This window comes from Paracoccus sp. BR5-17 (assembly GCF_055693925.1).
On record NZ_JBVFUV010000003.1, the window covers coordinates 892,451 to 949,445 of the forward strand.

Annotated in this window: 47 protein-coding genes and 3 pseudogenes (2 of these 50 cut by a window edge); 24 read left to right on the plus strand and 26 right to left on the minus strand. The window is 68.5% G+C overall.

Annotation, left to right across the window (positions count from 1 at the left end; genetic code table 11):
- The 3 genes in view from ACZ1HC_RS05795 to ACZ1HC_RS05805 are tightly spaced (each overlapping or abutting the next) and all read left to right on the plus strand, a layout consistent with a single transcriptional unit that may run on beyond the window.
- Positions 1-681 carry the end of an acyl-CoA synthetase gene (locus ACZ1HC_RS05795; RefSeq protein WP_472699137.1) on the plus strand. The gene continues 897 nt to the left of window position 1, outside the view, so 681 of the gene's 1,578 nt are visible here — the last part of the coding sequence; its start codon lies beyond the left edge, outside the window; the stop codon is at positions 679-681.
- The gene (locus tag ACZ1HC_RS05800) at positions 678-1,517 is read left to right on the plus strand and encodes a PCC domain-containing protein (RefSeq protein WP_472699138.1); all 840 of its coding nucleotides are present in this window, start codon (positions 678-680) and stop codon (positions 1,515-1,517) included. The genes ACZ1HC_RS05795 and ACZ1HC_RS05800 overlap by 4 nt, the downstream gene beginning before the upstream one ends.
- Complete coding sequence (locus tag ACZ1HC_RS05805) at positions 1,514-2,296, plus strand: SDR family NAD(P)-dependent oxidoreductase (RefSeq protein ID WP_472699139.1); 783 nt, start codon at positions 1,514-1,516, stop codon at positions 2,294-2,296. The genes ACZ1HC_RS05800 and ACZ1HC_RS05805 overlap by 4 nt, the downstream gene beginning before the upstream one ends.
- A 26-nt stretch (positions 2,297-2,322) precedes the next feature.
- On the opposite strand, the gene ACZ1HC_RS05810 is transcribed toward ACZ1HC_RS05805, so the two are convergent.
- The 3 genes and pseudogenes from ACZ1HC_RS05810 to ACZ1HC_RS05820 all read right to left on the minus strand — a co-directional run.
- Positions 2,323-2,994: a Crp/Fnr family transcriptional regulator gene (locus tag ACZ1HC_RS05810; protein WP_472699140.1), complete on the minus strand. Its 672-nt coding sequence runs from the start codon at positions 2,992-2,994 to the stop codon at positions 2,323-2,325.
- A gap of 270 nt (positions 2,995-3,264) precedes the next feature.
- Positions 3,265-4,512, minus strand: a complete 1,248-nt coding sequence (locus ACZ1HC_RS05815) for a glycerate kinase type-2 family protein (protein WP_472699141.1) — start codon at positions 4,510-4,512, stop codon at positions 3,265-3,267.
- Positions 4,513-4,705: 193 nt separating this feature from the next.
- A pseudogene (locus ACZ1HC_RS05820) lies at positions 4,706-5,335 on the minus strand (FadR/GntR family transcriptional regulator); the annotation flags it as partial.
- A gap of 72 nt (positions 5,336-5,407) precedes the next feature.
- Between ACZ1HC_RS05820 and ACZ1HC_RS05825 the strand changes: the two are divergent.
- The 4 genes from ACZ1HC_RS05825 to ACZ1HC_RS05840 all read left to right on the plus strand — a co-directional run bounded on the left by ACZ1HC_RS05825 (position 5,408) and on the right by ACZ1HC_RS05840 (position 11,059).
- Positions 5,408-6,862, plus strand: coding sequence for an FAD-linked oxidase C-terminal domain-containing protein (locus ACZ1HC_RS05825; protein WP_472700789.1), 1,455 nt, complete (start codon positions 5,408-5,410; stop codon positions 6,860-6,862).
- A complete protein-coding gene (locus tag ACZ1HC_RS05830) occupies positions 6,859-7,953 on the plus strand; it encodes an FAD-binding protein (protein ID WP_472699142.1) in 1,095 nt (364 codons plus the stop codon). The genes ACZ1HC_RS05825 and ACZ1HC_RS05830 overlap by 4 nt, the downstream gene beginning before the upstream one ends.
- A 3-nt stretch (positions 7,954-7,956) precedes the next feature.
- On the plus strand, positions 7,957-9,252 hold the full coding sequence (glcF, locus tag ACZ1HC_RS05835) for a glycolate oxidase subunit GlcF (protein WP_472699143.1): 1,296 nt from the start codon (positions 7,957-7,959) through the stop codon (positions 9,250-9,252).
- A gap of 106 nt (positions 9,253-9,358) precedes the next feature.
- Positions 9,359-11,059 carry an ABC transporter ATP-binding protein gene (locus ACZ1HC_RS05840; protein ID WP_472699144.1) on the plus strand — a complete coding sequence of 567 codons (1,701 nt, stop codon included), beginning with the start codon at positions 9,359-9,361 and terminating at the stop codon, positions 11,057-11,059.
- On the opposite strand, the gene ACZ1HC_RS05845 is transcribed toward ACZ1HC_RS05840, so the two are convergent.
- A complete protein-coding gene (locus ACZ1HC_RS05845) occupies positions 11,038-11,583 on the minus strand; it encodes a siderophore-interacting protein (RefSeq protein ID WP_472699145.1) in 546 nt (181 codons plus the stop codon). The two genes, ACZ1HC_RS05840 and ACZ1HC_RS05845, sit on opposite strands and share 22 nt — an antisense overlap.
- An 84-nt stretch (positions 11,584-11,667) precedes the next feature.
- Between ACZ1HC_RS05845 and ACZ1HC_RS05850 the strand changes: the two genes are divergently transcribed.
- Both ACZ1HC_RS05850 and ACZ1HC_RS05855 read left to right on the plus strand, forming a co-directional pair.
- The gene (locus tag ACZ1HC_RS05850) at positions 11,668-11,802 is read left to right on the plus strand and encodes a hypothetical protein (protein ID WP_472699146.1); all 135 of its coding nucleotides are present in this window, start codon (positions 11,668-11,670) and stop codon (positions 11,800-11,802) included.
- A gap of 488 nt (positions 11,803-12,290) precedes the next feature.
- The gene (locus tag ACZ1HC_RS05855; protein ID WP_472699147.1) at positions 12,291-14,066 is read left to right on the plus strand and encodes an SLC13 family permease; all 1,776 of its coding nucleotides are present in this window, start codon (positions 12,291-12,293) and stop codon (positions 14,064-14,066) included.
- A gap of 24 nt (positions 14,067-14,090) precedes the next feature.
- Here the strand turns inward: ACZ1HC_RS05855 and nhaA are convergent, their stop codons facing one another.
- Together nhaA and ACZ1HC_RS05865 are read right to left on the minus strand one after the other, a co-directional pair.
- Positions 14,091-15,278, minus strand: coding sequence for a Na+/H+ antiporter NhaA (nhaA, locus tag ACZ1HC_RS05860; RefSeq protein WP_472699148.1), 1,188 nt, complete (start codon positions 15,276-15,278; stop codon positions 14,091-14,093).
- 114 nt (positions 15,279-15,392) lie between these two features.
- On the minus strand, positions 15,393-16,487 hold the full coding sequence (locus ACZ1HC_RS05865) for an AI-2E family transporter (RefSeq protein WP_472700790.1): 1,095 nt from the start codon (positions 16,485-16,487) through the stop codon (positions 15,393-15,395).
- Between the two features lie 190 nt (positions 16,488-16,677).
- Here ACZ1HC_RS05865 and ACZ1HC_RS05870 point away from each other — a divergent pair, with 190 nt between their 5' ends.
- The 3 genes from ACZ1HC_RS05870 to cysN all read left to right on the plus strand — a co-directional run bounded on the left by ACZ1HC_RS05870 (position 16,678) and on the right by cysN (position 20,889).
- Positions 16,678-17,928 carry an Hsp70 family protein gene (locus tag ACZ1HC_RS05870; protein WP_472699149.1) on the plus strand — a complete coding sequence of 417 codons (1,251 nt, stop codon included), beginning with the start codon at positions 16,678-16,680 and terminating at the stop codon, positions 17,926-17,928.
- 118 nt (positions 17,929-18,046) lie between these two features.
- A complete protein-coding gene (cysD, locus tag ACZ1HC_RS05875; RefSeq protein WP_472699150.1) occupies positions 18,047-18,976 on the plus strand; it encodes a sulfate adenylyltransferase subunit CysD in 930 nt (309 codons plus the stop codon).
- The gene (gene cysN, locus ACZ1HC_RS05880; protein WP_472699151.1) at positions 18,976-20,889 is read left to right on the plus strand and encodes a sulfate adenylyltransferase subunit CysN; all 1,914 of its coding nucleotides are present in this window, start codon (positions 18,976-18,978) and stop codon (positions 20,887-20,889) included. Before cysD ends, cysN begins: the two co-directional genes overlap by 1 nt.
- 294 nt (positions 20,890-21,183) lie before the next feature.
- On the opposite strand, the gene ACZ1HC_RS05885 is transcribed toward cysN, so the two are convergent.
- The 4 genes and pseudogenes from ACZ1HC_RS05885 to ACZ1HC_RS05900 form a co-directional block, all read right to left on the minus strand.
- A complete protein-coding gene (locus ACZ1HC_RS05885; RefSeq protein ID WP_472699152.1) occupies positions 21,184-22,440 on the minus strand; it encodes a CAP domain-containing protein in 1,257 nt (418 codons plus the stop codon).
- Between the two features lie 114 nt (positions 22,441-22,554).
- A pseudogene (locus tag ACZ1HC_RS05890) lies at positions 22,555-27,053 on the minus strand (translocation/assembly module TamB domain-containing protein).
- Entirely contained in the window at positions 27,053-28,909 is a 1,857-nt protein-coding gene (locus tag ACZ1HC_RS05895; RefSeq protein WP_472699153.1) for an autotransporter assembly complex protein TamA, read from the minus strand. The pseudogene ACZ1HC_RS05890 and the gene ACZ1HC_RS05895 overlap by 1 nt, the downstream one beginning before the upstream one ends.
- Before the next feature lie 117 nt (positions 28,910-29,026).
- Complete coding sequence (locus ACZ1HC_RS05900; protein ID WP_472699154.1) at positions 29,027-29,953, minus strand: glucokinase; 927 nt, start codon at positions 29,951-29,953, stop codon at positions 29,027-29,029.
- A gap of 152 nt (positions 29,954-30,105) precedes the next feature.
- On the opposite strand from ACZ1HC_RS05900, the gene ACZ1HC_RS05905 reads away from it, so the two are divergent.
- Complete coding sequence (locus tag ACZ1HC_RS05905; protein WP_472699155.1) at positions 30,106-30,537, plus strand: hypothetical protein; 432 nt, start codon at positions 30,106-30,108, stop codon at positions 30,535-30,537.
- 38 nt (positions 30,538-30,575) lie between these two features.
- On the opposite strand, the gene ACZ1HC_RS05910 is transcribed toward ACZ1HC_RS05905, so the two are convergent.
- Positions 30,576-31,190 carry an enoyl-CoA hydratase/isomerase family protein gene (locus tag ACZ1HC_RS05910; protein WP_472699156.1) on the minus strand — a complete coding sequence of 205 codons (615 nt, stop codon included), beginning with the start codon at positions 31,188-31,190 and terminating at the stop codon, positions 30,576-30,578.
- A 76-nt stretch (positions 31,191-31,266) separates the two neighbouring features.
- On the opposite strand from ACZ1HC_RS05910, the gene ACZ1HC_RS05915 reads away from it, so the two are divergent.
- From ACZ1HC_RS05915 to ACZ1HC_RS05925, 3 genes are all read left to right on the plus strand, one after another.
- Positions 31,267-32,931, plus strand: coding sequence for a DUF2125 domain-containing protein (locus ACZ1HC_RS05915; protein WP_472699157.1), 1,665 nt, complete (start codon positions 31,267-31,269; stop codon positions 32,929-32,931).
- Between the two features lie 70 nt (positions 32,932-33,001).
- Complete coding sequence (locus tag ACZ1HC_RS05920; RefSeq protein ID WP_472699158.1) at positions 33,002-34,351, plus strand: TldD/PmbA family protein; 1,350 nt, start codon at positions 33,002-33,004, stop codon at positions 34,349-34,351.
- Positions 34,338-35,117: an inositol monophosphatase family protein gene (locus tag ACZ1HC_RS05925; RefSeq protein WP_472699159.1), complete on the plus strand. Its 780-nt coding sequence runs from the start codon at positions 34,338-34,340 to the stop codon at positions 35,115-35,117. Before ACZ1HC_RS05920 ends, ACZ1HC_RS05925 begins: the two co-directional genes overlap by 14 nt.
- Positions 35,118-35,180: 63 nt before the next feature.
- Here the strand turns inward: ACZ1HC_RS05925 and ACZ1HC_RS05930 are convergent, their stop codons facing one another.
- From ACZ1HC_RS05930 to ACZ1HC_RS05960, 7 genes are read right to left on the minus strand one after another with little or no spacing between them, the layout of a single operon-like run.
- Positions 35,181-35,813, minus strand: a complete 633-nt coding sequence (locus ACZ1HC_RS05930; RefSeq protein ID WP_472699160.1) for a PqiC family protein — start codon at positions 35,811-35,813, stop codon at positions 35,181-35,183.
- Between the two features lies 1 nt (position 35,814).
- Entirely contained in the window at positions 35,815-37,854 is a 2,040-nt protein-coding gene (locus ACZ1HC_RS05935; RefSeq protein ID WP_472699161.1) for a PqiB family protein, read from the minus strand.
- A 7-nt stretch (positions 37,855-37,861) separates the two neighbouring features.
- Positions 37,862-38,524: a paraquat-inducible protein A gene (locus ACZ1HC_RS05940; RefSeq protein ID WP_472700791.1), complete on the minus strand. Its 663-nt coding sequence runs from the start codon at positions 38,522-38,524 to the stop codon at positions 37,862-37,864.
- Positions 38,525-38,526: 2 nt separating this feature from the next.
- A complete protein-coding gene (locus tag ACZ1HC_RS05945; RefSeq protein WP_472700792.1) occupies positions 38,527-39,207 on the minus strand; it encodes a paraquat-inducible protein A in 681 nt (226 codons plus the stop codon).
- 39 nt (positions 39,208-39,246) lie between these two features.
- Entirely contained in the window at positions 39,247-41,028 is a 1,782-nt protein-coding gene (locus ACZ1HC_RS05950; RefSeq protein WP_472699162.1) for a histidine kinase dimerization/phosphoacceptor domain -containing protein, read from the minus strand.
- A 9-nt stretch (positions 41,029-41,037) separates the two neighbouring features.
- Positions 41,038-41,604, minus strand: coding sequence for an RNA polymerase sigma factor (locus tag ACZ1HC_RS05955; RefSeq protein WP_472699163.1), 567 nt, complete (start codon positions 41,602-41,604; stop codon positions 41,038-41,040).
- A 45-nt stretch (positions 41,605-41,649) separates the two neighbouring features.
- Positions 41,650-41,796 (minus strand): NepR family anti-sigma factor, encoded by a 147-nt coding sequence (locus ACZ1HC_RS05960; protein ID WP_472699164.1) that lies wholly within the window; start codon positions 41,794-41,796, stop codon positions 41,650-41,652.
- A gap of 97 nt (positions 41,797-41,893) precedes the next feature.
- On the opposite strand from ACZ1HC_RS05960, the gene ACZ1HC_RS05965 reads away from it, so the two are divergent.
- Positions 41,894-42,700: a response regulator gene (locus ACZ1HC_RS05965; protein WP_472699165.1), complete on the plus strand. Its 807-nt coding sequence runs from the start codon at positions 41,894-41,896 to the stop codon at positions 42,698-42,700.
- Positions 42,701-42,745: 45 nt separating this feature from the next.
- Here ACZ1HC_RS05965 and ACZ1HC_RS05970 read toward each other — a convergent pair whose 3' ends face one another.
- Genes ACZ1HC_RS05970 through ACZ1HC_RS05990 form a run of 5 tightly spaced genes read right to left on the minus strand, consistent with a single transcriptional unit; the run spans position 42,746 to position 45,823 of the window.
- On the minus strand, positions 42,746-42,964 hold the full coding sequence (locus ACZ1HC_RS05970; protein WP_472699166.1) for a YhjD/YihY/BrkB family envelope integrity protein: 219 nt from the start codon (positions 42,962-42,964) through the stop codon (positions 42,746-42,748).
- Positions 42,943-43,635, minus strand: a complete 693-nt coding sequence (locus ACZ1HC_RS05975) for a YihY/virulence factor BrkB family protein (RefSeq protein WP_472699167.1) — start codon at positions 43,633-43,635, stop codon at positions 42,943-42,945. Before ACZ1HC_RS05975 ends, ACZ1HC_RS05970 begins: the two co-directional genes overlap by 22 nt.
- 58 nt (positions 43,636-43,693) lie before the next feature.
- Positions 43,694-44,395 (minus strand): DNA polymerase III subunit epsilon, encoded by a 702-nt coding sequence (dnaQ, locus tag ACZ1HC_RS05980; RefSeq protein WP_472699168.1) that lies wholly within the window; start codon positions 44,393-44,395, stop codon positions 43,694-43,696.
- On the minus strand, positions 44,388-44,975 hold the full coding sequence (gene coaE, locus ACZ1HC_RS05985; RefSeq protein ID WP_472699169.1) for a dephospho-CoA kinase: 588 nt from the start codon (positions 44,973-44,975) through the stop codon (positions 44,388-44,390). Before coaE ends, dnaQ begins: the two co-directional genes overlap by 8 nt.
- Positions 44,972-45,823 (minus strand): shikimate dehydrogenase, encoded by an 852-nt coding sequence (locus tag ACZ1HC_RS05990; RefSeq protein ID WP_472699170.1) that lies wholly within the window; start codon positions 45,821-45,823, stop codon positions 44,972-44,974. The genes coaE and ACZ1HC_RS05990 overlap by 4 nt, the downstream gene beginning before the upstream one ends.
- 464 nt (positions 45,824-46,287) lie before the next feature.
- On the opposite strand from ACZ1HC_RS05990, the gene hemJ reads away from it, so the two are divergent.
- The 7 genes and pseudogenes from hemJ (at position 46,288) to ACZ1HC_RS06025 (ending at position 53,530) form a co-directional block, all read left to right on the plus strand.
- Positions 46,288-46,731: a protoporphyrinogen oxidase HemJ gene (gene hemJ / locus ACZ1HC_RS05995; RefSeq protein WP_472699171.1), complete on the plus strand. Its 444-nt coding sequence runs from the start codon at positions 46,288-46,290 to the stop codon at positions 46,729-46,731.
- A gap of 126 nt (positions 46,732-46,857) precedes the next feature.
- The gene (gene rho, locus ACZ1HC_RS06000) at positions 46,858-48,129 is read left to right on the plus strand and encodes a transcription termination factor Rho (RefSeq protein WP_472699172.1); all 1,272 of its coding nucleotides are present in this window, start codon (positions 46,858-46,860) and stop codon (positions 48,127-48,129) included.
- Between the two features lie 10 nt (positions 48,130-48,139).
- Entirely contained in the window at positions 48,140-49,405 is a 1,266-nt protein-coding gene (gene mnmE / locus ACZ1HC_RS06005) for a tRNA uridine-5-carboxymethylaminomethyl(34) synthesis GTPase MnmE (RefSeq protein ID WP_472699173.1), read from the plus strand.
- Entirely contained in the window at positions 49,406-51,277 is a 1,872-nt protein-coding gene (gene mnmG, locus ACZ1HC_RS06010) for a tRNA uridine-5-carboxymethylaminomethyl(34) synthesis enzyme MnmG (RefSeq protein ID WP_472699174.1), read from the plus strand.
- The gene (gene rsmG, locus ACZ1HC_RS06015; RefSeq protein ID WP_472699175.1) at positions 51,274-51,867 is read left to right on the plus strand and encodes a 16S rRNA (guanine(527)-N(7))-methyltransferase RsmG; all 594 of its coding nucleotides are present in this window, start codon (positions 51,274-51,276) and stop codon (positions 51,865-51,867) included. The genes mnmG and rsmG overlap by 4 nt, the downstream gene beginning before the upstream one ends.
- A complete protein-coding gene (locus tag ACZ1HC_RS06020; protein WP_472699176.1) occupies positions 51,857-52,639 on the plus strand; it encodes a ParA family protein in 783 nt (260 codons plus the stop codon). The genes rsmG and ACZ1HC_RS06020 overlap by 11 nt, the downstream gene beginning before the upstream one ends.
- Positions 52,639-53,530: pseudogene (locus ACZ1HC_RS06025) on the plus strand (ParB/RepB/Spo0J family partition protein). Before ACZ1HC_RS06020 ends, ACZ1HC_RS06025 begins: the two are co-directional and overlap by 1 nt.
- Before the next feature lie 11 nt (positions 53,531-53,541).
- On the opposite strand, the gene ACZ1HC_RS06030 reads toward ACZ1HC_RS06025, so the two are convergent.
- The 3 genes in view from ACZ1HC_RS06030 to ACZ1HC_RS06040 are tightly spaced (each overlapping or abutting the next) and all read right to left on the minus strand, a layout consistent with a single transcriptional unit that may run on beyond the window.
- Positions 53,542-54,063, minus strand: coding sequence for an NTP transferase domain-containing protein (locus ACZ1HC_RS06030; protein WP_472699177.1), 522 nt, complete (start codon positions 54,061-54,063; stop codon positions 53,542-53,544).
- Positions 54,060-54,983: an XdhC family protein gene (locus ACZ1HC_RS06035; RefSeq protein WP_472699178.1), complete on the minus strand. Its 924-nt coding sequence runs from the start codon at positions 54,981-54,983 to the stop codon at positions 54,060-54,062. The genes ACZ1HC_RS06030 and ACZ1HC_RS06035 overlap by 4 nt, the downstream gene beginning before the upstream one ends.
- A protein-coding gene (locus ACZ1HC_RS06040; protein ID WP_472700793.1) for a xanthine dehydrogenase family protein molybdopterin-binding subunit crosses the window boundary here: on the minus strand, positions 54,983-56,995 show its 3' portion. 159 nt of this gene lie beyond the right edge of the window; 2,013 of the gene's 2,172 nt are visible here — the last part of the coding sequence; its start codon lies beyond the right edge, outside the window — the gene reads right to left on this strand; its stop codon occupies positions 54,983-54,985. Before ACZ1HC_RS06040 ends, ACZ1HC_RS06035 begins: the two co-directional genes overlap by 1 nt.

Consider the following 56,995-nt stretch of genomic DNA (forward strand, 5'->3'; position numbering starts at 1 on the left):
GATCAGCAGAAGGCGCTGAACACCCTCGGGCCGGTTCTGGTCCAGTATTTCGGCATGGGCGAGGTCACCGGCAACATCACCGTCCTGCCCGCGCATCTGCACCAGGCCGAGGACGGCCCCCAGGCGCGCATCGGCACCTGCGGCCATGCCCGCACCGGGATCGAGATCCAGATCCAGGACGATCAGGGCCACGAGGTCGCCCCGGGCGAGACGGGCGAGATCTGCTGCATCGGCCCGGCCGTCTTCGCCGGCTATTACAACAACCCGGACGCCAACGCCAAATCCTTCCGCAACGGCTGGTTCCGCACCGGCGATCTGGGCCACATGGACGAACAGGGCTTCGTCTATATCACCGGGCGGCAGTCGGACATGTTCATCTCGGGCGGCTCGAACGTCTATCCGCGCGAGATCGAGGAAAGGATCCTGACCCATCCCGCCATCTCGGAAGTGGCCGTCCTGGGCCTTCCCGACCCGCTGTGGGGGGAAGTCGGCTGGGCGGTCTGCGTGGCCCGGTCCCCCGTGACCGAGGAAGACCTGGCCGCGCACCTGGACGGCAAGCTGGCGCGCTACAAGATGCCCAGGCGGTTCCTGTTCTGGGACGCCCTGCCCAAGTCCGCCTATGGCAAGATCACCAAGAAGATGATCCGCGAGGAACTTGAAGCCCGCGGCATGATCGGATGAGCGGACCTGCCGTCCAGGGAAGGTTGATCCATCCCGGCCCCCGGGCGGCACGGCGCGCGGTGGCGGTGCGGGCGTCGCTGCGGCCCTTCTCGGGGGTGTTGCCGGCGGGGCGGTCGGTGATGGCGGCGGTGTCGCGGCTGCTGGCCGCGCAGGGCTGCAGCGGCGGCATGGTCCGGCTGGACGGCGCTGTCTGCGACCCGATCCGCTTCGTGTGGCCCGCGCCGTCCTTCGACGGCCTGCACGGGGCCTGGTATTCCGACACCCATGCCCCCGCCGGACCCGTCGCGATCCAACGCGCCACTGCCACCCTGGGCTGGAAGGACGGCGCGCCCTTCCTGCATTGCCACGGGACCTGGGCCGGGACCATGGGCCACCTGCTGCCCCTGGACAGCGTTCTGTCGGCGGATGCGCGCGTCACCGGCCTCGGCGCCCCCGACGCCTGGTTCGAGGCGCTGCCCGACGCGGAAACCGCCTTCACCCTGTTCACCCCGCGGGGCGCGGGCGGCGGCGGCACCGGCCTGCTGGCGCGAATCCTGCCCGGCGAGGACACCGTGACCGCGATCGAGGCCCTTTGCGCCCGCCACGGCATCACCGATGCGCGCCTGCATGGCCTGGGCAGCATCGACCATGTCCGCTTCGAGGACGGCAGCCGCATGGACTGCCACGCCACGGAACTGCGGCTGGACGGGGCGATCCTGGCCGCAGGGCGCGCCACCGTCCCGGTCGAGGTCGTGGACATCGCCGGCACCGTCATGCGCGGCAGGCTGGCCCGGGGCCTGAACCCGGTCGGCGTGACGCTGGAACTGATCGTCGAGACCGAAGGAACGAAGGAATGACGCAGGACGCCAAGGTTGCCATCGTGACGGGGGGATGCCGGGGCATCGGCCTTGCCGCGACCGAGATCTTTCTGGAACAGGGCTGGCGCGTGGCCGTGGTGGACCGCGACACCCAGGAACTGCACCGCGTCTGCGACCCGATGGACAACGTCCTGCCCGTCGAGGCCGACGTCTCTGACCCGCAGGCCGTCGATGGCGTCGTCCGGCAGGTCGTCGGCAGATGGGGCCGCGTCGATGCCCTGGTCAACAACGCGGGGGTCGCGCTGTTTTCCCGCGCGGAGCAGACCAGCTTCGAGCAATGGCGCGAGGTCATGGCCACGAACCTGGACGGCGTGTTCCTGTGCACCCAGGCGGCCATCCCCGAACTGGCCAAGACCAGGGGCGCGATCGTCAACATCGCCTCGATCTCCGGGCTGCGGGCCTCGACGCTGCGGGTGGCCTATGGCACCTCGAAGGCGGCGGTGATCCACCTGACCAGGCAGTTCGCGGCCGAACTGGGCGAACAGGGCGTCCGCGTCAACTGCGTGGCCCCCGGCCCGGTCAAGACCAAGCTTGCCATGGCCGTCCACGCCCCCGAGATCATCAGCGCCTATTACGACGCCATTCCGCTGAACCGCTATGGCGAGGCGCGCGAGATCGCCGAGGCCATCGTCTTCCTGTGCTCCGACAAGGCCAGCTTCATCACCGGCCAGACCCTGGCCGTGGACGGGGGATTCGACGCGACCGGCGTGGGGCTGCCCGCCCTGCGGCGCGAGGACGGAACCCGGCGGACGCGCTGAAGCCACCGCGCCCGGTCACGCGGCGATCATTCGGGGACGGGGGCGCCGTCCGCCAGCCGGGCGCGGTCCAGCACCCGCACGGCGTTGCGGCCCAGTTCGATGATGCCCTTGTCGCGCAGCTCTCCCAGCATCTTGTTCACGGTCTGTCGCGAACAGCCCGTCACCACGCCCAGTTGCGACTGGCTGATCCGCACCGCCTCGTCCGAGCCGCCGGTCAGTTCCTGCAGATAGATGCGGATGCGCTGTTCGGCGCTGTAGTAGTGATCGGCCGTCCGGTTGCGGTTCTCGCGCATCAGCCGGTCGTGCAGCAGGCTGCACAGGTTCGGGATCAGGATCTGCGGCGGGACATGGGCCAGCAGCGCCCGCGAGGGACAGAACAGCACGGTGGTGTCCGTCAGCGTCTGGCAGCCGGCCGCGCAGGGCCGGCCCGACAGCGCCTCGACCTCGCCCAGCATTTCGCCGGCGGTGGCGATGTGGACGATGACCTGGTTGCCGGAACTGTCCACATAGCAGACCTCGACCCGGCCCGAGGCGATGAAATAGCTGCCCTGGGTCGTCTCGCCCTGGCGCAGGATGGCGGTCGAGGGCTTCAGGCGCCGGACGGTGCAGCTGGCCAGCAGCGCAGCCTTCTGATCCCAAGTCAGCCCCTTCAGGATCGGTGCCTGAAACAGATGGGCGTATTCCCGGAAATCGATCATTGCAAAACACGTCCATCGGCAGCAGCAGGACAGATCCCACAGACCCAAGAGACAGTATCAACAAAACGGGAAAAAGGCTATCCCGGCCCGCAAGGGCACCGCGTCGAAAATGACGCAACGGGATAGCCGTAACTCGCACTCAACCCAGAATATGCAGCGCACCACGACTGCGCCCCTTTCCGATAGACGGTTTGCCCTGGGCCGTGTGTCAACCAGCCGACAAAAGCACCAACAAATTGCAATCGCAGGCGAAATTGCACGTCGTGCAAGTCAGCGCAGCAGGATCGCGCGGAAGTCGTTCACGTTCGTCAGCGTGGGACCCGTCACCACCTGGGCCCCGCAGTGGCGGAAAAAACCGTGCGCGTCGTTGTCTGCAAGGGCCTGTCGGGCCGCAGAGGCCGGCATCGCCGCCAGGGTGGCCGGGCCGATCACCGCGCCGGCCACCTCGGCCGCGCCGTCCACGCCATCGGTGTCGCAGGCAAGGGCGTGGATTCCGGGCGCGCCGGCCAGCGCGATCGCCAGGGCCAGGCAGTATTCCGCATTCGGGCCGCCTACCCCCGTGCCGCGGCGGGTGACGGTCAGTTCGCCCCCGGACAGGATCAACAGCGGCGCGTCGCCCGGCCTGCGGGCGGCCTGCCGCGCCAGGGCCAGGCTGGCATGACGGGCAGCGACCTCGCGCGCCTCGCCTTCCAGCGAATCGCCAAGGATCTCGACCGTGCAGCCGGCGGCGCGCGCCAGGGCGGCCGCGGCCTTCAGCGACTGGGCGGGGGCGGCCACGATGCGGCTCTCGCTGCGCGACAGGCGCGGATCGTCCGGGTGGATCACGCCGCTACCGCCCCGCAGCGCCCGGGCGACGCTGCCGGGCACCGCGATCCCCCAGCGGTCCAGGACCGCCCGCGCGTCGGCGGGGGTGCTGGCCTCGCCCACCGTCGGCCCCGAGCCGATCGTCGCCGGATCGTCCCCCGGCACGTCCGAGATCATCAGCGCCAGCATCCGCGCGGGCCAGGCAGCCGCGGCCAGTTGCCCGCCCTTGACCCGCGACAGGTGCTTGCGGACCAGGTTCATCTGCCCGATCGGCGCGCCCGAGGCCAGCAGCGCCGCGTTCACCGCCTGCTTTTCGGCAAGGCTTACCCCCTCGACCGGCGCGCACAGCAGCGCCGATGCCCCGCCCGAGATCAGCGCCAGCACGAAATCCCGCTCGCCCAGCCCACCCAGCAGGTCCAGCATCCGCAGCGTGGCGCGCGCTCCGGCCTCGTCGGGGACCGGATGGGCCGCCTCGACGATCTCGATGCCCCGGCAGGGGCGCGCATGGCCGTGGCGGGTGATGACCAGGCCCTCGCAGGGGCCCCAGGCCGCCTCGACGGCCTCGGCCATGCGGGCGCTGGCCTTGCCCGCCCCCACCACCACCACGCGCCCCGGTGGGCGGGGCGGCAGATGCGGGGCAAGCGCGCGCATCGGATCGGCGACCTCGACCGCGCGATCGAACAGGGCGCGCAGGAAGGCCGCCGGATCGGTCATGCGCGGCGCTGCCCCAGCCCGCCCCCCGACTGGCGCCGCCGGGCGGTTTCCAGCTGCGCCGCCGCCGTGGCGATGTCGCGCGAGGCCTGGCGGACATAGGCCAGATGGGCATGGGCCGCGGCCCGCGCGGCCGGGGGTCGCGCTCCAGGATCGCCGTGGCGATGGCGCGGTGCTGGTCGCGCAGCCGGTCGCGCATCTGCGGCAGGGTGAACAGCCGGCCGCGGTTCCGGGCGACGTTGCTGCGCAGGCTGCCCGACAGCGCCCGCATGATCTGCAAAAGGACCAGGTTGTGGCTGGCCTCGTAGATCGCCTGATGCAGGGCGGCATCGGCCTCGGCCTCGTCTTCGGGAAGGGCGGCGGCATGGGCGGCCTCGATCGCCTCCAGGGCGGCGGCGATGCGGTCGCGGTCGGGTTCGGTGGCGCGGCTGGCGGCCAGCCCGGCGGCGTGGCTTTCCACCACGTCGCGGAAATCCAGGTAATCGTCCTCGATCTCGGGGTGATCGGCCAGAAGGGCGATCAGCGGGTCGGTCAGGGCAGCCTGCCCCAGCATGGCCACGCGCAGGCCCCGCCCCTTGCCGCCCACCAGCAGGCCGCGGTCCTGAAGCATCCTCAGCCCGTCCCGCAGCGTCGGGCGCGAGACGTTCAGCCGCTGCGCCAGGTCGCGTTCGGGCAGCAGCGCCTCGTCGGGCGCCAGCGATCCCTCCAGGATCAGCGTCTCGATATGGCGGGCCACGGCCTCGGCCGCGCGTTCGGGGCGGATGTCGGGGCGGATCGGGAAATCGGTCATGGGCGGATCAATGGGCGGCACCTTCACTGCGGCCATATCATCGCAATTGACAGGTATGGTCAAATCATTTTACCAAGAAGCCCGCAGCAGAAAGGCTCCGCCATGTCCATCGCCATGCCGACGCCCGATGCGGGCGTCATCGCCCGTGGCCCGCAGATCGTCGCGGCCCTGCGCGCGGTGCTTCCGCCCGATGCGGTCATCGACGACCCGCAGGAAACCCGCGCCTATGAATGCGACGCGCTGACCGCCTATCGCTGCCCGCCGCTGGCCGTGGTCCTGCCGCGCACGACGGCCGAGGTCGCGGCCGCCCTGCGCGTCTGCGGCCAGATGGGCGTGCCGGTGGTGCCGCGCGGGGCGGGCACGTCGCTGGCGGGGGGCGCGCTGCCCACCGCCGACTGCGTGATCCTGGGCACCATGCGCCTGCGCGAGGTGCTGGAGATCGACACCGCCAATCGCTTCATCCGGGTGCAGACCGGCGTCACCAACCTGTCGGTCAGCGCGGAACTGGAACCGCTGGGCTTCTTCTACGCGCCCGATCCATCCTCGCAGTTGGCCTGCACGATCGCGGGCAACATCGCCATGAACTCGGGCGGGGCGCATTGCCTGAAATACGGGGTGACGACCAACAACCTGCTGGGCGCGACGGTGGTCCTGACCAGCGGCGAGGTGGTGGAACTGGGCGGGCCGGAATTGGGGCCGATGGGCCTTGACCTGCTGGGCATCCTCTGCGGCTCCGAAGGCCAGCTTGGCGTCGTGACCGAGGCCACGCTGCGCATCCTGCCGCGGCCGGAAGGCGCGCGCCCGGTGCTGATCGGCTTCGATTCGGCGGAAACGGCGGGCGAATGCGTGGCCAACATCATCCGGTCGGGCGTGCTGCCGGTGGCCATCGAATACATGGACGAACCCTGCCTGCGCGCGGTCGAGGCCTTCGCCCGCGCCGGATACCCCGACTGCCCCGCCGTCCTGATCGTCGAGGTCGAGGGATCGCGCGCCGAGATCGACGACCAGATCGCCCGCATCCGCGCCATCGCCGATGCCCTGAACCCCGTCGAGTTCCGCGAAAGCCGCAATGCCGACGAGGCCCTGGCCATCTGGAAGGGCCGCAAGTCGGCCTTCGGGGCGATGGGCCGGCTGGGCGACTATATCTGCCTGGACGGCACGGTGCCGGTGGGCCAGCTTCCCCATACCCTGCGCCGCATCGGCGAGTTGTCGCGCCAGCACGGGCTGGAGGTCGCGAACGTCTTTCACGCGGGCGACGGCAACATGCACCCGCTGATCCTGTTCGACGCCAACAAGCCCGGCGATCTGGCCCGCGCCGAGGCCTTCGGGGCCGACATCCTGCGCCTCTGCGTCGAGGTCGGGGGCTGCCTGACCGGCGAACACGGCGTCGGCGTGGAAAAGCGCGACCTGATGGGCGATCAGTACGCGCCCGACGATCTGGACATCCAGATGCAGGTGAAGGACGTGTTCGACCCGGGCTGGCTGCTGAACCCCGCCAAGGTCTTTCCGCTGCAGGCCAGCGCCGCCCGCAGGACGGCATCCCGGCCGAGGGCCGCGGAATGACCCTGGCCCTGGATACCGCCCCTGCCACCGAGGCCGAAGTCGCCGAGATCGTCGCCGACTGTCACGCCCGCCGCAGGCCCCTGCGCATCGAGGGCGGCGGCACGCGGGTCGAGAACCGCGGTCCGGGCGATACCCTGTCGCTGTCGCGCCTGGCCGGGGTCGTCACCTATTCCCCGGCCGAGATGACGCTGATCGCCCGCCCCGGCACCCCCCTGCCCGAGGTTCAGGAGATGCTGGCAGCCGAGGGCCAGGCCCTGGCCTTCGAGCCGCCCGACCTGCGCGGCGTCCTGGGCGGCAACGGCACGCCGACGCTGGGCGGGATGGTCGCGGCCAATGCCAGCGGGCCGCGCCGCCTGCTGGCCGGGGCCTGCCGCGATCACCTGCTGGGGGTGCGCTTCGTGGACGGACGGGGCCGGGCGCTGAAGAACGGCGGGCGGGTGATGAAGAACGTCACCGGCCTGGACCTGTCCAAGCTGCTGGCCGGATCCCACGGCACCCTGGCCGTGCTGACCGAGGTGGTGCTGAAGACCCTGCCCCTGGCTGCGGCCCGCACCACGCTGGCCTTCCCCGGCATCACCGAGGCCACCGCGCTGCGCGTCTTCACCGCGGCGCTGTCCACGCCCTTCGAGGTGTCCGGCGCGGCCCATGTCGGCGGCACGGCCTATCTGCGCCTCGAGGGGCTGGAGGGCCAGCTTGCCTATCGCCGCGACCGGCTGCTGGCGCTGCTGGCCCGCTGGAACCCGCAGGTGCTGGACGACGCCCCTTGGGACGCCATTCGCGACGTGGCGCATTTCACGGGCGGCGGGCCGCTGTGGCGGATCCTGTGCAAGCCGGGCGATGCGCCGGGCCTTTGCGCGGGCCTGCGGGCGATGGGCGGGGATTGCTCGCTGGACTGGGGCGGCGGGCTGATCTGGTATCGCGGGCCCGGCAACCCGCGCGGCCTTGCCCGCCACGCCACGCTGGTCCGCCGGGACAGCGCCCAGGGTCCGGCCTTTCCGCCGCTGGCCCCGCCCGTCGCGCGGCTGAACGAAGGCCTGCGCCGGGCCTTCGACCCGGCCGGCATCCTCAACCCCGGGCTGATGGACGGCTAGACCATGCAAACCACCTTCACCGCCGAACAGCTGGCCGACCCGCTGACCGCGCGCTCGAACGAGATCCTGCGCAGCTGCGTCCATTGCGGCTTCTGCACCGCCACCTGCCCCACCTACAAGGTGCTGGGCGACGAACTGGACAGCCCGCGCGGGCGGATCTACCTCATCAAGGACATGCTGGAAAACAGCCGCGTGCCGGATGCGAAGACCGTCCAGCACATCGACCGCTGCCTGTCCTGCCTGTCCTGCATGACCACCTGCCCCTCGGGCGTGCATTACATGCACCTGGTCGATCACGCCCGCGACTATATCGAGGCGAACTATCGCCGCCCCCTGCCCGACCGGCTGCTGCGCTGGATGCTGGCGAAGATCCTGCCCCATCCCGGCCGGTTCCGGCTGGCCCTGCAGGCGGCGCGGATCGCCCGGCCGCTGCGCCGCCTGATGCCGGATCCCCGGCTGCGGGCCATGCTGGACATGGCCCCGCGCGACATCCCGCCCCCCAGCCTGAACGACCGCCCGCAGGTCTTCCCGGCCCAGAGGCCGCGCCGCAGGCGGGTGGCGCTGCTGACGGGCTGCGCGCAGCGGGCGCTGAACACCGACATCAACGACGCCACCATCCGCCTGCTGCGCCGCCACGGCGCCGAGGTGGTGATCCCGCGCGGCCTGGGCTGCTGCGGCGCGCTGACCCACCACATGGGCCGCGCCGACGAAAGCCACGCCTTTGCCGCCGCCAACATCCGCGCCCTGACGGCGGAAATCGACGGCGAGGGCCTGGACGCGGTGGTCATCAACACCTCGGGCTGCGGAACCACGGTCAAGGATTACGGCCACATGTTCGCGGGCGACCCGCTGCAGGCGGACGCCGCGCGCGTGGCCGGTCTGGCCCGCGACATCACCGAGGTCATGGCCGATCTGGGCCTGCGGGACGCGACCCACGCGCCCGCGCTGCGCGTCGGCTATCACGCCGCCTGTTCGCTGCAGCACGGCCAGCAGATCAGGGCCACGCCCAAGGAACTGCTGGCAGAGGCGGGCTTCACCGTGCTGGAACCCCGCGACAGTCATCTCTGCTGCGGATCGGCGGGCACCTACAACCTGTTGCAGCCGGCGATCTCGGCCGAACTGAAGGCCGGCAAGGTGGCCACGCTCGAGGCGGTCGGGCCGGAGGTCATCAGCGCCGGGAACATCGGCTGCATGATGCAGATCGGTTCGGGCACGGCCATCCCGGTCGTCCATACGGCGGAACTTCTGGACTGGGCCACCGGCGGCCCAAGGCCCAAGGCGCTGCACGCCCTGGCCTGAGGGCGGGCATCTGGCGCCCGTCCGGCACCTGTGGCATCAGGCGGATCCGCGATGTCCGGCCAGCCGCAGGGCAGCGCCGGCCAAGGTCCGCCTGAGGGAATCCGCGATGCTGCGCCAGTTCTTTTCCCATTACCGGCCCTTCATGGGGCTGTTCTGGCTGGATTTCGGCTGCGCGGTCCTGTCGGGCCTGCTGGAACTGGCCTTCCCGCTGGCCGTCACCGCCTTCATCGACCACCTGCTGCCGCAGGGCAACTGGACCCTGACCGTCGCCGCCGCCGTGGGGCTGCTGGCGCTTTACGCAGTCAATGCCGGCTTGCTGACCGTGGTCATCTACTGGGGCCACAAGCTGGGCATCAACATCGAGACCGAGATGCGCGCCCGGGCCTTCGACCACCTGACCCGGCTTTCCTGGCGCTGGTACGACCGCGCCCGCACCGGCAAGCTGGTCGCCCGCGTGACCCGCGACCTCGAAGAGATCGGCGAGGTCGCCCATCACGGCCCCGAGGATGCCTTCATCGCCATCATGACCTTCGCCGGGGCCTTCGCGCTGATGTTCTGGGTGAACCCGCAGCTTGCCGTGATCGTGGCGCTGATCGTGCCGGCGATGCTGGCCATCGTGATCGTCTATGGCGGGCGCATGACCCGGACCTGGCGCGCCATCTATTCCCGGGTGGGCGATTTCAACGTCCGGCTTGAGGAGGCCCTGGGCGGGGTCCGCGTGGTTCAGGCCTTCGGCAACGAGGCCCACGAGAACCACCTGTTCGCCGCCGACAACGCCCGCTACCGCCAGGCCAAGCTGGACGCCTATCGCGTCATGGCTGCATCGAACGCCCTGCAATACATGGGGCTGCGGCTGGTGCAGGTGATCGTGATGGTCGTGGGCGCCAGCTTCGTGCTGTCGGGCGATCTGACCACCGGCGGCTTCGTGGGCTTCCTGCTGCTGGTCGGCGTCTTCTACCGCCCGCTGGAAAAGATCGCCGCCGTGATCGAGACCTATCCGCGCGGCATCGCCGGCTTTCGCCGCTACCAGGACCTGCTGGCCACGGAACCCGAGATCGCCGACGCGCCGGGCGCCGTCGAGGCCCCTGCCCTGCGCGGCGACATCCGCTTCGAGGGCGTGGGCTTCGCCTATGACGCCGGCCGCACCATCCTGGACGGCATCGACCTGACCGTGAAGGCCGGGGAAACCGTGGCCTTCGTCGGACCCTCGGGCGCGGGCAAGACCACGCTGCTGGCGCTGCTGCCGCGGTTTTACGAACCAACGCGGGGCCGGATCACGGTGGACGGCATGGCGCTGCGCGACCTGCGCCTGAACAGCCTGCGTCGGCAGATCGGCCTGGTCAGCCAGGACGTGTTCCTGTTCGGCGGCACGCTGCGCGACAACATCGGCTATGGCCGCCTGGGCGCCACCGACGACGAGATCCGCCAGGCCGCGGCCCAGGCGCAACTGGCGCCGATGATCGAGGAACTGCCCGAGGGCCTGGACACGGTGGTGGGCGAACGCGGCGTGATGCTGTCGGGGGGCCAGAAACAGCGCGTGGCCATCGCCCGGGCCTTCCTGAAGAACCCGCCGATCCTGATCCTGGACGAGGCGACAAGCGCGCTGGACAGCCAGACCGAACGCGAGATCCAGTCGGCCCTCGACGCCCTGGCCGCGGGGCGGACCACGCTGGTCATCGCGCACCGGCTGGGCACGATCCGCAACGCCGACCGCATCGTGGTCATGCAGCGGGGCCGGATCGCCGAGATCGGCAGCCATGCCGACCTGATCGCCCGGGGCGGGATCTATGCCGGGCTGGCGGCCTGATCCCAATAGGCGGCGGCGGTGAAGGCCTTGCGGTCCATGCCGCGCGCCAGCAGGTGCTGGCGGGCTTGGCGGGCCCGCGCGGAATCGGCCGCGAACCAGACGACGCTGCCCGGGGACAGGTCGGCCTGCGCCAGGGCCGCCAGCAGGTCGCCGCCGTGCGTCACGCGCGGATCGGCCGCCAGGGCGCCCAGATCGGCGATGCCGGCGCTGACATGCGCCGTGACGGCGCCGCGGGCCAGTTTCAGCATCCGGGCGATGGCCGGCAGGGCCGTCTCGTCGCCGAAGAGATGCAGCCGGTCCGCCTCGGGGCACCAGCCGCCGCCCGGGCCGATGATGGCGACCTGGGTTCCCTGCGGCCCTGACAGCGCCCAGTCGCAGGTCGGACTGCCGGCGTGGCGGAAGACGTCGAACTCCAGCCAGTCCTCGGCCTGCTCGGCCACGGTATAGACCGGCCGGTGCAGCGCATCCGCGCCCGACGGCCATTCCGTCCGGCCCGATGCACCGACCCGGGGCCACCGGGCCACCCGCCCCGCGGGGGCAGCAGCAACCGGAAATGCAGGCTGCCCTGGCCGAACCGCGCCGCATCGGGACCCGACAGCCGCACCCGGATGAAGCCGGGGCTGCGCCGTGCGACGGACACCACCCGCATCAGCGACAGCCCCGGGGCCAGCGCGCCCGCGTCCACCCGGTCCCAGCGGACCTCCAGCCCGGCCTCGGCGAACAGTTCGGTGGCGCTGTCCTGAAGGTTGCCCAGCAAGCGCGCCTCGGGGGCCGACAGTTCGATGCGGACATCGCCGCCGCCCGGCACCAGGCGCAACTCGCAGCCCCAGACGAACAGGCTGAGCCGTTCGACGGTATCCTCGACCGGGACCTCCCAGGCGGCGGCGCGGGCTTTCACCGCCGCCGCGGCCGCGCCCGAGCCGCGCGGGATGGTGCCGGAATTGCGATGGCTGCGCAGATGGGACATGGCGGGGCCTTCTCCTGATCGCCTCTGGATAAACTAAACTGATTTGGTCAACAACATGGCGCTGCGGGGTTCGCGCCAGGGGCCAGGCGAGGGCGGCCGATGATGCTGCTGCCCGTCGGGCGGCACCGGATGGCCGGAACACGGTGCCGGCGGTCGGTGCGGGAAGAATCTTTCTTCACCGGCCTCCGATCCCGCAACCATTTCCCCGGGCCGGCGGTTCTGCGGTTGTTCCCTTCGCTGCAAGGGGCAGAAGAAGGGCTTTCCATGACCTTACAGCAGACGCTTGCCTTCGCCATCGTCGGCGCGATGATGGTGTTGTTCATCTGGGGCAGGCTTCGTTACGACGTCGTGGCCATGCTGGCGCTGCTGGCGTCGCTGCTGGCCGGGACGGTGTCGCCGGATGACGCCTTCACCGGCTTTTCCGACGACATCGTCATCATCGTGGGCAGCGCCCTGGTGGTCAGCGCCGCCGTGTCGCGGTCGGGCATCATCGAGGCGGTTCTGCGATGGCTGGTGCGCAAGCTGACCACGATGGGGGTGCAGCTTCTGGTGCTGGTCGGCACGGTCACGCTGCTGTCGTCGCTGGTCAAGAACATCGGCGCCCTGGCGATGCTGATGCCGGCGGCGCTGAAGATGGCGCGCAAGTCCGGGCAGTCGCCGTCGCTGTACCTGATGCCCATGTCCTTCGGGTCGCTTCTGGGCGGGCTGATCACGCTGGTCGGCACCTCGCCCAACATCATCGTCTCGGGCGTCAGGCAGGAAATGACCGGCCAGCCCTTCGGCATGTTCGATTTCGCCCCGGTGGGCCTGGGACTGTCGGCGGTGGGGGTGACCTTCCTGATGTTCGGCTGGCGGCTGCTGCCGGCCGACCGCCGCGCCACCGCCTCGCTGGGCGAGGCGGTGAGGATCAGCGACTACAACACCGAGGCGGCGGTTCCCGAAGGCGCGGCCGCCGCCGGGATGACCGTCGGCGGGCTGATCGGCCTCGTCGATGGCGAAATTACCGTCACCGGCCTGATCCGAGGGGGCGAGCGGCGCAAGGTGGTGCTGTTCGATACGGTGATCCAGGAAGGCGACATCCTGCTGCTGCGGGGCGAGCCGGACGGCCTGGAACGCGCCGTCGCCAAGGGCGGGCTGACCATGACCCGGCACGACACGGCCTCGCGGCTGGAGCTGCCCCCCAGCAAGATCGGCGTGATCGAGGCGGTGACGACCGCCACCTCGACCCTGGTCGGCAAGAGCGTCGGCAGCATCCGGCTGTTCGACGAACAGGGCGTCAGCCTGCTGGCCATCTCGCGGTCCGGCCACCGCATGACCGAGCGGCTGTCGCGGACCCGGCTGCAGGCGGGGGATGTCCTGCTGCTGCAGGGACCGGTCGAGATCCTGCCCGAACGGATCCGGTCGCTGGGCCTGCTGCCGCTGGCCGAGCGCAGCCTGCGGCTGGGCAGCGTCAGGAAGGAACTGATGCCGATCCTGATCCTGGCCGCGGCGATGGGGCTGACCGCGGCGGGGCTGGTGCCCGTCGCCATCGCCTTCTTCGGCGCGGCGGTGCTGATGATCCTGTCCGGCGCGATCAGCCCGGAAGCGGCATACGACGCGGTGGAATGGCCGCTGCTCATCATGCTGGGCGCGCTGATCCCGGTCAGCGAGGCCCTGCGGACCACCGGCGGCACCGACCTGATCGGCGCCTGGCTGTCGGCCGTGGCAACCGGGATGCCGGTCTGGGGGGCGGTGGCGCTGATCATGGTGGCGGCGATGGCGGTGACGCCCTTCCTGAACAACGCCGCCACCGTCCTGGTCATGGCGCCCATCGGCGTCACCTTCGCGGGCACCCTGGGCTATGCGCCCGAGGCCTTCCTGATGGCGGTGGCGGTGGGCGCGGGCTGCGACTTCCTGACCCCCATCGGGCATCAGTGCAACACGCTGGTGATGGGACCGGGGGGCTATCGCTTCAGCGATTATCCGCGGCTGGGACTGCCCCTGTCGATCCTGGTCGTCCTGACCGGGGTGCCGCTGATCCTGACGGTCTGGCCGGTCTGAGAACCGGCCGGACCGTCAAGGCGGTCATTCGGCCGCGGCGGCGCGGCGCGGCGCCTCGCGCTTGGCGAAGCGCAGGATGGTGTAGCCTGCGATGCCGGCGATGAACGACCCCATCAGGATACCGATCTTGGCCTCGTCCTGCAGCAGCGGCTCGTCGAAGGCCAGAAGCGAGATGAACAGGCTCATGGTGAAGCCGATCCCGCACAGAAGCGCGGTGCCCAGCATCTGCATCCAGCTTGCCCCCACGGGCAGGTCGGCCCAGTCCAGCTTGACCAGGATCGTCACCGCGCCGAAGATCCCCACCAGCTTGCCGATGGAAAGACCGGCGGCCACGCCCAGGGTCACGGGTGCCAGCAGCGCATCCATTCCCAGGCCCGCGAAGCTGACCCCGGCATTGGCAAAGCCGAAGATCGGGACAATGAAATAGGCCACCGGCACGATCAGCGCATGTTCCAGACGGTGCAGCGGACTTTCGGACGGCCGCGCTTCGGGCGTGGCCGGGGTCCGCTTCAGCGGGACCGTCAGCGCCAGAAGAACGCCGGCGATGGTCGCGTGGATCCCGGATCGCCAGACGAAGAACCACAGCACCGCGCCCAAGGCCAGATAGGGCCACAGCCGCATGACGCCGGCGCGGTTCAGCCCGATCAGCCCGGCAAGGATCAGCGCGGCGATCCCCAGATCGGCCGGCGAGAGGCCGGTCGTGTAGAACAGCCCGATCACCACCACCGCGCCCAGGTCGTCGATGATCGCCAGCGCCGCCAGGAACACCTTGAGCGAGGTGGGCACCCGCGATCCCAGCAGCGAGATGACCCCCAGCGCGAAGGCGATGTCCGTGGCCGACGGGATGGCCCAGCCATGCGTGGCCCCGGTGCCCGCAGTGAAGAACAGATAGACCAGCGCGGGCACGGCCATGCCTGCCGCCGCGGCCGCGCCGGGCAGGATGCGCCGGGACCAGGACGACAGATGGCCGTCCACCATCTCGCGCTTGATTTCCAGGCCCACCATCAGGAAGAACACCGCCATCAGCGCGTCGTTGATCCAGTGGGCGACCGAGAGCGGCCCCAGATAGACGTGGAGCGCGTGGAAATAGCCCTCGGACCAAGGCGAGTTGGCGACGATCAGCGCCAGCGCGGCCGAGGCCATCAGAAGGATTCCCCCCGACGCCTCGTTGTCCAGAAACCGGCGGATGGTGTTCTTGATAAGACCTGCCATTGACAGCCCCCTTTGTCAGAAACGGTTGCGACCAGTCTCCGTAGTCAGGGGGTGGCCCCTGGGCGCACGCAGCACACGCCATGAGCCCGGATCATATGCAACGAAGTCCGCCGATCAAGAGGGCCCGGAATGGTTCCTGATCTCGCGCAGCCATTCGCGCCAGATGGCGACCAGCAGGGCCATCAGCACCGGCCCCACGAACAGCCCGACGATGCCCATGGTCTTGACGCCGCCGACCAGGCCGAAGAACGTCGGCAGGAAGGGCATCTTGACCGGCCCGCCGACCAGCACCGGGCGGATGGTCTTGTCCACGATGAACAGCTCGACCGTTCCCCACAGGAACAGCAGGACGCCCGCCAGCGGCGACCCGCTGGCCACCAGGTAGATCGACACCAGCGTGAAGCACAGCGGCGCGCCGCCGGGGATCAGCGCCATGATGCCGGTGATGACCCCCAGCGTCACGGGGGACGGCACCCCCGCCACCCAGTAGGCGATGCCCAGAACCACGCCCTCGCCGATGGCGATCAGGGTCATGCCGGTGACGGTGGCGCTGATCGTCAGCGGCACGACGCGCGACAGCCGTTCCCAGCGGCGCGGCAGGATGCGCGCGCCCACGACGTCGATCTGGCCGGCGATCTTGTGGCCGTCGCGATAGAACACGAACAGCGCGATCAGCATGAACAGCAGGTTCAGCGCCAGATGGAAGGCCAGGTTGCCCGCCGCCAGCACGCTGCGATAGATCGAGGCGATGGTGTTGCCGCTGGTCAGCTGCACCAGTTCGGCGATGGCGCCCGGCTGGCCGATATGGCGGGTCCACTGTTCGTCGATCCAGTCGCCGATCCGGGGCAGGGCGGTCATCCAGGCGGGCGCGGGCGCGCCGTTGGCGTTCACCTCGAACACCCAGTAGATCCACTGCTGCAGTTCCCGGAAGGCATAGAGCAGCGCCAGCGTGACCGGCACCACCAGAAACAGCACGATCACCAGCACGAACAGCGCCGCGGTGGCGGTGCGGTCGATCCCCAGCCCGCGCTGCACGCTGCGCGACAGCGGCCAGCTGGCGAAGGCGATGATCGTGGCGGCCAGCACCGGGACCAGGAAGCCGTGAAAGAAATAGATCGCGGCGGCGATGATGAAGACCAGAAGCCAGCGGGCCGCCGAAATGTCGCTGATCAGCGGAAACGGCGCCACCGGATCGTCCTGCACCGCCATCTGGGGCCGAGGCGTTGCCTGCTGTGGGTCGTTCATGCGCGCGCGCCTGCCTTGGGGTGTTCCGCCTGCCCCTGACTGTTGCATTGTTGATCGCCGCGTCAACCGTTCTTTCGGAGCCGCCCGGACGCGGCGCTTGCGGCTTGCGGTCGCATCGGCTAGCCGGGCGGACCCCGCCCCCGCCGGAGCCCCCATGACCCGCACGCTTGCCATCGACTTCGGAACCTCGAACACCGCCGTCGCGGTGCTGGACAAGGGCCGCGTCCGGCGCCTGCCCGTCGAGGCGGGCGCGGACACGTTGCCGACGGCGGTGTTCTTTCCCGCCCGGGGCGGAGAGATGCGCCTGGGCCAGGCGGCAGGCCAGGCGCTGATCGCCGGCGAGGAAGGCCGGTACATGCGCGCGTTCAAAAGCGTGCTGGGCACGGCGCTTGCGCGGGAATCCCGGCTGATCGGCGGCCGGCGGCGGACGCTTCTTGACGTGGTGACGGCCTTCCTGACCCGGCTGCGCCAGCGGGCCGAGGCCGCGACCGGCCAGAGCTGGACGGGCGTCCTGTCGGGCCGCCCGGTCCGCTTCCACCCCGATCCCGCCCGCGACGCCGCCGCCTGCGACGACCTGCGCGCCTGCTATCACGCGGCGGGTTTCGGCCGGGTGGGCTTCATGCCCGAACCGGAGGCCGCGGCCCTGGCCTGTCACGGCATGGGCACCAGCGGCCGCACGGGGCTGATCGTGGACATCGGCGGTGGTACCTCGGACTTCTCGGTGTATCGCGGCGAGGCCGAGGGGCTGCGGATCCTGGCCAGCCACGGCATAAGGCTGGGCGGGACCGACTTCGACAAGGCGATCTCGCTGAGCCATGCGATGCCGCTGCTGGGCCTGGGGTCGCAACTGCGCCGCGAGATGGGGCCGGGGCTGCTGCCGGTGCCCAACGCGATCTATGCCGATCTGGCCAGCTGGGCGCATATCCCCTTCGTCTATACGCCCGAGAACCGCAGGATGGTCCGGCAGATGGTCCGGCTTGCGGCGCAGCCCGCGCGCCTGGAACGGCTGGAAACGCTGCTGACGGGGGAACTGGGGCACGATCTGGCCTTTTCCGTCGAACGCGGCAAGATCGCCGCCAACGGCGGGGCAGAGCCCGGGCGCATCGAGATGGGCTTCATCGAGCCCGGCCTTTCGGCCCCGGTCAGCGCGGCCAGCCTGGGCGCCGCCCTGCAGGCCCATGAGGCCGAGCTGAAGGCCGCCCTGGCTGAGGTGCTGGACCGGGCGGGGCTGTCGGCCCAAGACCTGGGCGACGTGGTGCTGGTCGGCGGCTCGAGCCTGATGGGGCTGGTTGCGGATCTGGTTGCCCGGACGATGCCCCTGGCGCGGCTGCACCGATCCGAGGCTTTCACCGCCGTGGCGGACGGCCTGGCCCTGGCGACGGGCGCGGAACCCTGTTCCGGTTAACCAGCAAAGCCGGGAAACGCGGGTTTTTCCCGGCAGCGAACTTGCATAATCCGCCGCGCTGAAGGATAGCGGGGCCGGATCCTCACCCCGCCGCCACGACGAATCGAGAGTCGACGCCATGAACAGCCTTTCCGACACCGCGATCGCGCCCGCGACGCTGACGCATCTGCAGCGGCTGGAATCCGAAAGCATCCACATCATGCGCGAGGTGGTGGCCAATGCCGAGAACCCGGTGATGCTGTATTCGGTGGGCAAGGATTCCGCCTGCATGCTGCATCTGGCGCGCAAGGCGTTCTTCCCCGCCCCGCCGCCGTTCCCGCTGCTGCACGTGGACACGACCTGGAAGTTCCGGGCGATGTACGAACTGCGCGACCGCGCCGCCAAGGCGGCGGGCATGGATCTGATCGTCCACCAGAACCCCGAGGCCAAGGCCCAGGGCATCAATCCCTTCGACCACGGCCCGCTGCACACCGACATGTGGAAGACCGAAGGGCTGAAACAGGCGCTGACGGCACACGGTTTCGACGTGGCCTTCGGCGGCGCCCGCCGCGACGAGGAAAAGTCCCGCGCCAAGGAGCGGATCTTTTCCTTCCGGTCCGCCAACCACCGCTGGGACCCCAAGAACCAGCGTCCCGAGTTGTGGAAGCTGTACAACACCCGCAAGGCTCGCGACGAATCGATCCGCGTCTTCCCGCTGTCCAACTGGACCGAGCTGGACATCTGGCAATACATCCACCTGGAGGGCATCGAGATCGTGCCGCTGTATTTCAGCGAGCCGCGCCCGGTGGTGGAACGCGACGGGCTGCTGATCATGGTCGATGACGACCGCTTCCCGCTGCGCGACGGCGAGGTGCCGCAGATGCGGTCGGTGCGGTTCCGCACGCTGGGCTGCTATCCGCTGACGGGGGCGGTGGAATCGGATGCCCGCACCCTGCCCGAGGTGATCCAGGAAATGCTGCTGACCACCACCTCGGAACGCCAGGGCCGCGCCATCGACAAGGATCAGGCCGCCTCGATGGAAAAGAAGAAGCAGGAAGGGTATTTCTGATGACCGCCCAGGATCCCGTCTACGTCACCGATGCGCTGATCGCCCAGGACATCGACGCCTATCTGCTGAAGCACCAGCACAAGACCATGCTGCGCTTCATCACCTGCGGATCGGTCGATGACGGCAAGTCGACGCTGATCGGCCGTCTTCTGTACGACAGCAAGATGATCTTCGAGGATCAGCTGGCCTCGCTGGAGGCCGACAGCAAGGTGTCGGGCACCCAGGGCGGAGAGATCGACTTCGCCCTGCTGGTCGACGGCCTGGCCGCGGAACGCGAACAGGGCATCACCATCGACGTGGCCTATCGCTTCTTCGCCACCGACAAGCGCAAGTTCATCGTCGCCGACACGCCGGGGCATGAACAATATACCCGCAACATGGTCACGGGCGCATCCACCGCCGATCTGGCGGTGATCCTGATCGACGCGCGCCAGGGCGTGCTGACCCAGACGCGGCGCCACAGCTATCTGGTGAACCTGCTGGGCATCAGGAACATCGTGCTGGCGGTCAACAAGATGGATCTGGTCGGCTATTCGGCCGAACGCTTCTACGAGATCGTTGCCGATTATTCGCATTTCGCCCGGCAGATCGGCATGGACAGCTTCCTGCCGATCCCGATTTCCGGGCTGAAAGGCGACAACATCGTTTCCAGAAGCCCCGAAACGCCCTGGTATCAGGGACCGACCCTGCTGGGCCATCTCGAGGACGCGCCCATCAGCGACACCCGGATGCAGGACGCGCCCTTCCGCATGGCGGTGCAGTGGGTGAACCGCCCGCATCAGGACTTCCGCGGCTTCGCGGGCCAGATCAGCGCCGGCGCGGTGCATCCGGGCGATGCGGTCCGGGTCCTGCCCTCGGGCAAGACCACCACGGTCAGGTCCATCGCGACCTTCGACGGCGACCTGCCCCAGGCGGTTGCGGGCCAGTCCGTCACCCTGACCTTCGCCGACGAGATCGACTGTTCGCGCGGGGACGTCATCGCCCGCGCCGATGCCCCCTGCGAGGTCGCCGACCAGTTCGAGGCGACGCTGGTCTGGATGTCGGAACAGGAAATGCTGCCGGGCCGGCCCTATCTGCTGAAGATCGGCACCCAGACCGTCAGCGCCACCATCACCGAGCCGAAATACGAGGTGAACGTCAACACGATGGAGCATCTGGCCAGCAAGACGCTGGGCCTGAACGCCATCGGCGTGGTCAACATCTCGACCGACCGGCCGGTGCCGTTCGAGGCGTATGCCGACAATCCCGACCTGGGCGGCTTCATCCTGATCGACCGGATGACCAACGCCACCATCGCCGCCGGGATGCTGCATTTCGCGCTGCGCCGGTCGCAGAACATCCACTGGCAGGCGACCGACGTGAACCGCGAGGCCCACGCCGCCCAGAAGAACCAGCGCGCGCGCGTGGTCTGGTTCACCGGGCTGTCGGGGTCGGGCAAGTCCACCATCGCCAACATCGTCGAACGCAAGCTGCACGCGATGGGCAAGCACACCTTCCTTCTGGACGGCGACAACGTGCGCCACGGGCTGAACCGCGACCTGGGCTTCACCGATGCCGACCGGGTCGAGAACATCCGCCGCGTGGGCGAGGTCGCGCGCCTGATGACCGATGCCGGGCTGATCGTGCTGACGGCCTTCATCTCGCCCTTCCGGGCGGAACGGCGCATGGTCCGCGACATGATGGCGCCGGGCGAGTTCTTCGAGGTCTATGTGGACACGCCCCTGGAGGTGGCCGAGGCGCGCGACGTGAAGGGCCTCTACCGGAAGGCGCGGTCGGGGCAGTTGAAGAACTTCACCGGCATCGACAGCCCGTACGAGGCGCCCGAGCAGGCCGAACTGGTGGTCAACACCGTGGCGCTGACCGCCGAGGAGGCCGCCGACAGGGTCATCGAGGCGATCCTGTCGCAGGGCTGACGGCGCCCTCGGCTGAAAGGCGAAAGTCCGGCGGGCCCTGCCGCCGGAGCCCGCGCCCTGCCCGCGCCACGGCAGGCGGATTTCTGCGGCGACACCGGTTCCACCGCGCCGCCGCGGCGTCGTCGGCGAAAAGATGGTTAACGTGACTTTTTCAGTTCCGGTCACGGAACCCGTTGCCGGTGAAGGGGTTATAGCCGCGTAGTGACTTGCTGGATTGCAATAGATTAATGATTGAGCCCGCCCTGGCCGGCGGGCATTTTCATATCATGAAGAACCTCGGCGCTGATCCCTCCCTCAATAGGCGAAGATGTCGTCGGCCAGTTCGGCCGCGGTAAGCCCGGCTTCGCGGATCACCAGCCGGTCGCCTGCCCCCAGGTCGATCACCACGTCGCTGCCCGTCCTGGTCATGTGATCGCGGATGAAGGCGATCGCATTATCGTCCAGCAGATCGCGGGCGATCAGCAGACGGTCGCTGTCGTGCTGAAAGCCTTGGATGGTGTCCGAACCGTCGCCCCTGGCGAAGATGAAGGTGTCAGCACCCGCCCCGCCGTTCAGGACGTCCCTGCCCCGGCCCCCCTGCAGGCTGTCGTCGCCGGATCCGCCCCTCAGCGTGTCGTTCCCCACGTCGCCCAGCAACCAGTCGTCGCCGTCATCGCCGCTCAGCAGATCCATGCCCTGGCCGCCGCGCAGCCAGTCGTCGCCCCAGCCGCCGGCCAGGGTGTCATGGCCGGCCTCGCCGCGCAGGATGTCGTCGTTCCCCTGCCCCGACAGCCGGTCGTTGCCCTGGCCACCCTGCAGCGTGTCCACCCCCAGCCCGCCTTCCAGCGTATCGAAGCCCAGGCCCCCGATCAGCCGGTCGTTGCCGTCCTCGCCCAGCAGGCGGTCGTGACCGCCCCCGCCGGCGACCCAGTCATCGCCCGCGCCGGCGCGCAGGCTGTCGCTGCGCAGGCTCAGGCCCAGATCGTCGGTCCCCGCCGTGGGACGGGACGCATCCCGATTGACGCCCGAGGCCGCGTCAAGCCAGTCGGCGCGGCTTTGCAGGGCATCGTCCGGCACGGGTGGCGCGACCCGCGGGAACGTCCCCCTGTCAAGCGACACCGGGCTGTCGGTCTTCGCAAAATTCTGCGTCGCCATCAGCACCAGATAGTCCCGGCCGTCGATCCGCATCGTCCCGGTCTGCAGGCCGATCCCGACATAGGACACATCGCGGATGATGTTGGCGTAATGGCCGGGGCTGTCCATCAGGTTCTGGTGCAACTGGCGGATCTCGTCGCGCAGGTCGCTTTTGCCCCGGATGCTGACATAGGCCAAATTTTCCGCCGTGGTCCACCGGCCGGACAGATCCACCCCCGCGGCCTCGATCCGCTGGCGCGAGGATGATCCGCCCTCGCCGGTGTGGGAAAACCGGTCGGTGTCCAGCAGCCAGCGGTTGTGCCGGTCGGCTGAATCGTTCAGGCGCCGTTCCAGGGCCAGGGGCGCCAGCCCCACGTCCCGGCGGGACTCGTTGATGAGCCGGGCGAAATAGCGTTCATCGGCAGTGGCAAATGACATGGGCATCCATCATAGAAGTTTTTCAACCATAGCACGAAAGGGTGCCGGACGCATCTGATATTCGGTGCATCACGGCCTGTCAGGTTCCGGGGCGGGCACGAACCGCCGCGGGGTCTAGTAGTCGCGTTCGAAATAGATGCCCAGCGTGCTGCCGCCCTCGGACCCGACCGAGCCGCGCGCGGTCAGGGAATCGGTGACGTCCAGGTTCAGGTTCAGCGTGCTTTGCCCATCCGCCCCCACCGAGACATCGGTATAGAGGTTGTCCGACAGATACTTGCCTGCCCGGACCTGCACGTTCCCGTCGTCGTCGGTCGCCAGATCCAAGTCGTCCAGCCCCACCTCGTTGCGCAGGGTGCCGATGATCCCCTCGCCGCCGCGGCCGGCCAGGACGGCGATGGCGTTGGCCAGCTGGGCCGCCTGCAGGGGGCTGATGTCGTTCAGCCCGCGTCCGAACAGCAGTTGCGACAGGACCTCCTCCTCGGGCAGGGGGGCGAGGATTCAAAGGTGATCTCGGGGTCGCGCACCTCGCCGTCGATGATGATGCGGGTGGTGATGCCGTCGTTGTCGGTCTGGGCCACCAGGCGGATCACCGGGATCAGGCTGCCCTGCAGTTCGACCAGCCCCTCGCTCAGGTCGAAGCGGCGGCCCAGCAGGTCCACCCGGCCCCGGATCAGTTCCAGAAAGCCGATCGGGATCGCGTTGCGCGTCGTGCCCTGGACCTGCAGCGACCCGCCCAGTTCCGCATCGACGCCGCGCCCGCGCACGAAGACCTGGTTCGGCGCGTTGATGACCAGATCCAGCCGCGGCGGGGCCGAGGGCGGTGTCGAGGGCGGCCCGGCCATGCCGGCCTCGCGCGCGGCCTCGCTGGGATAGCCCTCCAGCCCGGCCTTGGCGCGGGTGGAGCGGACCGGCCGCGTGTCGCCCACATGGTTGATGTCGGGGATCACCCCGGCGCCGCCGATCCCGGCCGAGGGGATGCGGATCTCGGTCTCGCCCAGGTTGATCGTCCCCGAGATCAGCGGGCCGTCGGCGTTGCGGCCGGACATGCGCAGGGTGCCGCTGATTTCGGTCTCGTACAGATTCGGGTCGCGCGCGATCACCCGGTCCAGAAGGATCGTCAGATCCAGCGTGCCCGCCTGCAGGTCGATGGGGCCGCTGACCCGCACGCTGCCGCCCGCATCGACATCGGCGCTGGCCTCCAGGCCGATTCGGCCGCCGGCAAGATCCGCCGTGGCGTCCACGTCCTCCAGCCGGATGCCGACGCCGGGATCGACGATGCGGCCATCGCTCAGCTGCACGCGGCCGCTGACCGACTGCAGCGATGGCGGGCCGTTCACGGTCAGGTCCAGCGACAGCGGCCCCTCGATGCTGCGGGTGCGGATGATGGGGTTGGCGATCGAGGCGTCGCTGCTGCCGGTGATCGCCAGGTTCATGGTCGAGAAATCCCGCGCCACGCTGCCCGAAGCCTGCAGCTGCGTGCTGCCCGGCGCCGTGGCGCCCAGATCCAGGACGAAGGACTGGCCCTCTTCGCGGATGGTGCCGGTGACGTCGACCGGGCCCGGAAACTCGGGCTGAATCAGGCCCAGGTCGGACAGCCGGGCGGTCAGGTTCATGCCGCTGGCGGTGTCCCCGTCGGCCTGGATCCGAAGCTGCGGGTTCTCGACGTCCAGCCGCTGCACCGAAATGCCCGCCGGCGCCTGCGTGGCCGCCAGGTCGAAGCGGGTCTGCCCGCGCAGCAGCGGGTCCAGCCGGGGCTGGCCCAGCGACAGCCCCGAGGCGGTGCCCGTCGCGGTGAGGCGGCGCGACGTGCCCTCCTGGACCAGCCGGGCCTCGGCTTCCAGCGCGCCGCTGATGCCGTTGCCCAGGAAACGCAGATCCTCGGCATCAAGCTGCGCCGTCACATCCGTCTGCCCGCCGCCGACAGTGCCGCTGGCCGAGACATCGAGGCGCGGGTTCTCGATCCGCGCCTGCTCGATCGCGAAGACGCCGCCGCGTTCGGTTCCCGTCACCGCCAGCCGCGTCTCGCCGGCCAGCGCGCCGTCCATCTGCGCCTGGCCGAAGGACAGATCCTGGCCGGTGCCGGTGACCTCCAGCCGGCGGCCGCCCTCGCCGGTCTCGCGCAGGCTGCCCGACACGTCCAGGGCGCCGCGCCAGCCGGGGCCGAAGGGCGCCAGCGACGCCACCCGGACCTGAGCCGCGATGTCGGTGACGCCGGGGCCATAGACCCCCTGCGCGGTGGCGTTGATCTGGTCGTTCACCAGATCCAGGTCGCGCAGGGTGATGGTGCCGTCCCGTTCCTCGGCCTGAAGCCGCAGGCGCGTGGTGCCGGTCATCGCGGCATCGGCGTTCTGGACGCCGAAGGACAGGTTCTCGCCCGATCCCGTCAGGTCGATGAAGCGGGTGCCGTCCTCCTCGGTCAGCCGGGCCATGGCGTCGAAGCCGCCGGTCCAGCCGGCGCGGATCGCCGACAGGTCGGGCACCGACAGATCCAGCGCCGCGTCAAGCGCGCCCGCGGCAAAGCTGCCCTGGCCTTCGGCGCGGATCTGCGGATTGGCAAGGCGGAACACCTCGACCGCGTAGCCCTGCGGCGTCTCCGCGGCCAGAACGGTCAGGGTGGTCTGGCCCTCGAGGGCGTTGTCCAGGGCCTCGATGCCGATGCGCAGGTCCTCGGCTTCGCCGCTGACGGTCAGTTGCCGCGAACCCGCGCCACCCGACAGCTTGGCCTCGGCCTGCAGCGCGCCCGAGAAATCGGGATCCGCGTCCTGCAGCGACGGCATGGACACCGTCGCGGTCACGTCGCTGGACAGGCTGTTGACATAGCCCTGCGCCCGGGCCGTCAGCCGCTGGGCATTGACCGAGAGATCCGAGATCTCGATCCCCGTCTCGTCGCGACGGGCGTCCAGGGTGATGGTGGACCGGCCCTCCAGCAGGCGGTCCAGTTGCGGCTGGTCCACCGCGATGTCGGTGCCCGTCACGCTGGCGTCGATGTCGAAGCTGCGGTTCAGGAAGCGGTAATAGCCGCTCAGGCTGGCATCCGCGCGGCCCTGCACGTCCCGCCCGGCCAGGGTCGAAAGGCGGGACAGGTCCTCGTGGCGCGCATCGGCATCGACCGACAGCACGAAGCCGCTGCGCAGGCCCGATAGCAGCACCAGCCCGTCCAGCCCGTAATCGGGACCGGTAATGGTCAGATCGGTGAATTCGACCACGTTGCCGGGGCTGAAGTCGAAGGTGGTGCTGCCGGTGATCTGCGGGCCGATGGCCTGTGCCAGGCCCGGATCGACAAAGACCATCTGCCGGGTGGCGAAGCGGATGGCGCCGCTGAGCGAGGCAAGGCTGCCCTGATCCAGCACCACCGCGCCCGACCCGTCCAGTTCCAGCGACCCGAGCCGCACATCGCCCAGATCCAGCGCGCCCACGCGCCCGGCCAGGGTCCATCCCTGCCCTTCGGCTGCGTCGTACAGCAGTTCCAGCCGTCCCGATTCCACCGTGGCGTCCTGCGCCACGAAGGGCAGCGCCACCGGCACCTGGTCGGCACCCGCATCCGATCCCAGCGCGATCAGCAGTTCGGCGTTCTGCGGCGCGCCCTGGGCGTTGACGGCCAGCGATCCGTCCAGCGACAGCGCCTCGGTCACAAGGTTCAGGGTGGGGATCTGCAGCCGCCCGTCCTCGCCCCGCCAGCCCTCGGCGCGAAGCTGGACCTGGTCGCCGAAGAAGCCGCGGTCCTGCGGCGGCAGCAGCGAGGCCACGTCGCCGCCCAGTTGCAGCGCGAAGCTGGTGCCGGGATTGCCCGCCGCATCCGGCGCCGGCGACGCGCTGACCCGGCCGGTGACGCGCGGCAGCCCGTCGGTCGCCAGGCGGATATCGACGCCGAAATCGCGGATCTGCCCCTCGCCGCGGATTTCCGCCACGACCGAAGGCTTGTCATAAAGGTCGATGAGGTTGACCAGCAGCCCGTTGGCGGCCTCCTCCAGCGTCAGGTTCACGCGCAGCACCTGCGTCTGGTTGGAAAAGCCCGCATCCAGGTTGAAGCTGCCGCGCGGCCCGTCCAGACGCTGGATCGCCAGTTGCGCTTGGCCCTCTCCGGCTTCCAGGCTCATGGCGCCGCTCAGCGAGATCGCGGCGGCCAGGCCGATCACCGGTTCGCCAAGCTCGACCCGCTCGGCCCGGATCTGGGCGATGTTGATCGCCACCGGCAGCTCTGGAAGCGCGAATTCGAATTCCGGCGCCTCGGCGGTCGGGGCCTGTTCCTCGCCCACCGGCAGGCGGGGCAGCAGGATCTCGCGCGCCGACATCTCGGCGATCTCGATGCGGCCGCGCAGCAGGGCCGAGCGGTTCCACTGGATCGCGCCGTCGTTCAGCGTCAGCCAGACGCCGTTGCGGTCCGCGATGGTGATGCGATCGAAGGTGGCGCGCGACGACAGCGCGCCCTCGAACCCGTCGATCACCACCTCGCGGCCCGCGCCCGACAGGCTGCGTTCCAGGATCCCGGTGAGGAACCCCCGGTCGTCGTCCTCTTGGCGGGCGATCTCGGCCAGGCCCTGCGCCATCACCCCCATCGGGAACAGGACGGCGAATAGGATCAGCCAGAGTGTGCGCATCAGCCCCGCCTTCATCAGAATGCCTGCCCCAGTCCAAGATACAGTTGCACGCCCTCGCCGGTGTCCCCGCCGGTCGGCCCGCCCACGTCGAAGCGCAGCGGCCCGATGGGCGTGGCGTAGCGAACGCCGATCCCCGCCCCCGAGTGCCAGTCGCTGCCGCCGTTCCAGCCGTCCTCCGCCCAGACCTGGCCGTAATCGGCAAAGGCCACAAGGCCGATCCTTCCGAGGACCTGCCAGCGGACCTCGGTCGACAGGATCGCGATGCTCATGCCGCCGGTCTTGATGGGCCCTTCGGGGCCGGTGATCTCCTCGACGCCCAGCGACTGATAGGGCTGGCCGCGCACGCTGCCGCCCCCGCCCGAGAAGAACAGATAGTTGCGCGGCGTGTCCTGGATCTCGCTTCCCAGGACGCTGCCCAGGCGGGCGCGGCCGGCCAGGGTGAAGCGGTCGTCGCGCCCCAGGGAATGGAAGGCGCGGCCCTCGCCCTGCAGCCGGATGCCCGAGCCGGTGCCGTCGAAGCCCTTGAAGGGGGTCGCCTCGCCCTGCAGGTAATAGCCGCGTCGGGCGTTGTTCTCGTCGTCGCGGGCGTCCCACATGACGCTGCTGGGCAGGGCCAGAACCTTGAAGTCGGTTTCCTGCCCGCCCTCGTCATAGACGCGCGAGAACTGGTACTGGACCGCGGTGTCGAAGGTGAAGCGGTCGCTGTAGATATAGTTGAAGCCCAGCCCGACGATGCCGATGTCCTCGTCATAATCCTCCTCGCGCATCCGCGAGAGGCTGGTCAGGACATAGGCGGTGGTGTCGGGGGTCAGGGTGGCGGGGCGGTCGATGCGCAGGGTGATGCGGTCGTCCCGGCCGCTGGTATCCGAGCCGATGTCCTTGACCTCGCCCTCGATCCGCAGGCGTTCGCCCCCGCCCAGCAGGTTGCGGTGCATCCAGTAGGCCGACAGCATGGCCCCGTCGGTAGAGGAAATCTCGAAGCCGGTGCCGATCCGGCGCGGCTTCTGTTCGACGACCGTCAGGTTGATGTCCATGCTGCCGTCGGGGTTCAGCGTCTCGGCCTCTTCCAGGGTGATGGCGGAAAAGACGCCCGACCGGCGCAGGCGCTCCCGGACGTCCTCGACCTCGTCAGGATCGAAGCGCTCGCCCTCGGGCAGGCCGGCGATCTTGTGCAGCCGGCGCGGGTTCAGGCGGTCGTAGCCGCGCATGTTCAGCCGCCCGAAGGTGACCGAGGGGCCGGGCGCCAGGTCGATCCGGCTGTCCACGCTGTTGGCATTGTGGTCGGCGACGATCTGCTGGCCACCCACCTCGGCCTTGGCGTGGCCCACCTCGCGCCAGCCCGTCACGCCGGCGCGGGCCGCGCCGCGGATCGTTCCGGTGCCCGCGATCTCTCCCTGCCGGTATTCCTCGGGCAGTTCGGTCCCCGGCGCCAGCGGCGCGATCGCCGCGCGCGAGAAGCGGAAGCGCGGCCCGGCCTGGACGCTGACGACCACCTGGCGCACGGTTTCGGGGGCGTCCAGGGGGGCGATCCCGGCCGCCTCGACCCCGTCGAGGGTGATGTTGATGACCGCCGAGTAATAGCCCCGCTCGTAAAGATCGCCCAGGATCCGGGCGTAATCGCTGCGCGCCGCGGCCAGCACGTCCTGGCCGGTGGTGCGGTTCTCGGACAGCGTGCTGGCGATCAGCGAGCCGTTGCGCAGCGGCTGTTCAAGGTCGTCGGCGCCCTGGATACGGAATTGCAGATCCACCGGGCCATCGTCCTGCCCGCCGCCGAACAGCCCCGAAAAGGGGTTCGACGACTGCGCCCAGGCCATGCCCCCCAGGCCCATCACGGTGGATGCCACAAGCGCCGCCCGAAGATATGCCCGCATCGTCCCGCCCCGTGTGTTCTTGCTTTGCGCCCATATGAACAGGACGCCCTGCCGAATCCAAGCGATTCATCCGCAGGACGGCCGACGGCCGACGGGTTTCCGCCGGCCTTGTTGCCGTCAGGACAGCGCCGCCAGGCAGCCCTGCAGCGCCGCCATGTCGTCGCGGATCAGGAAGATCGGCGTGTTTTCGGGGATGTGGCGCATATAGGGCTCGGCCAGGAAGGACGGCTCGAACCGTGCCATCCGGTCCGAGATGCTGCGCCCGACGCTGCCCGCCAGGAACATCCCCTCCATCGGCATGAAGCGCAGCGCCAGTTCCCGGCAGAGAAGGCCGACCAGGTCGGTGAACAGGTCATAGGTGGCATTGGCGACCGGTTCGCCCGCATCCGCCGCGCGGTCGATCTGTTCCCCCGGCACCGGCACCGTGCCGGTCAGCGCCGCGTGCAGGCGCGACAGCCCGCGCCCCGCGAAGGCCTCCTCGGTCGAGACGAAGCCCTTGATCGCCTCGGGTCCCACGGCGTTGAGCAGGCGCAGATAGATGTTGGCGGGCAGATTGGTATGGCCTTCCTCGGCCTCGAGCGCGGTGATCGCCCCGCCCGGCAGGCGGCGGACGGCGCAGACGTTGAAGCCGGTGCCCAGGTTCACGACCAGCGACTGGCCATTGCGCGGACGGTCGGGCGGCGCGCTGCGCAGGGTGGCCAGCCCGTCGCCCGACAGCACCGGCGTGGCATAGCCCATCGCGGTCAGGTCGTTGATGAGCCGGACGTGATCGGCGTCGGTCAGGCGGGCCAGCCCTTCTTCAGAAAAGTCCCAGGGGCGGTTGGTCAGCCGCGCCCGGCCGTTGCTGACCGGACCCGCCACCGCCACGCAGACCGCGCTGATGCGCGGCTGGTCCTGTTCCTGCAGGAACAGGCGCACCACCTCGTCGAAGCTGTCGTGGTCGTCGCCCCGGAACCGCGTCACCGACTGCGGGTCGATGATGCCGTTTCGTGCCAGGGCAAGACGGGCGTTCGTGCCCCCTACATCGCCCAGTAGTATCGCCATTCGGGGACCGTCCTTCCTGTCGCCTCAGCCGCTTACAACGCGGCAGAATTGCCGGTTTCGCGCAGCGGCGCAACGCCGGCCGGCGGCAAATATGGGAACCCTTGCCCCGGCCGGACGTTTTTCCCCAGCAAACACACCAGAAAGGCCCCGCCATGTCCCCCATCGCAACCCGCATCGTCCGCCTGGGATTGGCTGGCAGCGTCGCGGCGCTGATGGCCATGCCAGCCGTTTCCGCGACCCGCCCCGACCAGCCGGTGCAGGCCTGGTCCGCCATGGCCGGCGTCGATGCCGCCACCCTGCTGGAACAGGCCGAGGATCTGCCCACCTCGGACATGGCGGTGGGCGACCAACCCTATTGCGCCCCGGACGCCGAGATCGGGCAGACCCTGCGCCACGACTTCAACGAGGCCCCGGTCCAGGGCGACGGCCATGCCGCGACCGAGCTTTGGGCCTCCGCGCAGATGGGCACTTGGACCCTGGTGGCGCCGCGCGGCGACGACACAAGCTGCATCATCGCCTCGGGCATCGGCTATGACCAGGCCCGCGACGTCGATATCTATTACCAGACTGCCGGGCTGCGCTGACCGCGCCGGGCCCACCCGGGCGCGGCGTCCCTTCCGGTTCAGACCACCATCGCCTTCATCGCCGCCACATGGGCGGGGTCCGCGGACAGGGCGTCGGCCGCCAGCGCCCGGGCGGCGCCTGCCAGATCCGCGGTTGGGATGATGCGGTCGATCAGACCCCAGGCCAGCGCCTCGGGCGCGTCGATCCGCTGGCCGGCCATCAGGATCATCTTGGCCCGCGCCGGCCCCACCAGCCGCGACAGGCGCGGCGGATCGGAAGGCTGCGGCAAAAAGCCCAGCCGCATTACCGGATAGAAGAACCGGGCCTCGGGGACGGCGATGCGCAGATCGCAGGCCAATGCCATGCCGAAGGCGCCCCCTGCCAGCGTGCCGTTCAGCGCCGCGATGGTCAGGCAGGGCAGCGCGGCGATAAGGCCCGACAGCCGCTCCCATTGCGGCGACAGCGCCAGCCCGGCGCGGGCCTGTTCCAGATCGGCCCCGGCGGAAAAGACCCGGCCCGTCCCGGTCAGCACCGCCGCCCGGCAGCCGGATGCCCCGACGCGGTCGAAGGCTGCGGCCAGATCATCCAGCATCTCGGCCGTCAGGGAATTGGCCTTGGCGGGCCGGTCGATGGTGACGGTGGCAAGACCGTCCTCGATCACAAGATGGATCACGCGATTGCTCCCTTGGAGTCCGGGGGACACTGTGCCACAAATCCCACAAGCAACGTTTTTCCGAAAGGTCTTCGGCATGGTCCGCCCCCTTGCAACCTCTGCCCTGGCGCTGATTCTTGGCGCGGGTCCCATCCTGGCGGACGTCACGCCCGCCCAGGTCTGGGAGAACCTGCAGAACTCCAGCGCCAATTACGGCTATCAGGTGACCGGAACGGTCGAGGACGCGGGCGGCACGCTGACCGTCACCGACGCCGTCTTTTCAAGAACCGGCGAGGGCGGCAACAGCACCCTGACCGTGCCCCAGATGACCTTCCAGCAGACCGGCGACGCCAAGGTCCGCGTGGTGATCGAGGGCGACGTGGCGGTGGACAGCCGCTTCAGCGTCCCCGCCCCCGCCGAACCCGAGGCGACCGCCGAAGGCGCTGAGCCCGCGCCCCAGGCGGCGCCCGAGGCCGCGCCCGACGCGCCGGGCACCGAAGCCGAGGGTGCCGAAGCCCAGGGCGCCGAAGCCCTCGAGATGGTCGAGATGACCATGACCGGCACGATCAGCGCGCCCGGCAACGAGACGGTCGTCTCGGGCACGCCCGAGGAGATGCTGTACGAATATCGCTATCCGACGCTGGCCTTCGACTTCACCCTGCCCACCGAACCCGGCCGGGACACGACGATTCCGGTGACCGGGACGATCACCGACCTGACCGGCTCGCAGCGCAGCGTCCCGGCGGGGGACGGGGTTCAGGCGACCTACGACATGAAGGCTGCCCGGGCCGAGATGCAGGTCGCGGCCACCATGCCCGGCGACCAGACCGGCGCCGGCGGCGGCACCATGAACTTCCAAGTGGCGATGACCGATCTGGCCGGCCAGGGCACCGGCACCACGCCGGGCCAGCCCTTCGACCTGGGCACTCAGATGACCGAGGCCCTGGCCGCGGGCCTGAACCTGGACAGCGCGCTGACCTTCCAGAGCCTGGAGGGCAGCTTCGATCTGGCCGGCAAGGACGACAGCGGCGAGGACCAGACCGCCAAAGGCAGCTTCGCGACCGGCGCCAGCGACCTGTCCTTCAGCCTGTCGGAACAGGGCATGGCCTACAAGGCCGGCAGCGCGGACGCCAAGGCCGAAGTCGCCCTGGGCAGCCTTCCCTTCCCGATCAGCTATGGGGTCGAGCGGATCTCGGCCGACATGCTGATCCCGGTGGCCCGCGGCGAGGCGCCGCAGCCCTTCAACTTTGCCTACGCCCTGCAGGGCCTGACCTTCGGCGAGGGGGTCTGGAACCTGTTCGACCCGCAGAACCAGCTGCCGCGCGAACCGGCCAGCCTGACCGTCGATCTTTCCGGCGACGTGATCCTGAACCAGAACCTGTTCGATCCCGCCCAGCCCTCGGTGCAGACGGATGCGAACGGGATGCCCATGGCGGAAAACCCGCTGGTTCCGGACACGCTGACCGTGAACCGGGTGGCGCTTGACGCGGTGGGCGCCAAGGCGGACATCACCGGCACCCTGGAGTTCGGGGACAACCCCGACCAGCCGGTGGGCACGCTGAACGGCACCTTCGAAGGCATCAACGGGCTGATGGACAAGGTCGTGGCCATGGGCCTTGTCCCCGAACAGCAGGCGATGGGCTTGCGGATGATGCTGGCGATGTTCGCCCAGCCCGACCAGGACAACCCCGACCGGCTGACCACGGAAATCGAGTTCCGCGAAGGCGGCCGGATCTTCGCCAACGGCCAGCAGATTCGATAGACAGGGCCGAAACGGCCTTGGCCGGGGCCGCGGTCCCGGCCTTTTTCGTTCGCAGCAAGGAGAGCAGCCGATGTCACCCGTGGATTTGCAGTCGCTGGCCGAACAGCTGGTCGATGCGGCGCGGCGGGCGGGGGCGGATGCGGCCGATGCTCTGACCAGCAGCGGCCAGTCGATCAGCATCGACATGCGCGGCGGCACGCTGGAACAGGCCGACCGGGCCGAAGGCGTCGAGATCGGGCTGCGCGTGCTGGTCGGCGGCCGGCAAGCCTGCGTCTCGGCGTCCGATCACAGCCCCGCCACCATCGCCGAGATGGCCGAACGCGCCGTCGCCATGGCGCGCGAGGCGCCCGTGGACGACAGCCTGGGCCTTGCCGATCCCGGCCAGCTTGCCCGGCAGCGCGACGCCCGGGGGTTGCAGATCGCCGACGACCGGCCGGACCCTTCGCCCGATCACCTTCAGGATCTGGCGCTGCGGGCCGAGGCTGCGGCGCGCGACATGCCCGGCATCAGCCAGGTCGAATCCGCCAATGCCGGGTTCAGCCGCCGTTTCCTGTGGCTTGCGGCCTCGAACGGGTTTTCGGGCGGCTACGGCCGCACCACCCATGCCGTCTCCGCCGTCGCCATCACCGGCGAAGGTCTGGGGATGGAACGCGACTATGCGGGCGAATCCCGCGTCTGGGCCGAGGATCTGCCCGCCCCCGAGGACATCGGCCGGCTGGCCGCCGAACGGACGCTGGCGCGGGCCGGATCCAGAAAGCCGCCCACTGGCGCCTTCCCGATCCTCTATGACCGGCGCGTGTCATCGTCCCTGATCGGCCATCTGCTGTCGGCGGTCAACGGCAGCGCCGTCGCGCGCGGCGCGAGCTGGCTGCGCAAGGACCTGCGCCAGCCCGTCCTGCCCGAGGGCTTCGACCTCATCGAGGATCCGCTGCGCCCGCGCTATCCCTCGTCCCGGCCCTTCGATGCCGAGGGGCTGGCCACGCGCGCGCGCCGGATCGTCGAAGGCGGCGTGCTGCAAGGCTGGACGCTGGATCTGGCGACGGGGCGAAAGCTGGGGATGGACAGCACCGCATCCGCCGCGCGGGGCATGTCCTCGGCCCCCTCGCCCACCAACAGCAACGTCATGCTGACGCAGGGCCGGGCCACCCAGGACGACCTGATCGCCGAGATGGGGACCGGGCTGGTTGTGACCTCGATGCTGGGCGCCTCGATCAACGGGACGACCGGGGATTATTCCCGCGGCGCGGCGGGCTTCTGGGTCGAAGGTGGCAGGATCGCCTATCCGGTCAATGAATGCACCATCGCCGGCAATCTGCGGGACATGCTGATGACGCTGCAGGCCGCGGACGACGCCCTGCCCTGGCGGGCGCTTGAGGTGCCAAGCCTTCTGGTGCGGGGAATGACCGTTGCCGGCGCTTGAGGAGGATCTGGCCCTGCTGGCCCAGGCCGCGCGGCGGGTGGGGCCGATCGCCCTGTCCTTCTGGAAGGCGGATCCGAAGTCCTGGGACAAGCCCGACGACGCCGGCCCGGTGACCGAGGCCGACCTGGCCGTGAACGACGCGCTGCAGGGGACGCTGATGGCGGCGCGGCCGGACTATGGCTGGCTGTCCGAGGAAAGCGAGGCCGACGCGTCCCGGCTGGACGCCCGGCGCTGCTTCATCATCGACCCCATCGACGGCACCCGCGCCTTCATCGCCGGGCAGGCGGGCTTTGCCCATTCGCTGGCGGTGGCCGAGGGCGACCGGATCATCGCCGCGGTGGTGCATCTGCCCGCGATGGACCTGACCTTCACCGCCCATGCCGATGGTCCCGCCCTGCTGAACGGCCGCCCGCTGCGGCCCAGCGCGGCGGGGATCGGCGGGGCGCGGGTGCTGACCTACAAATCAGCGACCGATCCCGAACACTGGAAAGCCGGCCGGGTGCCACCCTTCCGCCGCGAATTCCGTCCCTCGCTGGCCTGGCGGCTGTGCCTGGTGGCCGAGGGACGCTTCGATGCGGCGCTGTCGGTGCGCCATGTCTGGGAATGGGATATCGCTGCCGGCAGCCTGATCGCCGAACGCGCGGGCGCAATTTCCACCGATCGGCACGGGCAGCCGATGCGCTTCAACAGCCCCCGCGCCATGATCGACGGCATGGTGGTCGCCGGACCGCGGCTTCACGGGGAACTGCGCGCCGCGATGGCCTAGACGGGGACGTGCCGGATCGCCTGCGATCCGCGCTGTCCCCCCATCCGCCGGGTCCGTTTCCCCTCAGAACAGCGGATCCGCGGCGAAGGGATCGGCGGGGGCGGTGGTGGCGATGGTGCGGCCCGGGCCGGAGAGGGTGGCGATCTGCCGCGCCAGCAGCGCGATGGCCGAGGAGGCCGCCGCCGCCGATGCCGCAGGGCCGGTGCTGCCCATCGGCACCGAGATGTCGAAGCTGCGGACGTGATTGGCCGCGCCGCTGCCTTCGTCGGCCACGAAATATCGGCCCTGCAGGCGGTAGATGCCGTCGGCCTGGGCCAGGGCCCTTTCGACGCGAACCTCCAGCACCCGTTGCGGCGGCTCGGCCAGGGGCCAGGGTTCGCCGATGACGGTCGCGCCCGAGGCATCGGAAATCGCCCGGGCCAGCGACAGGGTGAAGGCCCGCTGCGGGTTGTCGGCCCAGACGTTGTCGGGGGTCGAACGCACCGCGCCATCCGCGGTCTGGAACGACACCTCTTGCCCCGAGGCATATTCCGGCAGCGACACGTCCTTGAGTTCCGCGCTGCCCAGGCGGTTGGGCACCTGTCCGCCGATGGCCGGCGGGTCGATGATGTAGCGCGCGGTATCCTCGGGGTCGGAACAGGCGGACAGTCCCAGAAGGCCAAGGCAGGCAAGCGCAAGGGGCAGGCTGTGGTTCATGTCATCGTCCCAGGATGAAGGCGCGGGGGTTGCGTTCGATCAGGCGGGCCAGCGATCCGAAGGCCTCGGTGGCGCGGCGCAGTTCGCGCAGCATGTTCACCGCCTCGGTGTTGAAGGCGGACCGTTCGCCATAGGAGGCCAGCACCGAATCCGCCCGCGCCGCGGTGGCTTCCAGCCGCTCGATCAGCTGCGGCAGCCGCTGGACCGAGGCGGCGATCTCGTCCGCGGCGGTGCTGGCGCTGTCGAGGGCGTCGTTCAGGCTGCCGGCCGCGCCGCCGTCGCGCAGGTCGTTCAGCAGGCCCGATGCCGCTTCCAGCGTGTCCGACAGGTTGCGCGGCAGTTCCTCGGCATCCTCGCTGCCCAGCATGGCGCGCAGGTCGGCCAGGATGCCTTCGGCCTGGGCGCTGATCTCGGCGAATTCGAAGTCCTCGACCGCGGCGGCGGCGGCGTCGATCTGGTCCACCATGTCGGGCACGTCGGCCGCGGCCAGCCGCACGGCCTCGGCGGCGGCGGCGGCCTCCTCGACCAGGCGGGCCAGGTTCTCGGCCGCGCCGCCTTCGCGCAGGTCGCGGGCCATGCCGCCGACGTCGGTGGCGGCCGAGCGGGCCTGATCCAGCGTCTGGCGCAGGCTTTCGGGGATCGCGCGGGTGTCTTCGGAACTGGCGATGGCGGTGATGCTGTTCATCATGTCGGTCGCCGACCTCAGCACCTCCTCAAGCGGCAGGGCGCCGATGCGTGACAGGAAGCCCTGGGCGCTTGCGCTGAAATCGTCCAGATCGCCGGCCACCGACGGAATGATGGGGTGCGGTTCGGCCGTGGTGTCGATGGCGGCGGAGCCCGCCCCGGGAATTTCGACCAGTTCCACCATCAGCGACGTCCCCAGGAAGCCCGCGCTGGCCACCCGTGCGCGCAGCCCGTCGGCCACGGCCTGCTGCATGAAGGCAAGCGCGTCATCGGGCGTCGCGTCGGCGGACAGACCCAGCCGCGCCGGCGAGATCGCCAGCGTGACGATCTGGCGGATGTTGCCGGTGGATTCGTCCAGCGATACGCCCAGATCCGTGACCTGGCCGACGCGCAGGCCCTGGAACTGCACATCCGCGCCCTTTTCCAGCCCGCGCAGCGAATCGTCGATCAGCATGGAAAGGCGCAGCGGCTCGGTGTTCTCGCTGGCCAGAAGGTCGTTGCGGGCGGCATCCTCGTCCGGTTGCAAGGTATAGACATGGCCCGGTTCCACGGGGCTGCCGCCGCTGACCAGGGTATCGAAGGCCACCCCCTGCAGGACCGAGGACAGGGAATTCACGTTCAGGGACACCCCCGAGGCATCCAGCGACAGCGAAAACCCCGAGGTGTTCCAGAACACGGTCGAGGTGGTCAGCCGGCTGTCATGGGGGGCTTCGATGAAGGCATCGGCAACGACCCGATCCTGGTCCTGGTCCAGGCGGATATTGTCCATCTGCCCGACCCGGACGCCGCGATACAGGACCGGCGCGCCTTCGGCGATGCCGTCGGCATTGTCCATCGCCAGCGTGACCAGCGTTCCCGGCGTGTCCTCGCGGATCAGCGGGGCGCTTTCCTGGCCGATGAAGTGGGTCTGCGGGACGCTCACCTCGGCATCCCAGTAGCCTTCGATGAAGGCGCCGGTCAGGACCGTGTCCAGGCGCGTCACCCCCTGGGCGGTCACCTGCGGACGCACGATCCAGAACGAGGCCTCGGAATCGATGTAGGGGGCCACATCCTTGTCCACGCGGACGCTGACGACCACCCGCGACAGATCCGGGGTGAAGCTGACCGCGTCCACCTGCCCCACGGTGATCTCGCGGAAGCGCAGGGTGGTCTCGCCGGGTGTCACCCCGGTCGCATCGGCGAATTCGACCTCGATCACCGCGCCCCGGTCGGAATAGGCGTTCCAGGCGATCCCCAGCGTCACGATCAGGGCGATGATGGGGACAAGCCAGATCACGTTGATCCCGGCCTGGGCGGCGCGCGCGGCGGTCTTGCGCACGGGGCTTGCCGGCTTCGGCGGCGGCGGCGTGTCGGTCATCGCGATGTCAGTCCTGCCCCTCGGTCCCTGTCCGGCTTCGCAGCGGCAGGCCGCGCCAGATCAGTCTTGGATCAAAGCTTTGCGCGGAAAGCATGGTGAAGGCAACCGACAGGGCAAAGGAAACCGCGGCGGGTCCGGGATGGATCGAGGCGACGAAGCCCAACTGCACAAGCGCCGACAGGATCGCCACCACGAAGACGTCGATCATCGACCAGCGGCCGATGAATTCCACCACCTCGTAGATCCTGAGCCGCGTATGGGCCTGTTCCACGGTGGCCGGGCTGCCCGCGACCGTGGCCAGCCAGGCGATCGCCAGGAACTTGGCGATCGGCACGACCACCGAGGCCACGAAGACGATGATGGCGATGTCGTAGTTGCCATAGTGCACCAGTTCGACCACGCCCTCGAGGATCGTCGCCTCGGTGGTGCCCTGAAGGCCCGCGAAGGTCTGGGTGCGCATCATCGGAAACAGGTTGGCGGGGATGTACATGATCAGCCCGGCCAGCCACCAGGCCCAGACCTTCTGCAGGCCGCGCCGGTCGGGCGGAACCAGATCCGCGCCGCAGCGGTCGCAGGTCTCGCGATCCTCGGGCCAGACGCGGCCGCAGGACCGGCACCCCACAAGTCCCGCGCGATGGGCGGTCAGGACCGGCGCATCGGATGTGTCCAGGCTCACGAGGCGCGGCCCTGAACCAGTTCGCGGCCGCCGGTGGGCTGTCCCGCATCCTCGAGCGCGTCCCAGATGGTCGTCTGGCACATGAACCCGCGCGCCGCCAGGTTGACCAGGATCAGCGCGCAGAAGGCCCAGAAGGCCGGCCCCAGATGGACCGTGGCCAGGCCCGCGACCTTGACCAGGGCGACGGCGGTGCCGATCACGAAGATTTCGGCCATGGACCAGGGCCGTATCAGTTCGGACCAGCGGAAGGCCCGGGCCGCATGGCGGAAGGGCGGCCGCCCCTGGGCCAGCGGCACCAGCGTATAGACCAGCAGGAAGGCCCGCAGCAGCGGCAGGCCCACGATCATCACCATCACCGCCAGAACCAGGGGCAGCAGCACCCCGTCGGCGAAGGCCATTCCCACCCCGAACAGCGAGGTCGCGTTGCCGAACCCCATGCGCGAGATCTCCAGGAACGGAAAGAAGATCGCCCCCATCATCAGCACGACCGTGGTGAAGGACAGCGCGATCAACTGGACGAAGGCGCCGCCGCGCGGCTTGGCCAGAACCCCGCCGCAGCGCACGCAGCGCGCCGTTTCCCCCGGTTCCAGTTCCTCCTCGACATGCAGCGCGTCGCAGCGCGGACAGGCCAGAAGCCCCCGGCCGGTGGTCAGGTCATAGGTGTCGGGCGCGTTCATGCCTGACAAGATAATGTCGCGCCCTTCCCGTGCAAGCATTCAGTGCCGCGCCCCCGCCCGCGCCGCCGAGGTCAGCACGACATTGCGGCCCTCGGTCGTGCTGTTCTGGGTCTCGACCGCGAACTCCAGGCGCAGCACGAAGCTGTTGTCCTGGACGCCGGTGGTGGCCTTGCCGTCCAGTTGCGTCGTGAAGGCCTCGATCAGCTGGCCGCCCAGGCCGGTGCCGCTGGAAGTTGCGGCCTGGTTGATCGAGTTGGCGATCTCCAGAACCGCGTACCCCGGCCGCGGGGCGGTCAGGCTGATCCTGACCCAGGCGCTGCCCTGCCCGGCCGGCGTCTCCGAATATTTCAGGGCGTTCGTGAAGGCCTCGGTCGCCAGCAGCGACAGCGGCACCGCCTGATCGGGAAGCAGCACCAGCGTGTCGATGTTCATGTCGATCCGCAGGTTGCTGCCGGGCGGGACCGAGGCGCTGACCATCTGGTTGACGATGTCGCGGATCAGCTGGCCCGCCTCGACCGCGTCCAGATGCTCGGCCTGGTAGAGGTTGCGGTAGATGGTCGCCAGGGCCGCCACCCGGTCCTGCACCGAACGCAGGACGCGCCGGGCATCGGGGTCGTCGATCACGCGGCTTTGCATGTTGATGATCGAGGCGATCAGCTGAAGGTTGTTCTTGACCCGGTGATGAACCTCTTTCAGCAGGACGGTCTTCTCGGCCACCGCTTCCTCCATCTGCTCCTCGTCGCGGATCAGGATGCGGGCCATGTTGTGAAAGGTCTGGCTGACGTCGCAGATCTCGGTCGGGGCGTCGGTCAGGACCGGGGGCGGCTCGGACCGGTTGCCGATCGCGAAGCGGCGCATCTGGCTGCGCAGCACGCTGATGTGGCGCAAGACCATGCGGAAGACCGCGAAATAGGCCACCGCCAGCGAAACCAGCCACAGGGCCATCGGGATCGTCACAGCCCCCAGCCGGGAGATCTGGAACAGACCGACGCTGGCCGTCTGGGGCGACCAGCTGCCGAGGGCATAGACCAGGCCGGGGATCGCCGGGACCACCGTGAACATGCGGGTCTGGCCGTTGCCGGCATGGGCCTTGAAGGTCGTGTCCGACCGCGACATGAGGCCCGTCAGGCTCATGTCACGCGGCAGGATGTCGTGGACCGAGGTTTCGGCGTCGCTGTCCGAGGTGAGGACTTGGCCCTTGTGGTTGAAGGTCACGATCCGCGCCCCTTCGGTGCCGAAGGCCAGGTTGTGGGTCGATCGCAGCAGTTCGGTCGTCAGGGACAGGCTGATGAAGCCCAGCATCTCGCGGTTGCGGTACAGGGGCTGCATGACCATGACGACCGGCTGCCCCGTCACCGTTCCCCGGGGAACCGAACTGACCAGCGTTCCCGGCTGCGCCATGAATTCCCGGAAGGTTTCGGTCCCGCTGAAATCCACCGGCTCGGGGCGCCCCGACGAGTTGCAGGTGCTGATCCCGTCCACGGGGATGAAGCCCGCGAACACATAGGTGGCGCTTCGCTGGATGAAATTGCGCATGAGCAGCGCGCAAGCCTGGGGACGATCCAGCGACCCCAGAACGGTGGGGCCAAGGGCATCGGCGGACCCGAGCGCGCTTTGCAGCAGCGCCCGTTCCCCCGCCGCCGCCGACGAGGTGCGCCCCAGCAGGGCAAGCTCGACCCCGCGCTCGGCCTCTCGGACCAGGTTGAAGTTCTGGATCAGCGAGATCAGGCCCAGGGGAAGGATCGCCACCGATAGCAGGGCGCCCAGCCGGAAGCCCAGCTTGCGCATGAAACCCAGCCGGTCGCTGATCCGCCGGAGCACCGGCCCGCCCTAACGGGCGATGGTGTGGCTGGATGCCATGACGGCCAAGGTCGCCTGATCGGTCATGTCCAGATCCTCACCATTCTCCATGTGCAGCAGTTCTGCCAGCTTGCGGCGGCCGCGATTGGCGCGCGACTTGACGGTGCCGATCGCCACGCCCGTCATCTCGGCCGCCTCTTCGTAGGAAAACCCGGATGCACCGACAAGGATAAGCGCCTCGCGCTGTTCATCGGGCAGTTGCTGGAAGGCCACGCGGAAATCCTTGAGCGCCAGCCGGCCGTCATGGTCGGGCCGGGTCGCCTGCCGGGCCGCGTGGATGCCGTCGGTGTCGCTGACCTCGCGCTTGGTCTTGCGGCGGGCCGAATAGAAGGTGTTGCGCAGGATCGTGAACAGCCAGGCGCGCAGGTTGGTTCCCGCCTGAAACTTGTCCATGTTGGTCCAGGCCTTGACGATGGTGTCCTGCACCAGATCGTCCGCCGCCGCCCCTTCGCGTGTCAGTGACAGGGCAAAGGCACGCAGGGCAGGCAGGTGATCCACCAACTGGTCGCGCGGGTCCGTCGTCGCCGAAGTCTTCATGCTGTTACCGTCCACCGTCGCAGGTCGTCGCCAATCGAAAACAGGTCACTTCTGTTCGCGCAGTTTATCGAGAAGGGCGAGAAGGCGATCGGGAATCTGTTCGTTTTTGTCCTGTTCGAAGGCGCGACGTAAATTCTCGTCTATCTGCTTCTCGACCGCCGCCTTGCGATGGTCATCCCGCTTCGGTGTCATGTCTTAGTTGGTCCCGGTAATCTTGTGCGCACGCTGACCAACCTGTAGGGGTTAGTGCAGGTTCCGCGCAATACGTGAAATTCGAAGGATGTGAAACATGTCGTCTGCCGACCTCGCCCAGTCCATCGGGCGCGAACTGCCCTACCTGCGGCGCTATGCGCGCGCACTGACCGGCAGCCAGCGTGCCGGTGACAACTATGCCGCAGCCACGCTGGAAGCCATCCTGTCCGACCGGTCCATGCTGGACGCCGAAAGCGACACCCGCATAGGCCTGTTCCGCACCTTCCATGCCATCTGGCAAAGCTCGGGACAGCCGGTCGAGGAGGGCGAGCGGACGGCCCGCGAATCGCGGGCGCAGGATCATCTGCGCCATCTGACCGCCAATTCCCGCGAGGCGCTGCTGCTGCGCACCATCGAGGAACTGCGCTATGACCAGATCGCCCGCGTGATGCAGATCGAGCAGTCCGAGGCCGAGGAACTGGTCCAGATCGCCCTGAACGAGATGAGCGCGTCGCTGCGCGGCAAGGTCATGGTGATCGAGGACGAGATGATCATCGCCATGGACCTCAAAGGCATCGTCCAGGCGATGGGCCACGAGGTGACCGGCGTGGCGCGCACCCACACCGCCGCGATCGAACTGGCCGGGCAGAGCCGCCCGGACCTGATCCTGGCCGACATCCAGCTGGCCGACGGATCGTCGGGCGTCGAGGCGGTGAACGAGCTGCTGGGGCAGATGGGCGACATCCCGGTGATCTTCATCACCGCCTTCCCCGAGCGGCTGCTGACGGGCGAACGGCCGGAACCGGCCTTCCTCATCTCGAAACCCTATACCGAGGAACAGATCCGCTCGGCCGTCAGCCAGGCGATGTTCTTTTCATCGACCGAAGGGCTGGACGCCGCCTGAGGCGGTTGCCCCGGACGGGTGCTGCCCAACCCGAAGGAATGGCGGTCACTCGGCCGCCTTCTTCACCTCGGCCATCACCGAGGCGCGCGCCTCGCGCGCGGCGCGCACCCGGCGGCGGCGGGCCAGTTCGACGTTGATGAGCGCCCCCAGAAGAACGGAAAAGCCCGCCAGGTAGAACCACATCAGCAGCGCCACCACCGTCCCGATCGAGCCGTAGATGCGGTTGTAGCTGTTGAAGCTGCTCAGATAGGCCGAGAAGGCCACCGAGGCGAGTCCCCAGAGAAGCGCCGCGAAGAACGCCCCCAGGTGAAGATCGGCGTGCGCGGCGTCTTCACGTTCGGCCCGTAGCGGTAGAGGATGCCGATGCCCAGGATCACCAGCAGGAACATCGCAGCCCAGGGCAGGCCCGCCACCAGCCAGGCGCGCACCTCGTCGAAGACCTGGAAGTTCAGCAGGATCGGCACGATGACGATGGTCGCAAGCCCGGCCAGCGAGATGGCCACGATGGCCAGTGTCAGCCCATAGGCCAGGACGAAGCTGAAGACGGTGGAATGGCTGCGCACGCCATAGGCGGCGTTCAGGCCGCCTACCACCGCCTCGACCCCGGCACGGGCGGCGATGGTGGCCACCATGAAGGACAGGAACGAGGTCCAGCCCACCGAGGTCCGTCCCGACGAGGTCAACGACGCGATCTGCGCGTCGATCAGGTCGGCCGCCCCTTCCGGCAGGAATTCATGGGCCACGTCCACATAGGTCATGATGACGGCGGGATCGAACCACAGGCTCCACAGGGCCATGATGGCGGCAAGCGCCGGAAAGGCCGCGAACATGGCGTAAAACGCCACACCGGCGGCGATCAGACCCATGTGGATCTTGTCCATGCGTTCAAGGATCGCGGTGATGAAGGCCCAGGTTTCGCGCAGGATGGTCGGCATCGTCCCCTTCGCCCTTGTGGTCGGTGCGCCCTCATGGCGTCACCAGCGGGCGGATCTGTCAACCGCCATAGCGCAGCCAGACCGCGCTTTCCCCCAGCCGTGCGACAAATTCGGCATGGGCCGCTGCCTCGGCCGGCGTTAGGCGGGACGGCAGCGGCACGGGGCGCGGGCCGCGGGGCGCCGCGCTGCTGCGGGACCCGTCGGCGACCCCGGCGCGGGCCGGCTGGTCCAGCACCAGGTCGGGCTGCCGGCCGCCGATCAGTTCCAGATAGACCTCGGCCAGAAGCTCGCTGTCCAGAAGCGCGCCGTGCCGCTGCCGGTTCGAGTTGTCCACGCCGAAGCGGCGGCACAGCGCATCCAGCGTGGCCGGAGAGCCGGGGAACTTCTCGCGCGCCAGGGCCAGGGTATCGAGGGCGCGCGACCAGGGCAGCGCCGGACGGCCGAGGCGGCGCAATTCGGCGTTCAGGAACTTCATGTCGAAGCTGGCATTGTGGATCACCAGCCGGGCGTCGTCGCCGATGAAGTCCAGGAAGCCCTGGGCGATGTCCGCGAATTTCGGCTTGTCGCGCAGGAAGTCGTCGCCCAGCCCATGCACCTCGAAGGCCTCCCGAGGCATGGGGCGTTCGGGGTTGATGTAGACGTGATAGGTCCGGCCCGTGGGCAGGTGGTTCACCAGCTCGATCCCCCCGATCTCGACGATGCGGTCGTCCTTGTCGGCATCGAATCCGGTGGTTTCGGTGTCCATCACGATCTCACGCACGGGCGGCAATCTCCTTCACGATGTGTTCGACGGCGGCGCGGGCGGCGGGGATGCTGTCCGTCGGGATGATCCAGTCAGCCCGCGCCCGCTTCTGCGCGTCGGGCATCTGGCGCGACAGGATCAGCGCCAGCAGTTCCTCGGTCATCCCGGGCCGCGCCAGGACCCGCTGCCGCTGCGTCGCCGCGTCGGTCGATGCGACGGCGACGCCGTCCATCTGCGCCTGATAGCCGTTTTCATAGAGCAGCGGAATATCCAGAACGACCAGCAGCGCGTCGGCATGATGCGCGACGAAGGCCTCGCGGTCGGCGGCGACAAGAGGATGGACGATGCCCGACAGCCGGTCGAGCGCGCCCGGATCGCGGGCGATCACGGCCTTCAGCGCCTCGCGGTCGATCCCGCCCGCCTGCAGCGCGCCGGGAAAGGCCGCGGCGACCGGACCGACCGCCGCGCCGCCCGGCGCATAGATGCGATGCACCGCCTGGTCCGCATCCCAGACCGGATGGCCCAGATCCCGGAAGATCTGCGCCGTGGTGGACTTGCCCATGCCGATGCTGCCGGTCAGTCCCAGCCGGAAGGTCATTCCAGCACCGCACGGCGGGTTTCCGCGTCCACCTCGGGGCGATGGCCGAACCAGCGTTCGAAGCCGGGCGCGGCCTGGTGCAACAGCATCCCCAGCCCGTCCACCACCCGGCATCCCCGTGCCCGCGCGTCCAGAAGAAACGGCGTCATCAGGGGCGTATAGACCAGATCCGTCACCAGGGCGTCGGGCGACAGCGCGTCCAGCGGCAGCCGCAGGGGCTGCTTGCCCACCATCCCCAGCGAGGTCGCGTTCACCACGGTCGCCGCGCCTTCCAGAAGGTTGCCCGCCTGCGCCCAGTCATAGACGACGACGCGGGCGCCAAATTCGGCCTTGATCTGTTCGGACCGGATGCGCGTCCGGTTCGTGATCCGCAATTCCTTCACGCCGCTGTCCAGCAGCGAGGCCACCACCGCCCGCGCGGCGCCCCCGGCGCCGATGACGGCGGCGGGGCCGGATTCCGGCCGCCAGTCCGGCGCGTTCTGGTGCAGGTTGGCGATGAAGCCGAAGCCGTCGGTGTTGTCGGCGTGGATCTTGCCGTCGGGGCGGAAGATCAGGGTGTTGGCCGCGCCGATCAGCGCCGCCCGGTCGGTCACCGCGTCCGCCAGCGTCAGCACGGCCTCCTTGTGGGGGATGGTCACGTTGATGCCGACAAAGCCCAGCCGGGGCAGGGCGCGCAGCGCCTCGGCAAGGTGTTCGGGCAGGACGGGCATGGGGACGTAGTGACCGGCGATCCCGTAGCGGCGCAGCCAGTGGCCGTGCAGCCGGGGCGAGCGGGAATGGGCAATGGGCATCCCGATCACCCCGGCAAGCGGAACCGACGTGGTTTGGGTCGCTGAGTCGTCTGTCATGGCGGGCATCCTTGGCGTGCCCTGCCAGCCTAGGCCCCGGATCGCCCGAGAAAAAGCCTTTTCGGGCAAGGGGATGCCAGTCCGGCAACAATGCTTGTGGATAATATCCGGGGGGAATCGGGTCGAATCATGGGGGCGGATGGAACATTCGCGACACCGCCCCACACCTCGTCAGGAACATCCTCGGAATGCAGGCGTTGCGTCCCCAGGTGGATAACTGCAAGACCCGGACCAAAGGATCTGTGGAGAAAGCGGCCCCATGCCAAGGCTCCACATATTTATCCACAATTCAGTAGCTTGAATCTAAACACTTCCTGTGGCGATGAGGGTATTCATACAGGCGTTATCCACATGCCTTGATTCTGTGGACGAGGGCGGGGGTTTTCCCTTTATCCTTTTGCCCACAGGCCCTAAATCATCATCATCCTTTATCTTTTCCTTTATTATTAGGAAGAAGGGCCTCGATGCCGGACGGGCTTGCGATCATCTACCCCTATGCCAAGGCCTTCCATGTCATGGCGGTGATCTCGTGGATGGCGGGGCTGTTCTACCTGCCGCGGCTGTTCGTCTATCACGCCGAACGGGGGCAGGCGCCTGAACCCGCGGGCAGCTTCGTCATCATGGAGGACAAGCTGCTGCGGCTGATCATGAACCCGGCGATGATCGCGACCTGGATCAGCGGCCTGACGCTGGTGCTGACCCCCGGTGTCGTCGACTGGTCGATGATCTGGCCCTGGACCAAGGCTGCGGGCGTGCTGGCGATGACCTGGTTTCACATGTGGTGCGCCCGCCAGCGACGCGCCCTGAGCGCCGGGCAGGGCCTTGCAGGCCGGCGCTACCGGATCATGAACGAGGTTCCGACCCTGCTGATGATCGGCATCGTGCTGTCCGTGATCGTCAAGTTCTGAGCGTCAAGATTGACTCGGGGCAGGGGCGGCTTTATGTGACGGGCAAGCCCGGCCGTCCGGCCCGGGGATTCCCGACCCACAACTGACCAGCCGTGCGGACATCCCGCAGGCGATTGCGGTGCCACCATGTCCGAAGAACGCTTGAACCTGTCCGAACTCAAGGCGAAAAGCCCGGCCGAACTCCTTTCCCTGGCCGAGGAGTGGGAGATCGAAAACGCCTCGACCATGCGCAAGGGCGAGATGATGTTCTCGATCCTCAAGGAACACGCCGAGGAGGGCATCGACATCGGCGGTGACGGCGTGCTGGAGGTCGTGCAGGACGGTTTCGGCTTCCTGCGCTCGACCGCCGCGAACTACCTGCCGGGTCCCGACGACATCTATGTCAGCCCCGAGATGATCCGCCAGCACAGCCTGCGCACCGGCGACACGGTCGAGGGCGTGATCCGCGCCCCCGGCGAGAACGAACGCTATTTCGCCCTGACCAAGGTCGAACGCATCAATTTCGAGGATCCCGAGAAGGCCCGCCACAAGGTCGCCTTCGACAACCTGACGCCGCTTTATCCCAACGAGCGCCTGAAGATGGAGATCGAGGATCCGACGCTGAAGGACCGGTCGGCCCGGATCATCGACCTGGTGGCGCCGATCGGCAAGGGGCAGCGGTCGCTGATCGTGGCGCCCCCGCGCACCGGCAAGACGGTCCTGCTGCAGAACATCGCCCATTCGATCGAGCGCAACCATCCCGAATGCTACCTGATCGTGCTGCTGATCGACGAACGTCCCGAGGAAGTCACCGACATGCAGCGGTCCGTCAAGGGCGAGGTCGTGTCCTCGACCTTCGACGAACCCGCCAGCCGTCACGTTGCAGTGTCCGAGATGGTGATCGAAAAGGCCAAGCGCTTGGTCGAACATAAGCGAGATGTTGTGATCTTGCTGGATTCGATAACAAGACTTGGTAGGGCCTTCAATACGGTGGTTCCCAGTTCCGGGAAGGTCCTGACCGGCGGCGTGGATGCGAACGCCCTGCAGCGGCCCAAGCGGTTCTTCGGGGCGGCGCGAAACATCGAGGAAGGCGGATCGCTGACGATCATCGCCACGGCGCTGATCGATACGGGTTCGCGGATGGACGAGGTGATCTTCGAAGAGTTCAAGGGCACCGGCAACAGCGAAATCGTCCTGGACCGCAAGGTGGCCGACAAGCGGGTGTTCCCGGCGATGGACATTCTCAAGTCCGGGACCCGCAAGGAGGAATTGCTGGTCGATTCCCGCGACTTGCAGAAAACCTATCTGCTGCGCAGGATCCTGAACCCGATGGGCACGACGGACGCCATCGAGTTCCTGATCTCGAAGCTGAAGCAAACCAAGTCCAACGCGGAATTCTTCGATTCGATGAACGCCTGACGGGGCAGCAATGGATCTGATCTATGCGGAAGCCACCCCGCCCGGGCGGGGTGGCGTTTCCATCATTCGTCTCAGCGGCGATGGGGCACGGTCGGCCGCCGAGGGACTGGCCGGGCCTCTGCCGCGTCCCCGTCAGGCTTACCTGCGGGATCTCCGCGACGGCGACGATGTTCTGGATCGGGCCCTGGTGATGTGGTTCGAAGCGGGCCACAGCTTCACGGGCGAGGAGGTGGCCGAGTTTCACCTGCACGGCGCCCCGGTCATTGTCCGGCATCTGGGGGCGCTGCTGTCGCAAGGCGGTGCCCGTCTGGCAGAGGCCGGAGAATTCACCCGCCGGTCCTTCCTGAACGGCAAGATGGACCTGTCCGAGATCGAGGGCCTTGGCGATCTTCTGGCCGCCGAGACCGATTTTCAGCGTCGCATGGCCATCCGGATGAGCGGCGGTGAACTGGCGCGACTGGCGGAGGCATGGCGCACGTTGCTGATCCGCGCGGGTGCGCTTGTCGAGAGCAGCGTCGATTTTGCCGAAGAAGACGTGCCCGAGGATGTCCCGTCCGAGGTTTTCGAGCTTCTCGACCACTTCTGCGCAGAACTTGATGCCCAGATTGCCGGCTACGCCGCCGCGGAACGGATCCGCAGCGGCTTCGAGGTGGCTGTCATCGGCCCGCCGAACGCCGGAAAGTCGAGCCTCGTCAACAGGATCGCGGGCCGCGAGATGGCCTTGGTCTCAGAGTTTGCAGGAACGACAAGGGACATCATCGAGTTGCGGCTAGACCTGCGGGGCCTTGCCGTCACCCTGATCGACACCGCCGGTCTGCGACAGGCTGACGACATGGTGGAAAGCCTGGGCATTGATCGGGCCCGCAGGCGCGCCGCTGCCGCGGACTTGCGGATCCACCTCACCCCGGATGGTCAGGTCGATGATCTTCTGTGGACGGATGGGGATCTGAAGGTGATCGCGAAGGCGGATTTGGCTCCCCAGATGTCTGGACTTGCCGTTTCTTCTGTGAGCGGAGAGGGTCTGGAGCGCCTGCTTGAGGAAGTTTTTGACGTCCTTTCGAACCGGGCCGCAAACCCTGCCTTGATCAGCCATCAGCGCCAGTTGTCCGCGCTTCTCGAGGCCCGCGAGGCGCTTGATGAACGAGAAGAGCTTCCACCGGAACTTCTGGCCGAAGCCGTCCGGCGAGCAGGCATTTCCTTGGACCGCCTGCTTGGCAGAATCGGCGCGGAGGATTATCTGGATGTCATCTTCACATCGTTCTGCATCGGGAAATAGGTGTTTCACGTGAAACAACACTACGACGTCATCGTGATCGGTGCAGGGCACGCCGGACTTGAAGCCGCAGCCGCGGCAGCACGCGCGGGTGCTGCCACAGCCTTGGTGACCATGCGGCAGGATGATATCGGGATCCTGTCCTGCAATCCCGCCGTCGGAGGGCTGGGAAAGGGACACCTGGTCCGTGAGGTGGACGCCCTTGATGGCCTGATGGGGCGGATTGCCGACCAGGCCGGAATCCAGTTCCGCCTGCTGAACCGGAAGAAGGGCCCCGCCGTGCAGGGGCCCCGGGCGCAGCTGGATCGGCAGTTGTACCAGGCTGCCGCCCAGGCGGTACTGGCGCAGCAGCCGAATCTGGATCTGGTTTTTCACGAGGTTGCTTCCCTGATTGGCGATGACAGCCGGGTTACGGGCGTCGAATTGGTCGGCGGCGCACGCCTGATGGCAGCTTCGGTCGTTCTCACGACGGGAACATTCCTCAATGGGACCATCCACATCGGCGACGTTAGCCGACCGGCGGGACGCTGGGGCGACAAGGCATCCAATCGGCTTGCCCAGTCCCTCCTGCGCTACCAACTGCCCCTGGGCAGGCTCAAGACCGGCACGCCTCCGCGACTTGATGGGCGGACGATCAACTGGGAGGTTCTCGAGAGGCAGCCGGGTGACGAGGATCCGGTGCTTTTTTCCTATCTCAGCCGGGAAGTCACAAACCCGCAGGTATCGTGCGCGATCACCTACACGAACACCCGCACCCACAAGGTGATTTCCGACAATCTGGAACGGTCTGCCATGTATGGGGGCCGCATACACGGCCGCGGGCCCAGGTACTGCCCGTCGATCGAGGACAAGGTGGTCCGGTTTGCCGACAAGGAGTCCCATCAGGTCTTTCTGGAGCCTGAAGGCCTGAACAGTCGGACAATCTACCCCAACGGCATTTCGACCTCGCTTCCCGAACAGGTTCAACTGGACTATGTCCGCACCATCCAGGGCCTTGAGGCTGCGGAGATTCTTCAGCCGGGTTATGCCGTCGAATATGATTACGTCGATCCGCGCGCGCTGACGCCGGACCTTCGGGTGAAGACCATCGAAGGCCTTTATCTTGCGGGCCAGATCAACGGCACGACCGGATACGAGGAGGCAGCCGCCCAAGGACTGGTTGCAGGGCTGAACGCCGCCCGTGCGGCCCGTCGTGAGGAGCCGGTCATGTTCAGCCGAACGGACAGCTATATCGGCGTCCTGATCGATGACCTTACATCCCGCGGGGTGACCGAGCCCTACCGGATGTTCACATCCCGCGCCGAATTCCGCCTCAGCCTGCGGGCGGATAACGCTGATCGCCGTCTGACGCCTTTGGGGATTCGGGTGGGGTGCGTGGGGGAAGTGCGCAGGGCCGCGTTCGAGGCGCGGCAGTCTCGGTACGAGAAGACAAGGCAAAGCCTTGAGGACCTGTTCTTCACCCCTCACGCCTTGGCCCGAGCTGGGCTTCACGTCAGGCAGGACGGACAACAACGGTCTATGTTTCAGCTTCTGGGTCAAGCTGACATAGACCTTGATAGTCTGACTGACCTGCATCCGCCGCTCGCCCAGGTTGCTGCCGAAGCGCTGCAGCAGGTTCGGAACGACGCCCTGTATGACCGGTACTTGGATCGCCAAGCGCGGGATGCCGAACTGCTGCGGGCTGATGAGGCTATCCGGCTGCCTGAATACTTCGACTACGCTCTGCTTTCGGGGCTGTCGGGCGAACTCAAGGCGAAGCTGCTTCAAGCCAAACCGTCCACGCTTGCCGCGGCTGCCAAGATCGAAGGCATGACCCCAGCCGCCCTGACGCTGCTTCTAGCCGCGACTCGTATATCGGGCAAGCGGCTGGCATGACTGTTTCACGTGAAACAACGGAACGTCTGGCTATCTACGAATCCCTGATCGTGCGGTGGAACCGCCGGATCAATCTGGTGGCGCCGTCAACGCTGCCGGATTTTCACAACCGGCACGTCAGGGACTGCCTTCAGGTGGCGAAACTCCTTGTAAATCCACGCGGACTATGGGCGGATCTGGGATCAGGCGGCGGGCTGCCTGGGGTCGTCCTGGCCATTGCCCTCGCCGACAACGACCTCGACTTCACGCTTGTTGAAAGCGATCGTCGCAAGGCCGTGTTCCTGCGGACCGTCCTGCGGGAGACCGGCCTGCAACGCGCCAAGGTCCTGAGCGACCGGATCGAGGCGATTTCTGCCCTGAACGCCGACTATCTCAGCGCGCGCGCCCTTGCCCCGCTTCCCCGGCTCATGGCATATCTGGACCAGCACCTCGCGCCCACTGGGCGGGCCTTTCTGATGAAGGGCCTCCATTGGCAAGAGGAAGTCGAGGCCGCAAGGCGGTTTTGGGCATTTGACTATGTGGTTCATCCCAGCCAAACCGGGGCCGGGGCGGCGATACTGGAAGTAAGCGGGGTCAGACATGGCGCGTAGCGTCATCGCCATTGCCAACCAGAAGGGCGGCGTCGGAAAGACGACCACGGCGATCAACCTGGGCGCGGCCCTGGCGATGGAGGGTCACACCACTGTCCTGATCGACCTCGATCCCCAGGGAAATGCCTCCACCGGGCTGGGCATCGGCGTAAGCCAGCGGAACAGGACCGTCTATGACCTGCTGGCCGGCGAGGATTCGCTGGACGACTGCGCGATTCAGACCGACATCAAGAACTTGTGGGTTGTGCCCGCCACCGCTGATCTGGCTTCGGCCGACGTCGATCTGTCGCAACTTCGGGACCGCACCCGGCTTCTGCGCCGGAAGCTGGATCAGGCCGGCGACGCAAGCATCATCCTGATCGATTGTCCCCCTGCCTTGGGCCTGCTCACGGTCAATGCGATGGTGGCTGCGGATGCGGTGCTGGTTCCCCTTCAGGCGGAGTTCTACGCCTTGGAGGGGTTGTCGCAGTTGCTCTCGACCGTGAAGCAGGTCCGGCAGACGGGAAATCCCGATCTGCGGGTCAGCGGCGTCCTTCTGACCATGTCGGATTACCGCAACAATCTGTCCCAGCAGGTAGAGGCCGACGCGCGGGCCACGCTGGGGAATCTTGTGTTCAGGACGGTCATCCCCCGCAACGTCCGCGTTTCCGAGGCGCCGTCCTTTGCGCAACCCGTGCTGCTTTACGATGCCGCATCCAAGGGCAGCCTGGCCTATCGCCAATTCGCGGCCGAATTCGCCGCCCGCCTGAAGCTGGTCAAGGAGGAAGCCTGATGTCCGACAGCAAACTGGCCAAGCGTGGCCTCGGGCGCGGGTTGTCCGCCTTGATGGCCGATCTGGATCTGGATGGCCCGGTCGAGGCGAAGCCCGCGCGGGACCGCACAATGATCCCGATCGAGCAGATCACCGCGAACCCCGACCAGCCCCGCCGTCATTTCGATACCGCGACCTTGCAGGAACTGGCCGACCTCGTTGCGGCAGCGGGGCGTCCTGCAGCCGCTGATCGTGCGCAAGCATCCGAAGGACGACGGGCTTTACCAGATCGTCGCGGGTGAACGCCGCTGGCGCGCGGCACAGATGGCGCAGTTGCATGAACTTCCGGTCATCATCCGCGACCTGACCGATACCGAGGTTCTGGAAGTCGCCATCATCGAGAACATCCAGCGGGCCGATCTGAACGCCATCGAGGAGGCCGCCTCGTTCCGGCAGTTGATGGATCGCTTCGGCCACACGCAGGAAAAGCTGGCCGAGGCCTTGAACAAGAGCCGCAGCCACATCGCGAACCTACTGCGTCTGCTGACGCTGCCCGATCAGGTGCAGGACCATGTCAAGGAAGGCAGGCTGTCCGCGGGCCACGCCCGGGCGCTTATCACGGCTGACAATCCCACGGCCTTGGCGCACAGGGTGATCGAGAACGGGTTGTCCGTCCGGGAAACCGAAGATCTGGTCAGGCGAACGTCTGACACCACTACATCTGGTAAAAAATCACGCTCATCCGCAAAAGGCGCCAAGGATGCGGATACCCAGGCGCTCGAGGCGGATCTGTCGGCACAGTTGAAGATGTCCGTGGTCATCGACCACTTTGGCCACGGCGGTGGCAGCATTACCATCAGCTATCGCGACCTTGAGGAGCTGGACCGGCTCTGCCGGATCCTGACGCGCTGACCAAGCCGGCGTCATTCCAGATCCGCCGGACGATCCACGTCCTTCAAGACCTGCGGCGCGACCTCGATCCGTCGCAGATCCCGCCGGTCCCGCAGCAGGGATGCGGCGCCGCGATCCCCTGTCAGCTTGGTCACATCCTGAAACAGGGTTGCGGGGATGCTGACCGGCGGCATGATCCGGTCGCCATCCCAGGCTGTCGCGGGTGCCGGAGCGGCAGCCACGCGGCGGATCAGCGCCGCCGTCACATGCGGCATATCCCCCAGAACGATCAAGGCATCATCGTTGGACACGCGGGAAAGGCCCGCCTTCAGGGAGGCCGACTGGGGTCCGGGGGCCACGCGAATCACCGAAAACTCGGGCAGCAGGGCTTCGACAGCGGGATCCGCGACCACCGCCAGGGCGGGAAGGCCGGTTTCCAGAATCGCCTCGGCCGGATGCCGCACCAAGGGCTTGCCATGATAGGGCGCCTGCAGCTTGCACAGGGGCCCGAAGCGGCTGGACGATCCTGCGGCCAGCAGGATGATCGTCGTCAAGGCACCTTGTCCAGAACCTCGGCCAGAACCGAAACCGCCAGGACGCGGGGATCCCGGGCAGAGCGGATCAGGCCGATGGGTCCGTGAAGCCGCTCGAGCCCCTCGGTCATGCCAAGCTGGTTCAGCCGGGCCAGGCGGGTGTCCCGTGCCCGCATCGAGCCCTGCGCGCCGATATAGAAGGCCAGCGAGGCCAGGGCCTTGGCCAGGATGGGCGGTTCCCAGTCGTGATCGTGGAAGAACAGCACCACGGCGCTCCGCGCGTCGATGTCCAGGTCGGCGGGCAAGGCCGGCCAATGCAGAAGCCGTGCCTCGGCGCCCTTGGCCCTTGCCTTGGCCAGTGTGGCCTGATCCGGCGTGAAAAGCAGGTGCGGGTAGCCGGCCGCCTGCACCAGCCCCGCGAAGACCGGGGCTTCCTCGCCCTGTCCGAAGATCAGGAACCGGGGCGGGGGCGGAAGGCTGATGCGCAGGCCGTCGCCGACCGGGCCGGTCGGTCCCGCCTCGGCCGGGGTCAGGCGCAGATCCGGGGTGACGCACAGGGCGGCTTCGCGGCGGGCGCGGCGCAGCGAAAGAAGATCCTCCAGCAGGCGAGGGCAGGGACGCGGGATCAGCGCGATCTCCAACCCGCCGCCGCAGGGCAGGCGCAGGTCGAACCAGGGCGAACCTTCGCCGTAGCGGACCGTCATCGGCCCCTGGGTCAGGCTTCGCTGCGCATGGGTGGCCAGATCCTGCTCGATGCAGCCCGAGCTGAGCGACCCGACCTGCCGGTCGCCGCAGAAGGTCATCATGCCCCCCAACGGGCGATAGGACGGCCCGACGATGCCGGTGATGATCGCCAGAACCGCGTCCCCGCAGCCCGCCGCCGCGGACAGCGGATCGTCGTCCAGGGGCGCAACGGCCGCGTCGCGCGGGCCGGCCAGCATCATGCAAGCCCGCCGATGATCTTGTCGGGCGTCGCCGGAAGGTCGCGGACCCTGACGCCGCAGGCATTGTGGATCGCGTTCAGCACCGCCGCGCCCGCGCCGCAGATGCCCAGCTCGCCCAGGCCCTTGGCCTGAAGCGGACCCACATAGGCGTCGCGTTCGGGCAGGAAATGCACCTCGAGCGCCGGGACATCCGCATGGGTCGGGACATGGTATTCCGCCAGGTCGCGGCTGACGGTATGGCCGTCGCGGGGGTCGTGTTCCATCGCCTCGGTCAGAGCGATGCCGATGCCGAAGCTCATGCCGCCCAGGCACTGCGACCGCGCGGTCTTCTCGTTCAGGACCCGCCCGCAGGCGAACACGCCCATCATGCGGCGCACGCGCACCTCTCCGGTCCAGCGGTTGACCGCCACCTCGGCCCAATGGCTGCCCCAGGTGGCCTGGCGGTGGGATTTCTCGGTCTTGCCCGGCTGAAGATGGCCCTCGGCGACGATCTGGCCCTCGATCAGCTCGGACAGCGGCTTCGAGACGTTGCCGGCCCGCGCCATGCCGTCCTGCAAGGTCAGCGACGCCTCGTCGCAGTTCATGGCCCGGGCGATCTGGCTGCGGATTTCCTCGCAGGCCAGATAGACGGAGTTGCCGCTGGAGGCGGCGCCGAAGGATCCCCCCGATCCCGAGGCGGGCGGAAAGTCGGTATCGCCCAGCCTGACCTCGACCCGGTCTGCCGGAAGGCCCAGCATCTCGGCGGCAAGCTGGCCCAGGATGGTATAGGTGCCGGTGCCGATGTCGGTCATGTCGGTTTCGACGATGGCGCGGCCGTCCTGCACCAGGGTGACGCGGGCCCGGGATTCGATCAGCATGTTCACCCGCACGGCGGCGGCCATGCCCATGCCGATCATCCATTCCCCCTCGATCCGCTGGCCGGTGGGCCTGCGGTCGGACCAGCCGAACAGCCGCGCGCCCTCCTGCAGCGCCTCCGCCAGCTTGTGGCTCGAGAAGGGGCGGTCGGTCGTCGGTTCGACATCGGGGATGTTGCGCAGGCGCAATTCGACCGGATCGATTCCCGTCGCCTCGGCCAGTTCGTCCATGGCACATTCGAAGACCGTGACCCCGACCGCCTCGCCGGGGGCGCGGACCGATCCGGCGCATCCGCGGTGGATGCGCGCGACCGCATGGGTCACCTGCCGATGTTCGGCCTGATAGGTGAAGGGGGTGGCCTGACCGACCGGCTCGACGAATTCGCTGTCGGGCAGGTTCGAGACCCGGGAATCGTGCCCAATGCCCGTCAGCCGGCCTTCCGCGTCGCAGGCCAGCCGGATGCGCTGGCGCGTTTCGGACCGGCGGTGCGCAAGCTCGAAGACCTGCTGGCGGGTCATGGCGACCATCACCGGCCGCCCCAGTTCCCGGGCGGCGATGGCCGCCGAGACCGCTTCCGCATTGATCCCCAGCTTCGAGCCGAAGCCGCCGCCGACATAGGGCGACAGGAGCCGCAGGTTCTGTTCCTTGATTCCCAGGGCGTCGGCCATCTGCTTGCGGTTGGACGACAGCATCTGCAGCGCGGCCCGGATCGTTACCTGATCGCCGTCCCATTCCGCGATGGCGGCATGGGGCTCCATCGCCGCGCCCATGTGCGACGGCGTGTGCCAGACCCGGTCCAGGGTGACGGCGGCCTCCTCCATGGCCTTGTCCACGTTGCCGGCCGTAGACTGCTTTTTCGGCGGCAGTTCCGGGGTCACGGCGTCCGGTTCGACCGGCACGCTTTCGGGCTTGTAGCGGATGGCCAGGTTCTGCGCGGCGTGGCGCGCGGCCTCGAAGGTTTCGGCCACCACTAGGGCCACCGACTGGCCCATGTATTCGACCCGGTCGGGTCCCGAGGTCGGCCCCTTCTTGTCCATGCCCTGCGCGGCATAGCGGACCATCCGCTTGTCGTGGATCACCGCCAGGGCGCCCGGCGCATCGCCGATCTCCAGCACCTTGCCGGCGGGAATGGTCGCCTGGACCAGCACGCCATA

What these genes read in the sequence shown, in the direction of transcription:
- ACZ1HC_RS05870 (WP_472699149.1), top strand. Translation starts at nt 16,678, where the DNA reads ATGACCCGCACGCTTGCCATCGACTTCGGAACCTCGAACACCGCCGTC.
- rho (WP_472699172.1), top strand. Translation starts at nt 46,858, where the DNA reads ATGTCCGAAGAACGCTTGAACCTGTCCGAACTCAAGGCGAAAAGCCCG.
- ACZ1HC_RS05960 (WP_472699164.1), bottom strand. Translation starts at nt 41,796, where the DNA reads ATGACACCGAAGCGGGATGACCATCGCAAGGCGGCGGTCGAGAAGCAG.
- ACZ1HC_RS05865 (WP_472700790.1), bottom strand. Translation starts at nt 16,487, where the DNA reads ATGGCGGTGCAGGACGATCCGGTGGCGCCGTTTCCGCTGATCAGCGAC.
- ACZ1HC_RS05900 (WP_472699154.1), bottom strand. Translation starts at nt 29,953, where the DNA reads ATGGCGATACTACTGGGCGATGTAGGGGGCACGAACGCCCGTCTTGCC.
- ACZ1HC_RS05945 (WP_472700792.1), bottom strand. Translation starts at nt 39,207, where the DNA reads ATGAACGCGCCCGACACCTATGACCTGACCACCGGCCGGGGGCTTCTG.
- ACZ1HC_RS05885 (WP_472699152.1), bottom strand. Translation starts at nt 22,440, where the DNA reads ATGTCATTTGCCACTGCCGATGAACGCTATTTCGCCCGGCTCATCAAC.
- coaE (WP_472699169.1), bottom strand. Translation starts at nt 44,975, where the DNA reads ATGACCTTCCGGCTGGGACTGACCGGCAGCATCGGCATGGGCAAGTCC.
- ACZ1HC_RS05920 (WP_472699158.1), top strand. Translation starts at nt 33,002, where the DNA reads ATGTCACCCGTGGATTTGCAGTCGCTGGCCGAACAGCTGGTCGATGCG.
- ACZ1HC_RS05935 (WP_472699161.1), bottom strand. Translation starts at nt 37,854, where the DNA reads ATGACCGACACGCCGCCGCCGCCGAAGCCGGCAAGCCCCGTGCGCAAG.
- ACZ1HC_RS06035 (WP_472699178.1), bottom strand. Translation starts at nt 54,983, where the DNA reads ATGCTGGCCGGCCCGCGCGACGCGGCCGTTGCGCCCCTGGACGACGAT.
- nhaA (WP_472699148.1), bottom strand. Translation starts at nt 15,278, where the DNA reads ATGGCAGGTCTTATCAAGAACACCATCCGCCGGTTTCTGGACAACGAG.
- ACZ1HC_RS05855 (WP_472699147.1), top strand. Translation starts at nt 12,291, where the DNA reads ATGACCTTACAGCAGACGCTTGCCTTCGCCATCGTCGGCGCGATGATG.
- ACZ1HC_RS05815 (WP_472699141.1), bottom strand. Translation starts at nt 4,512, where the DNA reads ATGACCGATCCGGCGGCCTTCCTGCGCGCCCTGTTCGATCGCGCGGTC.
- mnmE (WP_472699173.1), top strand. Translation starts at nt 48,140, where the DNA reads ATGGATCTGATCTATGCGGAAGCCACCCCGCCCGGGCGGGGTGGCGTT.
- cysN (WP_472699151.1), top strand. Translation starts at nt 18,976, where the DNA reads ATGACCGCCCAGGATCCCGTCTACGTCACCGATGCGCTGATCGCCCAG.
- ACZ1HC_RS05990 (WP_472699170.1), bottom strand. Translation starts at nt 45,823, where the DNA reads ATGACAGACGACTCAGCGACCCAAACCACGTCGGTTCCGCTTGCCGGG.
- ACZ1HC_RS05955 (WP_472699163.1), bottom strand. Translation starts at nt 41,604, where the DNA reads ATGAAGACTTCGGCGACGACGGACCCGCGCGACCAGTTGGTGGATCAC.
- ACZ1HC_RS05965 (WP_472699165.1), top strand. Translation starts at nt 41,894, where the DNA reads ATGTCGTCTGCCGACCTCGCCCAGTCCATCGGGCGCGAACTGCCCTAC.
- ACZ1HC_RS05930 (WP_472699160.1), bottom strand. Translation starts at nt 35,813, where the DNA reads ATGAACCACAGCCTGCCCCTTGCGCTTGCCTGCCTTGGCCTTCTGGGA.
- ACZ1HC_RS05840 (WP_472699144.1), top strand. Translation starts at nt 9,359, where the DNA reads ATGCTGCGCCAGTTCTTTTCCCATTACCGGCCCTTCATGGGGCTGTTC.
- ACZ1HC_RS05895 (WP_472699153.1), bottom strand. Translation starts at nt 28,909, where the DNA reads ATGCGGGCATATCTTCGGGCGGCGCTTGTGGCATCCACCGTGATGGGC.
- ACZ1HC_RS05800 (WP_472699138.1), top strand. Translation starts at nt 678, where the DNA reads ATGAGCGGACCTGCCGTCCAGGGAAGGTTGATCCATCCCGGCCCCCGG.
- cysD (WP_472699150.1), top strand. Translation starts at nt 18,047, where the DNA reads ATGAACAGCCTTTCCGACACCGCGATCGCGCCCGCGACGCTGACGCAT.
- ACZ1HC_RS05810 (WP_472699140.1), bottom strand. Translation starts at nt 2,994, where the DNA reads ATGATCGATTTCCGGGAATACGCCCATCTGTTTCAGGCACCGATCCTG.
- rsmG (WP_472699175.1), top strand. Translation starts at nt 51,274, where the DNA reads ATGACTGTTTCACGTGAAACAACGGAACGTCTGGCTATCTACGAATCC.
- glcF (WP_472699143.1), top strand. Translation starts at nt 7,957, where the DNA reads ATGCAAACCACCTTCACCGCCGAACAGCTGGCCGACCCGCTGACCGCG.
- ACZ1HC_RS05905 (WP_472699155.1), top strand. Translation starts at nt 30,106, where the DNA reads ATGTCCCCCATCGCAACCCGCATCGTCCGCCTGGGATTGGCTGGCAGC.
- hemJ (WP_472699171.1), top strand. Translation starts at nt 46,288, where the DNA reads ATGCCGGACGGGCTTGCGATCATCTACCCCTATGCCAAGGCCTTCCAT.
- ACZ1HC_RS05830 (WP_472699142.1), top strand. Translation starts at nt 6,859, where the DNA reads ATGACCCTGGCCCTGGATACCGCCCCTGCCACCGAGGCCGAAGTCGCC.
- ACZ1HC_RS05915 (WP_472699157.1), top strand. Translation starts at nt 31,267, where the DNA reads ATGGTCCGCCCCCTTGCAACCTCTGCCCTGGCGCTGATTCTTGGCGCG.
- ACZ1HC_RS05850 (WP_472699146.1), top strand. Translation starts at nt 11,668, where the DNA reads ATGAAGCCGGGGCTGCGCCGTGCGACGGACACCACCCGCATCAGCGAC.
- ACZ1HC_RS06020 (WP_472699176.1), top strand. Translation starts at nt 51,857, where the DNA reads ATGGCGCGTAGCGTCATCGCCATTGCCAACCAGAAGGGCGGCGTCGGA.
- ACZ1HC_RS05975 (WP_472699167.1), bottom strand. Translation starts at nt 43,635, where the DNA reads ATGCCGACCATCCTGCGCGAAACCTGGGCCTTCATCACCGCGATCCTT.
- ACZ1HC_RS05805 (WP_472699139.1), top strand. Translation starts at nt 1,514, where the DNA reads ATGACGCAGGACGCCAAGGTTGCCATCGTGACGGGGGGATGCCGGGGC.